Here is a 56,927-nt window from a genome sequence, read left to right as displayed (position 1 = left end):
GATGCCGACCCGCGTCTGGTGCTGCCGCTTCTGGTCTGGTTTGCGCTTTATGCGGCGCTGGTGCGCTGGACGCTGCGGCGCGCCGGGCCTGCCTCGAAGGCCAGTTCCGATGCGCGGTCGGCCATCACCGGGCGTGTGGTGGATGCATATACCAATATCCATTCGGTAAAGCTGTTCGCGCATCACGATCTGGAAATGCGGCATGCGACTGATGCCATCGAGCATGCACGATCCACATTCCAGAAGGAAATGCGGGTTATCACCAAGATGGACCTTGCGCTGACCGGCCTCAACGGCGGGCTGATCGTGGCTGTTACCGGCTGGGCGCTGGTCCTGTGGTATCAGGGGCAGGCGAGCGTTGGCACCGTGGCGGCGGCGACTGCGCTGGTGTTGCGGCTCAATAACATGACCTACTGGATCATGTGGGCGACCACCTCGCTGGTGCAGGCGCTGGGTGTGGTGCAGGAGGGGATGGAGACGATCACCCAGCCCATCGGTCTGGTCGATGCCCGCGAGGCAAGGCCCCTGTACCTGACCAGAGGCGAGATCCGGCTGGAAGGTGTGTCCCATCACTATGGGCGCGGTTCGGGCGGCCTGCGTGATGTTAACCTGACCCTGAGGCCGGGTGAGCGGATTGGCGTTGTCGGCAGGTCCGGCGCGGGCAAGTCCACACTGGTGAAGCTGATGCTGCGGTTCTACGATTGCGAGCAGGGGCGCATCCTGATCGACGGGCAGGATATCTCGCAGGTCACACAAGACAGCCTGCGCCGCGAGATCGGCATGGTTCAGCAGGATTCGAGCCTTTTGCACCGGAGTGTACGGGAAAATATCCTGTATGGCCGCCCCGAGGCGACCGAGGAGGATATGATTGCCGCCGCCCGCCGGGCCGAGGCGCATGAGTTCATCCTGACGCTGGAAGACCCCGAAGGCCGCAAGGGCTATGACGCGCATGTCGGCGAGCGGGGGGTGAAGCTTTCGGGCGGGCAGCGGCAGCGGATCGGGCTGGCGCGCGTCATCCTGAAAGACGCGCCGATCCTGATTCTGGACGAGGCGACATCGGCGCTGGACAGCGAGGTCGAGGCGGCGATTCAGGAAGCGCTCTATGGCGTGATGCAGGGCAAGACTGTCATCGCTATTGCGCACCGTCTGTCCACCATCGCGGCGATGGACCGTATCGTCGTGCTGGAGGATGGCGCAGTGGCCGAAGAGGGCAGCCATGCCGAGCTGCTGGAACAGGGCGGGCTTTACGCCCGCTTCTGGGCACGACAATCGGGCGGGTTCATCGGAACGGAGGACGAGGCATGAAGGCACTGCGCGGTCTTGCCGGTTTCATTGATGCCTTCCGTCCGGCGGAGGGTATGCCGCCGCAAGAGCTCGGTCCGTTCTTCCGCTGGTGCCTGAGCGGGGCTTGGGCGCCGCTGGCTGTGGCGGGGGCGATTTCGGCGCTTGCGGGCACGACCGAGGTGGTTTCGGCGCTGATCCTTGGCATGGTGGTCGATGCGGCGGTCGGGTCAGGCCCTACCGCGTTCTTTGCCGAACAGGCCTGGCTTTTGGTGCTGTTCATGGTGTTCTACCTTGTGCTGCGGCCACTGACCTTTGCCGCTTCCGCAGCCTCTAACTCCATCATCGTCGGGCCGAATGTGATGCCGCTGGTGCTCAGCCGGCTTCATCGCTGGACGCTGGGGCAAAGCGTCACCTTCTTCGACAATGATTTCGCGGGACGGATCGCGCAAAAGCAGATGCAGGCCGCGCGGGCTGTTACCGATACCGCGACCGAGGTCATCAATACTGTCTGTTTCGCGCTGGCCTCTGTCATCGGATCGGCGATCTTCCTGATCGCCATTGATGCCTGGATTGCCCTGGCGCTGCTGGTCTGGCTGGTGGCCTATCTTGCGCTGATCCGGTTCTTCATGCCGCGGGTAAAGGGCAATTCGGCGGCCCGGGCTGCGGCGCGGGCCATGGTTTCCGGACAGGTGGTGGATACGATCACCAATATCAAGACGGTCAAACTCTTTGCCCATGCCGCCTTCGAGGATCGCGTAGCCCTGCGCAGCATGGAGGTTTTCCGCGAGCGCAGTGTCGAATTTGGCGAGATTTCGACCTGGTTTCGCCTGTCGCTGATGACACTCGCCGGGGTTCTGCCGGTGCTGCTGATCGGTGGTACGGTGCTATTGTGGCAGCAGGGCGGGGCGACGGCTGGCGATATCGCGGCGTCGGGCGCGGTAGCGATGCGGATTGCGCAGATGACTGGCTGGGTCAGCTTCACGCTCATGTCGATCTATACCAGCATTGGCGAGGTCGAGGACGGCATGCGCACGCTGGCGCAGCCGCATCAGCTTGCCGATGCGCCGGGGGCAGTGGACCTGCCGCGCATCAGCGGCAAGGTTGATTACCTCGACGCCAGCTTCGCCTATGGCCGCAAGCGCGGCGGTATCGACAGGGTCACGCTGCATATCGCGGCTGGTGAGAAGATCGGAATTGTCGGGGCTTCAGGGGCGGGGAAGTCGACGCTGGTTGCCTTGCTTTTGCGGCTCTATGACTGCGAAAAAGGCAAGGTGACGCTGGACGGTCACGACCTGCGCCATGTCACGCAGGAAAGCCTGCGCCGCCAGATCGGCATGGTCACGCAGGAAACCGCGATGTTCAACCGATCCGCGCGGGACAATATCGCCTATGGCCGCCCGGATGCGTCGGAGGCCGAGATCATCGCCGCCGCCCGGCAAGCCGAGGCGCATGAGTTCATTCTGGCCATGGAAGATCATCAGGGCCGCAAGGGCTATGACGCCTATCTGGGCGAGCGGGGGGTGAAGCTTTCGGGTGGCCAGCGGCAGCGTATCGCGCTGGCGCGCGCCTTCCTGAAGGACGCCCCGATTCTCGTGCTGGATGAAGCGACAAGCGCGCTCGACAGTGAGGTCGAGGCCAGCATCCAGGAGGCGCTGGGCCGTGTCATGCAGGGTAAGACCGTGCTGGCCATTGCGCATCGCCTGTCGACCATCGCCGAAATGGACAGGATCATCGTGCTGGATCAGGGCCGGATCGTCGAAGAAGGCCGCCACGAGGCACTTCTGGCGAAAGGGGGGCTTTACGCGCGCTACTGGAACCGGCAATCGGGGGGCTTCATCGTCACCGAAGAGGCAGCGGAATGAAACTGACCATCGCGCGGCTTGGGCACCATGGCGACGGCATCGCCGAGGGGCCGGAAGGTCCGGTCTATGTGCCGGGCATGTTGCCGGGCGAGGAAGTGGAGGGGGAGCTTCAGGGCAGCCAGTTGACCGCGCCGAAGATCGTGACGCCCTCGGCGGACCGGGTGAAGCCGCCCTGCGCCCATGCAAAAAGCTGTGGCGGCTGTCTGATGCAGCATGCGCGTGACGGTTTCGTGGCTGACTGGAAGCTGGGCATCGTGCGCGGCGCGCTGGCGGGGCAGGGGTTGGAGGCACCGTTGCGGCCGATCCTGACCTCGCCACCACGCTCGCGCCGTCGAGCCACGCTGGCCGGGCGGCGCACCAAGGGCGGGGCGCTGATCGGCTTTCACGCGCGCGGGTCAGATACCATTATCCCCGTGCCGAACTGCCAGCTTCTGCACCCCGATCTGATGGGCGCGGTGCCCGCGCTGGAGGCGCTGGTGCGCACAGGCGGCTCCCGCACGGGCGAGCTTGCGCTGACGGTGACGCGCAGCCTTGCCGGGCCGGATGTGGCGGTACAGGGCGGCAAGCCTCTGGATGCGACGCTGCGGCTGGATCTGGCCCGCGTGGCCGAGGCGCATGGCCTGTCGCGGCTCAGCTGGGGCGATGAGGTGATCGCCCTGCGTGCTGCGCCGATGCAACGCATGGGCCGCGCGCTGGTCGCCCCGCCGCCCGGTGCCTTTCTGCAAGCGACCGAAGAAGGGGAGGCGGCGCTGCTGTCCGCAGTGACCGAAGCCGTGGGCGATGCGCCGCGCATCGTCGATCTGTTCGCGGGCTGCGGCACCTTCACCCTGCCGCTGGCCGAACGTGCCGATGTGCTGGCCGCTGAAGGCGACGCCGCGATGATGGCGGCGCTGGACAAGGGCTGGCGTCAGGCCGGGGGCCTGCACCGCGTCACCTGTGAAACGCGCGACCTGTTCCGGCGCCCGCTGGAGCCTGACGAGTTCAAGGGCGTGGGCGCCGTCGTCATCGACCCGCCGCGCGCCGGGGCCGAGGCGCAGGTGGCGACGCTTGCGCACAGCCGGGTGCCGGTCATCGCCATGGTCTCATGCAATCCGATCACCTTTGCCCGTGACGCAAAGGTGCTGATTGCGGCGGGGTGGCTGCTCGATTGGGTACAGGTGGTCGACCAGTTCCGCTGGTCGTCGCATGTGGAACTGGCTGCCCGCTTCAGCTTGTGAGTCCGCGCACGAAGGCGTGAAGCGACTGTGAACATCTGCACGCATATACAGGCTGTGCAGTTTCTGCCATTTTGGCTATGGGCAGAAAAAACAAAGCAGCAGGCACCCCATGACTTTCGCGCGCCTTTTATCGGCATTCCTTCTTGTGGCGTTGTTGGCCGCATGTGGCGGAGGCAACAGCAAGTTCCGCAGTTACAAGGGCCCGGCGGTCACCTCGATCCAGGTCCACAAGGGCGCGCGCAAGATGTATCTTCTGCACGACGCCAAGGTGCTGAAACAATACGATATCGGTCTTGGCTTTGCACCCGAAGGCCACAAGCAGTTCGAGGGCGACGGCAAGACCCCGGAAGGCACCTACTTCATCAGCTTCCACAATCCGAAAAGTCGCTATCACCTGTCGCTGGGCATTTCCTATCCCAACCTCGCTGACAGTGCCTTTGCCGCCTCTCAGGGCAAGCGGCCGGGAGGCGACATCATGATACATGGCCGTTCCAACTACAAAGGCACCAACAAGGGTGACTGGACCGCGGGCTGCATTGCCGTGCGCGACAAGGAGATGGAAGAGATCTATGCCATGGTCCGGCAATATACGCCGATCCATATTCTGCCCTGAGCGCAGCCGCGCAAAAGCAAAAAGCGCCGGTCGCGGGACCGGCGCTTTTTCATTCGGCAGGGCAGTTTACTGCGCCGGAGGCGCGCCGCCGACGTGATCCATCTCGGAGGTCACGGTGCGCCCAAGTGCCGTGGCCGAAACCCGGGCGACGGGCGCGCGTGTCGAATCCCCTGTCAGCAGGGTCCACCAGATCTTGCCGCTCGGCTCCTGATACCAGGAGAAGCCGATTTCGTTCGACTGCGGGTCCATCACGACCGCACGGGTGTCGGGCACGGCCGTCCAGGATGCCAGCGTATCCAGCTCGGTTTCATAGGTTTCCGAAATCAGCTCGCCCTGAAGATGTCCGGCATATCCGGCCCGTTGAACCCGGAGTAGCGGCGACGAGCCGTCCGAACCGAAGTGCCAGGGGCGGTTCTGTTCCGACATGTCGCGGGAATGTGCATTGGCGGCGGCGATCAGCGCCCCGTTATATTGCAGCGGCTGCACCCCCTTGGCCGAGCGCAGGGTATTCACTGCCTCCAGCAGACGGCCCGGAATCTCGGCCTCGGTCCGCTTGTCGATGTGATAAACGCGCGGAAGCGGCCGACCGTCCGCCCCGATCGTGGGCTGGGTATCGGGGGCCGCACAGGCCGCCAGCATAGACAGGGCACAGATCGACAGAACGGGAAAGCGCGTCATTGGGGGCACCAAGTGGGATTTCGACCGCCCGTCTTTATCCAATCGCGGCGGGGTTATCAAACGCAAGTCTGCGTGATTTCGCCAAGTGACATCTCTTTGATTTGCGAGTTTGCCGCACAGCGGCTAAAAACCGCCCAATCCAACCCTCAGGAGATCAGCGATGTCAGCTGAACATTCGCACGGGCCCAGCCGCAGGGCCGTTCTTGTTGGCGCTGCCACGGTGGCCGCCGCCGCAGCCATGCCCGCCTTCGCTCAAGTGGAAGGGTCGGTTCGCAACAATATCTCGAGCTTCCGCATGCTCGACTGGCAACCCTATTTCAGCAATCTCGCCAAGGGCGCGATTCTGGTGGATACGACCTCGCGGGCGCTGCACTTCTGGTCCGAGGACCAGTCGACCTACAAGCTGTATCCCACGTCGGTGCCGCTGTCGGACGAGCTGACCCGACGTGGCCGGACCGAAATCATCAAGAAGGTCGTCGGCCCGGAATGGCGCCCCACGCCTTCGATGAAAGAGCGTAATCCCGACTGGCCGGATTATATTGGCCCGGGCCCGGACAACCCGCTGGGGACGCGCGCGATGTGGCTGTCCTGGACCTATTACCGCATCCACGGCACGCATGACACGCGCAAGATCGGCCGCAAATCATCGAACGGTTGCATCGGCATGTACAACGAGCATGTCGAGGAACTTTTTGATCTCGCCCAAGTCGGCACACAAGTGTTGCTAATTTGACGACAGGCGCGGGTGCATTCGTGCACCGGGTGGGAGCCAATTGCGCCGGTTTGCGTTCAAGTCTAAACACGCCTTACGAGGTACAGTCTTGGGTGCGCGGTGTCGCCTCTGCAACATCCGATCCCGCGCGTTATCTGGAGAGATCGAAATGAAGAAACTCGCTCTTGCTGCCGCTCTGTCGGTTGCCGCCACCACCGCCTTCGCCGGCGGCATGGTCGAGCCGGTGATGGAGCCGGAAGTTGTGGAAGCTGCCACGTCGTCGTCGTCGGGCGCGCTGGTTCCGCTGCTGCTCCTGCTCGTCGTGGCCGCTGCGGTCGCTTCGAACTGATTTGACTTCACGTCATGGAAAGGGCGGCAGGGCGACCTGCCGCCTTTTTCATTTGGGCCGCGGGTAAAGCGGGCCGGTCAGACCCAGCCTGCCAGATTGTCGCGCACGACGCTCGCCAGTGCCTCGATATGGGCCGCATCGGCGTTCAGGCAGGGGATGTAGGTAAAGACCTCACCCCCGGCATGTTCAAAGCTTTCGCGGATCTCGCCGTTGATCTCTTCCAGCGTTTCGATGCAATCGGCGCTGAAGGCGGGCGCGATGACCGCGATCCGCTTCCTGCCCTGCCTCGCCAGCGCGGCGACATGCTCCACGGTATAGGGCCGCAGCCATTCCTCGGTGCCGAAGACCGACTGGAAGCTGGTGTCGATGCTGCTCTTTTCCCATCCCAGCCGCTCGCGCAGCAGGCGCGTCGTTTTCTGACACTGGCAGTGGTAGGGGTCGCCCTCCATCAGGTAGCGTTTCGGCATGCCGTGATAGCTGGCCACCAGCACATCGGGGCGATGATTCAGCGCGGCATAGGCGCGTTCCACCGATTGCGCCAAAGCCTCGATGTAAAGCGGATGGTCAAAATATTCGGGCACGGTGCGCACGGCGGGCTGGCGCTTTTCCTTCATCAGCGCGCGGAAGAACTGGTCATTCGCCGTGGCCGAGGTAGCGCCTGCGTAATGCGGGTAAAGGGGGAAGAACAGCACCTTTTCGCAGCCCGCCTCCACCATCGCGCGCAGGCGTGATTCGGTCGACGGGTTGCCGTAGCGCATGCAGAAATCCACCATGACCCGGTCGCCGAAATCGGCCCGCAATGCCTCGGCCAGCGCAGCGGTCTGATCCCTGGTGATGGTCATCAGCGGGCTTTCGCCCTTTTCCTCGTTCCAGATCAGCTTGTAATTCGCGCCGCTGGTGAAGGGCCGCTTGCTGAGGATGATCAGTTGCAAAAGCGGTTGCCATTTCCAGGCCGGGTAGTCGATGACCCGCCGGTCCGACAGGAATTCGTTCAGATAACGCCGCATCGACCAGTAGTCGTAGTTGTCCGGCGTCCCCAGATTGGCCAGCAGCACGCCGATCTTCGGGGCGCGCACCGGCGGGTGATCGGCAGGCGCATGGGCCAGACGGCCTTCGCCCGGCCGGATCAACCCGGCCACCGCATCGCGCAGCGCATCAAGCATCGTCTTCTCCTGCATTCGGTTTCGCGCCCCAGATAGTGCCATGGGGGCAGGGGTCAACTGTCGTTTTTCGTCGCACCTGTGCGGGCGGCGTTCAGTGCATCTTCCAGCCGCTGCACGGCCGAACCGGGGCGCAGCGGTTTTTGCTGGCTGTCATGCGGGCTCCAGCCAGTCAGGCAGATCACTTCGAACTGCGCCTCGATACGGCCATCGGCACCTGTTTCGTACCGCTGCGCGGCGTCCTGCAAAATCCTTCGCCGGGTAAACCGGCGTGACCTTTCGGTCATTGCATTGGCCTCGCCCATGGCGCGCAGGTCGGCCATCAGATGCAGCGCATCCCGATAGCTGACCCGGCGGGCAAAGCTGTCGGCGACCGGCAGGTTCAGCCCGGCGCGTTGCAGCAGCGCACCCAGATCGCGGATTTCGCCCATCGGCAACACGCGCGGTGACAGCCCGCCGGTTTGCGCCACCTCGGCTTCGGCCAGAGCGGCCCGCAAGGCCACCAGCGTCTGCCCGCCCAGAGTCAGGCCGATGAACAAACCGTCAGGGCTCAGGGCACGGCGGCACTGCACCAGTTGTCCGACCGGATCATTCGCCCAATGCAGTGCCATGGCGTGAATCACCAGATCGTGCGCACCGGGGACGAGGTTCAGCATCTCGTCATCGGGCACGATCTTCGCGTCCGGCAGGACGCCAGCCCAGATTTCCGCGAAAGGCGTCACAATGGCGGGTTTCGTAAACTGCCTGTTAACCGCAGCGAGTCTTTCCTGAACCTCGGTGACGGCTTCGTCATGCAGGAACAGCGCGTCGGGGCGGGCGCGGCGGCGGTTGCGGGCAAGGGCTGGGCGATCAACAAGCTGGGGCGGGGTCATGCGGGCTCCTTTCCGCGGACCATAGGAGGGTCGGATGGGAATGCAAGCGGCTGTGCAACTGGTTTACCCGCCACAGTGCCTCAGTTGCGATGCGCTGGTGACTACGGATTTTGGGCTTTGCGCACGTTGCTGGCGGGAAACGCCGTTCATCGCGGGGCTTGTCTGTGATTGCTGTGGCACCCCCTTGCCGGGCGAAGAGGGCGGCGCACCCGTGCAATGCGACGATTGCCTGACCATTGCCCGGCCCTGGGGGCGGGGGCGGGCGGTGATGCTGTACCGCGACAATGCGCGACGGCTGGTCATGGCCCTCAAGCATGGCGACCGGCTGGATTTGGCCCGGCCCGGCGCGCAATGGCTGCATCGCGCAGCGGCCCCGCTGTTGCAGCCCGATACATTGCTTGCGCCGGTACCGCTGCACTGGCTGCGTCTGTTCCGGCGGCGCTACAACCAGTCGGCGTTGCTGGCGGCGGGGCTGGCCCGGCTGGCCGATCTGCCGCATTGCCCGGACCTTCTGGTACGCCGCCGCAATACCCGCAGTCAGGAAGGGCGCGACCGGGAGGGGAGGTTCCGCAATTTGGAAGAGGCGATCCGGGTCAACGAGCGACGGCGCTGGCAGATGGAAGGGCGGCCGGTTCTGCTGGTGGATGATGTGATGACCTCCGGCGCCACGCTGGGGGCCTGTGCCGATGCCTGTCTTGCGGCGGGGGCCGCGCGCGTGGATGTGGTGGTGCTGGCACGCGTTGCGAAAGACGGATGAATCCCTATAGTCTTGCCGCAACTGCGAGACTGAGCGGACCTCATCATGAAAACTGTCGAAATCTACACCACCCCGACCTGCCCGTATTGCCTGGCGGCCAAGCGGCTGCTGACGCGCAAGGGCGCGGCTTTCACCGAAATCGACGTGAGCCGCGACCCTGATCTGCGGGCGGCAATGACTGACCGGGCGAACGGGCGCCGCACTGTGCCGCAGATTTTCATCGGCGGGCAGCATGTCGGTGGCAGCGATGACATCCACGCGCTTGACCATGACGGCAAGCTTGATGCCCTGCTGGCGGGTTAGGCGATGCGGGTTGCGCTTGTCCAGCTGACGGTGACCGATGATCCGGCTGAGAACCTGCCGGAAACGCTCGCCTTCCTGCGCATCGCGGCAGAGGGTGGCGCCGATCTGGTGCTGACGCCGGAATGCACCAACATGCTCAGTTCATCGCGCGAACATCAGCGCGCCACGCTGCGGCATGAAGACGATGATCCGACGCTGGCTGCTATTCGCGCCGAGGCGAAGGCGCTTGGCATCTGGGTGCTGATCGGGTCTCTGGGGCTGCTGACCCAGGATGCGGACGGGCGCTTTGCCAACCGCTCCTTCCTCATCGGGCCGGAGGGTGAGATCGCCGCGCGCTATGACAAGATCCACATGTTCGACGTGAACGTGACCGAGACCGAGGTTTACCGCGAAAGCGCGGCCTACCGGCCCGGCGCGCAGGCGGTCGTGGCGGACATCCCGCTGGCAAAGATCGGCATGACGGTCTGTTATGATCTGCGTTTCCCGCATCTGTTCCGCCGTCTGGCACAGGGCGGCGCGCAGATCCTGACCGTTCCGGCCGCCTTCAACCACCTGACCGGGGCCGCGCATTGGGAGGTGCTGCTGCGCGCCCGTGCGATCGAGACCGGCTGCTTCATACTGGCGCCCGCACAGACCGGCTTCCACCCCGAAAGCGCGGGCAAGGGACGCAACACTTATGGTCACAGTCTTGCGATTGCACCCTGGGGCGAGGTTCTGGTGGATGCGGGCACCGATCCGGGTGTCACTTTTGTCGATCTCGACCTGACCGAGGTTGAAAAGGCGCGGGGCCGCGTGCCTTCGTTGTCACACGACCGCAGCTTCGACGGCCCGTGATGGCAGAGAAGACCGAAGATCTGGCGATTGCCCTGTTTGGCGAGCTGTTCATGGCCGATCAGCTTGCCCGCAACCGTTTGACCAAAGCGCTGCCCAAAGGGATGGAGCTGTCGCATTTTGGTGTGCTGAACCATCTGGCGCGCATTCAGGAAGAACGCACCCCGGCCCAGCTTGCGCGCAGCTTTCATGTCACGCGCGGCGCCATGACCAACACGCTGGCAAAGCTGGAATGGGCAGGCCACATCCATATCCGGCCGGACTGGGACGATGCGCGACGCAAGTTCGTTGCAATCAGCCCGTCGGGCCGGGCGGCCCGCGATGCGGCGGTGCAGGCGATTGCACCTCTTATAGGCGAGGTGGTGCAAGCCCTCGGCGCTGATCGCGTTCGCGCGGTGTTGCCCGTGTTGCGGGAACTGCGGACCAAACTGGAAGGCGCGGAATAGCCGCCCCGGAAAGGGCGGCCCGCGCAGGCTGGCCGTCCCGGTTATCTGACCAGACGATCCAGACGCGTGCTGATGCCGACGGCATCATAGAACAGACCAATGATCGTCTTGGTATTGGCCAGCGAGGTCTGGGTGGCCAGAACGAGATCGCGGTCCTGCACGAGGAATTCCCCGGCACTGAACAGCCCGTCGGCGGTGGTCAGGTCCAGCGCAAAGATCACGCGTTCCTTGCCGGGGCCACTGCCATCGCTGCGCAGATCGCCGGGTTTGTAGTTCCGCAGGATCAGCACGCTTTTGGGGTTGGCGCGGGTATCATTCAGGCCGCCAGCCAGTGAGGCGGCATCCAGCGCGGTCACCTTGTCATGCGGGAATGGGATCTGCGCCTCGCGTCCGGTGGCGCCCAGCGACAGGAAGTAGCGCGAATCGTCCTCGACATAAACCTTGTCGCCCCCGCGCAGCGTCGTATCCTGCGAAGGGCTTTTCAGCAGGCTTTCCGCCGAGGTCGCATAAAGCTTGCCGCCCCGCATCAGGCGTACCTGCGGGTTTCGCAGGCTCTTGGTGATCCCCCCGCCCATAGCGAGCAGGCTCAGGACCGTGAAATCGCGATCCGGCATGACATAGTTGCCCGGAGAATTTACGCCGCTGACCAGATCGACCGAGCTTTCACGTCCTGCGTGATGGCTGAGTTGAACCTGGGCAGAGGGGATGATCTGCGAAAACTCGGCCTGTATCGTATTGCGCGCCCGGTCGGGGGACATCTTCGCGACATAGACCTGATCGACGTAGGGCAGGAACACCTCACCCGCAGGTGACACGCGGATGCCCTTCATCTCGACCACCTTCTGACCCGACTGGGTCAGAAGCGAGCTGTCGCCGTTGTCCCAGATGGCGAGGTCAAGCGTGTCGCCCGCCTCGATGATCTGCGAACTGGGGCCCTTGGTGCGTGCGATCCAGCCGCCCGCCGGGCTTGCGCCGCGCGTGGGCCAGGACGAAAGCTGCGGAAGCGTCGCGCGGGTCACGGGATAGACGGCGAAATCTGCGTCTTCCTTGTCGGCACCGGCAAGGATCTGACCGGCATTCGGACCGCCCGCCGGAAGGTCGCCACAGGAGGCGACCATCCCGAGGCTGGCTGTAGCCAGGCAAAGCCTAATCGCAAATTTCCGCATCAATATCTCCGATCGGGCCGCACCTGGCAGGGTGGACTTTGACAGCGGTTGCAAGATACTGGGGTGAGGCCGGGGGTTCAACAGCCTAGTTTGGTCCGGTGAATTTGACGGCAAGGCTGCGATGATCTGTGTCTCAGGGGCTTCAGGGCGACTCGGCTCCATTCTGCGGGCAACCTGGGCGCGCGCGGATGTGGTCTGGAGCCGCCGGCTCGCCGGGGAAGGCTGGCTCGCCTGGGACATGATGACAGAGCCATTCCCCGCATCCGGCACCGATCTGCGGGGGGGCGTGATGCTGTCTCTGGCCGGGGTGGTTCCGGCGCCGGGCGCTGTGCTGGCTTCGAACATCCAGATTGCGCTGGCGGCCTGCGAGGCGGCACAATCTGTTGGCGCGCGTCATGTTTTCCTGGCATCTTCCGGTGCGGTTTATGGCCCCGGGGGCCTCGAATCGGTGCCTTTTGCGGAAACCGCCTTGCCGCATCCGACGTCTGAATATGGCGCGGCGAAGCTCGCGGCAGAGCGGGAGGTGGCCCTTTGGCAGGCGTGCCATCCCGGGATCTGTGTCACCCATCTGCGGATCGGAAATGTCGCCGGGGCGGATGCGGTTCTGGGGCGTCCGCTGGATGTCCTGCGTCGGATCGACCCGGTTCCGGGGTCTGCCGGAGGGCCATTGCGGTCCTATATCGGGCCGCAGGGCTTTGCCCGCGTCCTGTCCGGGCTGTGCGATCTGGCGCTTTCCGGCGGCAATATTCCGCCGATCCTGAACATCGCCGCGCCGGGGGCTGTGGCCATGGGTGATCTTCTGACCGCCGCCGGGGCCGACTGGGAGACGGGTCCGGCCAATGCTGCGGTCATTCCGGCGGTGGTTCTTGCCACCGGGCAGCTGGAGCGTCTGTTGCCCGGGGCGGCGGGAAGCGGAAGCGTCGATGATCTGGTGGCGGACTGGCGGATCTGGAGGGAGCGGGCATGACCTGGGGCAAGAGGCTGTTCGATCTGGGGCTGGCGCTGCTGTTGTCGGCGGTTCTGGCCGTGCCTTTCACGCTGCTGCTTCTGGTGCTGTTGATCCGGGACGGTCGGCCGGTTTTCTACGTTGCCGAGCGGATGAAGGCGCCGGGGGTGCCGTTCCGGCTCTGGAAGCTGCGCACCATGACCGCCGCACGGCAGGACAGTGGCGTTTCCGGCGGTGACAAATCTGCCCGGATTACGCCGACCGGGCGGTTCCTGCGCGCCACGCGACTGGATGAAGTTCCACAATTGTGGAATGTGATCCGGGGCGACATGAGTTTTGTCGGGCCGCGCCCGCCGCTGCGCCTCTATGTCGAGCGCTTTCCCCGGCTCTATGCAGAGGTGCTGCAAAGCCGCCCCGGAATTACCGGCCTGGCCTCGTTGCATTTTCACCGGCACGAGGAGTACCTGCTGTCGCGCTGTGGCACTGCGGAGGAGACGGATGCGGTCTATGCGCGCCGATGTGTGCCCAGAAAGGCCGCGCTTGATCTCATTTATCAGCGAAATCAGAGCGTGTGTTTCGACCTTGTGTTGCTCTGGCGTACCGGCTCGGGCGTATTGTTACGCAAAATGCTGGGAAAATAGGCTGAATCGCGCGAAAACGGGGCAAAGCCGCCATGGCCCGGCTTGTTGGACGTGTCGGCTTCAGGTAGTTTTCCACCGACTATCCCGGTTGGCCTCCTGCGAGTTCGCCTGTCGCTGCGCCGAGCAAGAAGGTTGTTGAATGAACATTATCAGACGCGGCCTTTATGCCTTTCAGTCGGGGCTGAGCCGCAAGAACAAGCAATTTGTTTTGTTCATGATCGACGCCATTCTGCCGCCGGTCATTCTGGTATTGGCCATCGCGGTTACCTACAACGGCTTTTCCCTGTTCACGCGACTGCCGCAGGTGTTTTACCTGCTGCCCGCGCTTTCACTGACCGGCGGGGCGGTCTCGGCCTGGCTGGGTATTCCGCGCGTTCAGCTCAAGTCGTTCGAAACGACGGCAATGCTGCGGACGGCGCTTTACTCCGTGCTCGTGACGGCGGTTGCCGCCGTGATCTCGCGTTTTGTCATGCCCGGTTTCGGCGTGGCGGGCATCACGATCTACGGCTTGATGCTGTTTCTCGCCGCAGTCAGCGTCCGGCTTGGCATGCTGCATCTGCTGCTGTGGGTGCTGCGCAATGGCCAGCCCAAGCATCGCGTGCTCATCTATGGTGCGGGGACGACCGGGGTGCAGCTTGTCGCGGCGCTGCGCGCGCACGAGCGGATCGTGCCGGTGGCTTTCATCGACGACAACGAGGCGCTGCATTCGATGACGGTGGCGGGGCTGCGCGTGCTGCCGCCCTCTGATCTGAAGGAACTGGTGGAACAGCGCGACATTGACCGCATCATTCTGGCCATGCCGTCGGTCTCTGCGCCCAAGCTGGCACGACTGACACGGAATTTGCGGCAGATGGGCCTCAAGGTGCAGTCCTTGCCGTCCTTCGCCCAGCTTGTCGGCGAGGAAGAGCTGATTGACAACCTGTCGCCTGTTGCGCCGGGGCAGTTTCTTGGGCGCGATCAGGTGGGTGACATGCTGGCCGAGGGGGAGCAGGCCTATCGCGGCAAGGCCATCCTGGTTTCCGGCGCGGGCGGTTCCATCGGGTCTGAACTCTGCCGCCAGCTTATCCCTTGCGGACCGGCCTGTGTGGTGCTGTACGAAGTCAGCGAGGTCGCACTTTATACGATCGAGCGCGAGTTGCAGGAACTTGCCGCCGGCACCGGGGTGGAGATCGTGCCGGTCCTGGGTTCTGTCACCGATTCGCGGCTGACCCGTATGGTGATCAACGATCACAGGATCGAGGTCGTGTTCCACGCCGCAGCCTACAAGCATGTGCCGTTGGTCGAGATCAATCCGCTGGCCGGGCTTGCCAACAACGTTCTGGGCACCCGCACGCTGGCGGAAGCGGCCAATGATGCCGGGGTGGGGCGGTTCATCCTGATTTCCTCTGACAAGGCGGTGCGCCCCACCAATGTGATGGGAGCCTCCAAGCGCCTGGCCGAGCTGGTCGTGCAGGATATGGCCAAACGCTCGCGCGGGACGCTGTTCTCGATGGTGCGCTTTGGCAATGTTCTGGGGTCGTCCGGTTCCGTCATTCCGCTGTTTAAGGAACAGATCGCCAAGGGCGGCCCGGTCACGCTGACACATGAGGATGTGACCCGTTATTTCATGACGATTTCCGAAGCCTCGCGTCTGGTGCTGCTGGCAGGCTCTTTCTCGGATGCCGAAACCTCGCGGGGCGGGGATGTCTTTGTGCTGGATATGGGCAAACCCGTGCGTATCCGCGATGTTGCGGTGCAGCTGATCAACGCCGCGGGCTATTCCGTGCGCGATGACGCACACCCCGAGGGTGATATCGAGATCGTCGTGACCGGCCTGCGTCCGGGCGAAAAGCTGCATGAGGAACTGCTGATCGGTGCGGGCCTGCTGACTACGCCGCATTCCAAGATCCTGCGCGCCCGCGAAGACAGCCTGTCCGAACTTGAGATGGCCAAGGCCCTGCGCGCCCTGCGGTCGGCGATTGCCGTCGGCGACCATGACGGCGCGCGCCGGGTCATCAAGACCTGGGTGCATGGCTACAGGGCACCTGTTCAGGAAACGATCCGCGCAATACGTCGGTGACAGATTGTTGAGCGCGAACGATTGCCTTAAACTGCCGCGGATAGCATAGGCGGAGCGACGATGAGTGCATTCAAGACCCCGGCGGGAAGGTTCCTGCTTGCGACCTCGGTGGTTGCCCTTTGCGCCTCGGGATTTGCGGTTGCGGAAACCGCGCCTTCGCTGAACTTCTACGGCGCGACCGGCCTGATCGACATGCCCTCGGGCGAGGCGCAGCCGGATGGCAACCTCACCGTTTCGAGCGGCCATTTCGGCCCGATCAGCCGCACGACGCTCAGCTTTCAGGTGACGCCGCGCATCTCTGCCAGCTTCCGGTTCCTCGGTATCCGTGACTGGAACAAGAACAGCGCCTGCCAGCCGAATTGCAATTCAGGCATTGATCAGTTCGACATCTACTATGACCGTTCGTTCGACCTGCGCTACAAAGTGCTGGATGAAAGCCGGTATCTGCCTTCGGTTACCGTCGGCTTGCAGGATTTCGCGGGGACGGGGATCTTGTCCGGCGAATATATCGCAGCCACCAAACATATCACCCCGAGCCTGAAGGCTACGGTTGGCGTCGGCTGGGGACGGCTGGGCAGCTATGGGTCGATGGGGTCGCCTTTCGGCCCGCGTGACCCGATTGACGTTGGTGAAGGCGGTAAGGTGAACTTCGGCCAGTGGTTCCGTGGCCCCGCCGCGCCTTTCGCGGGCGTGGAATGGCAGGCGACCGACCGGCTGTCGCTGAAGGCCGAATATTCGTCTGACGATTACGGGCTGGAGGCTGACAAGCGCGGTACCTTTGACCGCAAGAGCCCGCTGAACTTCGGCGCGGAATACAAGCTGAGCCCCTGGATCACCCTTGGCGGCTATTACATGTACGGCAGCGAACTGGGCTTTGCGGCGCATTTCCTGATGACACCGGGCCAGCGTCCGCTGGGCGGTGTGAAGGATGGCGCGCCCGATCCGGTGAAGCTGCGGCCGTCGCGGTCGGTCGATGCCGATGCCTGGTCGCCGGAATGGGTGACGCAGGAAGGCGCTGCACCCATCTTCATCACCAATCTGAACAAGCGGCTGAAGCAGGACGGCATCGTGGTCGAGGCCATCGGTTACAGCGCCAACACCGCCGAAGTGCGCATCCGCAACAGCCGCTACGACGCCGAGGCGCAGGCGATTGGCCGGGTGGCGCGGGCGATGTCGCATGTGATGCCGGCCTCGGTCGAAGTCTTCGAGATCGTGCCGCTGGCGAATGGCATGCCTGCCTCGCGTGTGAAGGTGCGCCGTTCCGATCTGGAGCGTCTGGAATACGATCCGAACGCCAGTGCGGCCATGCAGAATGCAGTCACCGTGTCGAACCCCGGTCAACGGGCACCGAACCTGACCTACGACCCTGATCTGTACCCGAACCTGTCGTGGTCCATCGCGCCCTATAACCGGGTACGGCTGTTTGACCAGCGCTCGCCGTTCAAGATGGACGTGGGGCTGCGGTTCGCAGGCCGGTATGAATTCGGGCCGGGCTGGGTGTTGCAGGGGTCTGCCACCAAGAAGATCGCGGGTAACCTGGACGAGCCGCCGCCTGACATCACGACGGGCCTGCAGCCCGTGCGTTCCGACGTCGACCTGTATGACGCCAACGCCGACCCGGCGCTGGAAAGCCTGTCGGTATCGAAATACGCCTATCTTGGCGGTGATGTGTATGGCCGCGTCTCCATCGGTTATCTGGAGCGGATGTTCGGTGGTATCTCGGGCGAGGTGCTTTACAAGCCGGTCAACAGCCGCTGGGCCGTCGGGGCAGAGCTGAACTATGTTGCGCAGCGCGATACGGACGGGCTGTTCGGGTTCAGCGAGTATGATTACCGCGTGGCGACCGGCCATATCTCGGCCTATTACACCTTTGCGCCGGGCTTCCATGCGCAGCTGGATGTGGGTCGCTACCTGGCGGGCGACGTCGGGGCTACGCTGGCAGTGGACCGCGAATTCTCGAACGGCTGGCGTGTGGGGGCATTCGCCACCAAGACCAACGTCTCGTCTGAAGATTTCGGCTCCGGCTCTTTCGACAAGGGGATTCGCCTGGAGGTTCCGCTGACCTGGGGCACCGGCAGCCCGTCGCGGCGGAAGTATGAAACGGTCATCCGTCCCTTCGGCCGCGATGGCGGCGCGAAGCTTGATATCGACGGGCGCCTGTACGAGACGATTCGCGATTATCAGGACGCAGGCATTCAAGAGCAGTGGGGACGATTCTGGAAATGAAGCTGCTGAAATCTGCCCTTGCCCTGCTGACCGCCTGTGCCGTTCTTGCCGGTTGCAGCAGCGACAGCGAATCCGGTTCGCCGCTGGTCTCTACGGCGAAGAACCTGTCCTCCGCGATGCTGAAAAAGCGTTCGGCGGGTGCCGCCGCGCCAGTCACCCGTGCGGATTTGGCCAAGCTGAATGTCCCGGTCATCAAGGGAGAGTTGAAGAGCGGCAATTCGACCATCTATCTTGTGCCGATCGCGCGGAATGGTGCCGTCGACACCTGGTCGACCTCGGATGACCTGACCATTTCGTTTCGGGATGGCGTGATGCTGACGACGCGGGGATTCGGTCCCGACATCATGCAGGCGGTCGTTCCGAGCCGCGCTCAGCTGGCTTCTGGTGGCGGTTCACACCGCCGGAGTTATTTCTACCTGGACGGTGCCGATAAAATGCACCGCTTCGATTATGATTGCAGCGTTTCGGTGATTGGGGGGGAAACAATCACTGTGGTAGGACGGCAACATTCGACCCGTCATGTGGCAGAAACCTGCCGGGGCGGGGGGCGTGAATTCACCAACGAATACTGGTTCGAAGGGGGTAATTTTATTAGGAAATCCAAAGAGTTGCTGGTCCCGGAATGGGGCTATCTTGAACTGGCCCGGGTCATTGACAACGGCTAGAGAATACTACTTACTTTGAGTGTCGCGTTGTGGTATCCGAATGCCCAATCGCCAAACAAAATGTCATGGAGAGACAGATGAAAAAGTTCGCTTTCGCCGCTCTGGCAACCGCTCTGACCGCTTCGACCGCTTTCGCCGGCGGCCCGGTCATCGTTGAAGAAGAGCCCGCCCCGGCTGTGGTCGTGGCTCCGGCTTCGTCGGGTTCGCTGGGTGGCGGCGCTGCTCTGGCCGCTCTGGCCGGCATCGTTGTCGTCGCCGCTCTGGCGTCGAACGACTCGGGCAGCCACTAATCCACGCCTCTCGGCGCGGACGAAAATCGTTCCACGGAAGGGCCCGGAAACGGGCCCTTTCCATTTTGTGCCCCTGATTACGGATGAAGATGCTCAAGCGACTGAAACGCAGACTGTTGCGCATCATGACGCGGGCATCACAGGCCAATCTGGGCATGGTGGCCGCCGGTGTGGCCTTCTTTGGCTTCCTGTCCCTGTTCCCGGCCATCGCATTTGTCATGGCGCTCTGGAGCTTTGCAGCCGATCCGACAGTGATCCGTGACGAGATGGCGCTGCTGGCCGATTTCCTGCCACAGGATGCCTTTTCCGTTCTGAACACCCAGGTCGAGGCGCTGCTGTCCGCAAGCAGTTCCAGCGAGCTGGGCTGGACCTCGATCCTGTCGCTGCTGGTGGCCTTCTGGTCGGCCCGCTCTGGCGTCGCAGGCATGATTTCCGGCCTGAATGCCGTGCACCATCACCCGGAGCGGTCAGGGCTTTACGCCATCCTTCTGTCGATGGGCCTGACCCTTCTGCTGGTGGTGATCGCGCTGGCGGCGTTGCTGGCGTCGATTGTCGTGCCCGTCCTGCTGCGGTTTCTGCCGCTGGGGCCTTTTGCGGCGCTGGTGCTGGATCTGGGCAATATGGCGCTTGCGCTGGGCCTTCTGGTGCTGGGGCTGGCGCTGACCTATCGCTTTGGCCCCAATCGCCCCGATCATATCGAGGTGCGCCTGTTCACCCGCGGCTTGCTGGTGGCCATGGTGCTGTGGTTCGCGGTATCACGCGGCTTTGTGCTCTATCTGGCGAATTTCAACAGCTACAACCAGGTTTACGGCTCCATCGGGGCCGTGGTGATCCTGATGATGTGGCTGTATTTCAGCGCTTATGCGGTGCTGCTGGGCTCGGCGGTCGATGCCGAAGCGGCGAATGTGCCAGAGCCGGGGTTGCCCCCGGCGCCGGATCAGTAATCTTTTTCCTTGAAGATCCCGATGCTGGTCTCGCCCTCACCACCGACGGAGCCGCGCAGCGTGACCGTCTTGCTGAGGTCGAGGTTCAGGTTGATCTTGGCCTGACCGTTCTGGTCCACCTCGATCTCGGTATAGGCCTTGGACGAGATGTATTTGCCCGCCTTCAGCGTGGTATCTCCCTGCGCATCGGTGCTGACATCCAGATCGTCGAGGCCAAAGCCCTTCCGCAGCTTGCCGATGATGCCATCGCCGCCCTTACCCGCAAGCGTTGCCACCGCGCTGGCCAGTTGCGCGGCCTGGAAGGCCGACAGCGAGGTCAGGTCGCGCCCGAACAGCAGATGAGACAGCACCTCTTCCTGCGGCAGTTCAGGCTGCGAAATGAAGGTGATCTTCGGGTCGGTTGCCTGCCCCTCGATCTTCACCGAACTCACGATCTCGCCATCGTCGTTGGAGGCGAGAATGCTGATGAACGGGTCGAAATCGCCCTGAAGCTGCAACAGCGCCTCGGACAGTGTCAATCGCTTGCCAAGGATGTCCAACCGCCCGCGTACCAGGTTGAAGCTGCCGGAGGGCACGACGTTGGCTGTGGTGCCTTGCAGGCGCAGTTCACCGCCCAGTTCGGCATCCAGCCCCCGGCCCCGGATGAACAGCCGCTGCGGCGCTGAAATGCGAAGATCGAGCGGATAGGGCCGCCCGCTGCCCGCCCCATCGCCCGCAGCCGTGTCCAGCAGCCCGGCGCGCGCGCGCGTGGCATGAACATCCGCAGGCTCCGACACATGGCGCAGCCCCTCCAGCCCGCCCGCAGCGCCGAGCCCGGTGGAGGGCACGACAAGCTCGGTCTCGCTGAGGTCGATATTGCCTGCGATCTGTGCCCCGCCGGTCAGCGGGCCCTGCATCGTGACCCTGCCGTTGATCCGCGTGGTGAAGAGTTGCGGGTCCTTCACGATCAGCTGCTGAAGCTGCACCACAAGATCGGCCACATAGGGCGCGGCGAGGCCGATGGCGCCGCCAATCAGGATATTGCCGCCCGAGGTCGAACTGCCGGACAGATCCAGCGCCGCGCGGCCGCCTGACAGGTTGATCGTGCCGTTGAAGCCGGTCAGGGCGGTCGGCAGTGACGGATCGCTGACACGGATGTCTGACAGGCTGATGCGACCGCTGAGTGAAGCGGGTTGCAGCGGGCCGCGCAGCGCCAGGTCATACCGGATGCCACCCGAAACTGTGCGCGGGTCGATGAAGGCATTGCCCAGCGCGGCCTGTGCCGCGCCAACAGCTGTCAGATTGGCGGTGCGGAAATCGGGGCTCATGGTGCCCTGCACCTTGGCGTCGATCCCGCCCGGCCCCTGGCCGGTCAGATCCAGCCGATAGCTGTTGCCGTCGTCCACGATCTGACCGCGAACTGACAGGCGGCCCGGAAACTCCGGCAAGAGTGTCGCAAGGTTCACCAGATCGGCGGTCAGGTTCACCTGCCGCGTGGCATCAGTGATATTGCCGTCTGCGGCGACACGCAGTTGCGGATTGTCCAGCGTGGCGGTGTTGACCTTGATCCGCCCGCCATCCAGCATCAGATCGGCGGCCAGTCGGGTTTCCCCCGCCAGAAGCCGGTCGGCCTCGGCCTGCCCTATGGCGAGGTTGCGGCCCGTCGCCTTCGCGGTCAGCTTGCCTGCTTCCGGTGTGCCGCTGAAGCTTGCCGTCGCGCTCAACGCGCCGCGATAGGCGCCGCCGAGGGCACGCAGGTCGCTGAAATCCAGTTCCGCGCTGACATCGCTGCCGGTCTTTGCCAGTGTGCCACGCGCCGAAGCCGCAAGACTGGCGGCCTTGATATCCAGCTTGCGCAGATCAACAGTCTCTCCGGCGATGCCCGCTTCTGCGGAGATGGCTGAGTCGCCTTTCAGCAGCGAGTCGGCCTCGGGAACGCCGATCTTCAGCGCGTTGCCCGTGCCATCGAAGGTCACGGTGCCCGCTTCTGGTGTGCCGGTGAAGCGCGCGCGCCCGGTCAGCCCGCCTCCATAGGGCCCGCCCAGCGCGGACAGATCGGTGAAATCCAGATCGGCAGACAGGTCACTGCCGCTGGTGGCCAGTTGGCCGCTGATCTTTGCGCGCAGGCTTGCCGCTGCAAGGTCAAGCTGCCGCACCCGCAGCCCGGTTTCGTCGCGGATTACCGAAAGGTCTATGGTGCTGGACCCGGCCAGCAGGTTGTCGGCCTCGGTGATGCCCGTGCGCAGCGCAGTACCGTTGATCTGGCCGGTCACGTCAAACTTGCCGCCCAGCAGGGCATAAGACCCGCCCAGGGTCATCTCTGCCCGGCCACCAACAGGCTGCCCGGCCAGCGCGGCAAAGCGGCTCAGATCATCGGCGCGCAGGTTGCCCTGCCCGGTGAGTGACAGCGCCTCCTCCAGCCCCGCAATGTTGACGGTGCCATCAAAGCTGTAGTCGGCCCCATTGAGCGCCAGTTTCGTCAGTTGCAGCGCGTCATAACCTTCGCGCCAGCGAAACCCGACGCTGCCCTTCACGCCTGCGCCCAGCGCCTGCGCCAGTGCAGGGTCCGTCGGTTCAATCCCGTCGGCGGTGATGTCGAAATCGCCCGAGACGGCGGGCTTGCCCTCTTCGCGGGTGATCAGGCCCTTGCCCGCGATTTTCGCCTCGCGCAGCTTCAGGTCGGCCCGGTCGAAGCCTGTCATCGCGATATCGGCAGTCCATGCCTCCGCCTCGGACGCATCGAAGCCGAGCGCGATATCGGCATGGGTGATCGAGGTCGGAATATCGGTGCTGAGCGGCAGCAGGACCGGCGCGCCATCCTGCCCCAGCGACCCGCGCAGGGCAAAGCGTTCGGGCAGCCCGTCCGCCGCCAGCGCCAGATTGCCCCGCAATTCGAGCGCCTGGGTGCGCAGCGTCAGATCATCGACCGTCAGCCGGCCATCCGCGGCCTTCGTGCCCTGGGCGGCCAGTTTCACATCATCGCCGAAGAATTCGGCGTATTCCGGCAGAAACATCGGGGCCGGATCGCCGCCCAGATCGGCCGTGAAGCGCATCCCGCCATCTGCGGCTTCAGCAAGCGTTACCTTGCCGGCAAGTCGTTCCGACCCGCCCGAGGCCAGCCGGATATCAGCCGCGTAGTCGGAAAGTGGGCCTTCACCTTTCACGGTGAGCTCGATTGCCGGATTGCCGGGCAGACCGATCAGCGAGGAAGAAATGCCGCCTGCGGCCTCTTCCACGGCCAGATCCAGCGCCAGAACATTTGTTTCATTGGCATAGCTGGCAGTCAGGGAGACATCGCCCGCAGGCGCGTCATCCGTCCGCCTGAGGGTCAGCGTGGCCTTGCCCTCGCCTCCGGCGAGGCTGGCTGAGGCATTCAGCGTCGCCTCGACCGGCTGGCCCAGCACGGTTGGCCCCAGGACGATATGGTCGGCGCCCAGGGTGCCGATCTCGACTGAAACGGGCAGATCGGGCAGGGCAAAGGCCGTGGCCTCGGGCGCGGGCAGGCTGGTATCGGCACTGGTCGCGGGCAGGCGGTCAAGCACGATCTCCGCTGCCGTCAGCCGGTCGACGGACAGGCGTCCGGTCAGCAAGGCCGACCGGCTCCAGTCCAGCACCACCTTATCCAGCGTCAGCCAGATGCCGGTATCATCGGCGATGGTCAGCTTTTCGATAGTGGCCTGTGACGACAGCGCCCCGGCAAAACCGGTGATCGTCACCTTGCGCCCGGCGTCGGAAAGGTTGTCCTCCAGCAGAGCGGTCAGCCAGTCGCGGTCATCCTGCTGTGCATGCGCCGCGAAGGGCAGGGTGCAGAGGGCGAGAACAAGGATGCGTTTCATCAGAAGGACTGCCCGATACCAACATAAATCTGAACGCCGTCGCCGGTGCTGCCCGCGACCGGGGCCGCGACATCCAGTCGGATCGGCCCGAAGCCCGTGTTGTAGCGCAGGCCGAGGCCGGCGCCTGCATGCCAGTCGCCGTAGGAATCGCCGAAATCGGTGGCGCCGATATAGCCCGCATCAGCGAAGCCAACGATCCCGATGGTGTCGGTGACGCGGGCGCGCACCTCTGCCGAAAGCGCCGCGAAGGCCATGCCGCCGATCTTTTCGCCGTAAAGCGCCTTCGAATCGATGCCAAGGGATTGATAAGGCTGACCCCGCACTGTGCCGCCGCCGCCCGAATAGAACAGATAGTCGCGCGGCGTGCCCAGAAGATCGCCGCCGAAGATCGCACCGACCTGCGCCCGAGCGGCAAGGGTGACGGGGCGCTTGTCGCCAAATGTCAGATAGGCCCTGCCGTCTGCCTTGAGCCGCGCGCCGCTGTCCGTGATGCCGAAACCCAGATAGGGACGCAGCTCGGTATCCAGGTAATAGCCTTCCCGCGCATCCATCTTGTTGTCGCGGCTGTCCCAGGTGGCGCCGATCGGCAGGGCGAGATGTTCGTAGGTATAAGAGGCGATGATGTCATCGACCTTGGCATAGGTGAATTCCAGTCCGACGCGCCCGGTCAGTTTTTCCGAGAAGTACTGGCTGAAGCCGATGCCAAGCGTGCCAATGTCGGCGGTGTAATCCTCTTCGTCCAGATGGGCCACCTTGGTTGAAAAGCTCAGGGTGGTATCCGGTGTCAGGGTTGCGGGACGATCAATCGTGACGCCCAGACCGTAGTCCACGCCACTGTTCTGCGCGCCGATATTGTCGATCTCGCCCTCGACCTTCAGCCGCTCGCCGCCGCCCATCAGGTTGCGGTGCAGCCAGTAGCCGGTCAGGCTCATCCCGTCGAGGCTCGCGATTTCGGCGCCGATGGAATAGCGGCGGCGCTTTTCCTCGACCACGGTGGCGGTGATACCGATAAAATCGGGCGAGGTGATGGTTTCATCCTCGGTCAGCGTGACCGAGCGGAACACCCCGGTACGGCGCAGCCGTTCCGCGCTGCGTTTCAGGGCGTCGGGGTCAAAGACCTCACCCTCCGGCAGGCCCGCGATCTTGTGGATGCGGCGCTCGCGCATCCTCTCTTCTCCCTCGATCTTCAGCTTGCCGAAGCGCAGTCTGGGGCCGGGTTGAAGGCCGACCCGTGCGGCAAGCGTGTTGCTGCGGTGATCGGCCACAATGTCCTGGCTTGCAACCTCGGCCTTGGCGTGGCCGTCGTCGCGCCATGCGTCAACGCCGGTCTGCACTGCCTCCTGCACCAGCCCGCTTTCGGCGGGTTTGCCGGGGGCGAATCCCTCGGGCATTTCGGTTCCGGCGGGAACCGGCGCGACGCGGGTTTCCGAGAATTTGAACGCCGGGCCGGGGTCGATGGTCACCCGGACCGATCCGATGGCCTTCGGCGCATCCAGCGGGGCGATGCCGGCGGCTTCCCGCCCGTCGATCAGGACGTGGACGACAGGCGAGTAATAGCCGGCCGCATAGGCGGCGCTGACCAGTCGGCCATATTCAGCGCGGGCTGCCGAAAACACATCTTCCGCGGCGGTCTTGCCTTCGGATTGCAGGCCCAGCAGGGCGGAGGCATTGCGCAGGTCTTTCTTCAGCCCGTCGGGGCCGGAAGTCACTGTAAATTCTACAGGTTCAAGCGCACCGGCCGGGGTGGCAAGGGCTGCAAGGGCGGTCATTCCGCCGATCAGGCCAACTACTGGAAACGAACGAAACCGGGCCACGCGCCTCTCCCCTGACAAGAGTTGCGAAAACTATCGCATCTTGTGGGGTGAACCACAATCGCCGCTATCCATGGGGCGGCGCAGGTTCCGGGGGGCGGGCGTTGATTCGCCGGTGCGTGCGGGTAAAACAGAAGGGCGGAGATCTTGCGATCTCCGCCCAGTTGGTCACCGCACCGTAAAGTCGTGCCGTCGCGTCGCCGTCACCAGTTATCCGGCCCCTTCTCGATGAAGCGGCGGGCGAGGAAGTCAATGAAGGCCCGGACCTTGGGCTGAGTGAAGCGTCCGGGCGGATAGACCGCATAAATGCCCAGCATTTCCACCGGCAGACCGGGAATCGCCTCTTCCACCTGACCCTTGCGCATTGCTTCGGCGCAGAGGAACGAAGGCAGGAAGGCAATGCCAAGCCCGGCAATCGCGGCATTCAGCAGCGACTGGCCATCGTTCACCGTCAGCCAGCCGTTCGAGCGCACCTGCCGCTTTTCGCCCGAAGGCGCCGTCACCTTCCAGACGTTGCCATTGGCCTGGTTGGAATAGTGCAACAGCTTGTGTTCGTTCAGGTCGTCGATCTTCAGCGGGCGGCCATATTTCTGGAAATAGCCGGGTGCCGCGATCATCCGCTTGGAGGTTTCGGTCAGCTTGCGGGCGCGGAGGCTCGAATCCTCCAACTCGCCCACGCGGATCGCCATATCGAAGCCTTCGGAGATCAGTTCCACATAGCGGTTGTTCAGCACCATGTTCACGGTGATTTCCGGGTATTCGGCCAGAAACTCGCCGAGAATCGGCGACAGGAGGTTCACGCCGAAGTCTGTTGCCACCGAAATCCGCAAGAGGCCCGAAGGCGCGCTTTGCATCGAGGTGACCAGCGCATCGGCCTCTCCCGCATCGTTCAGGACGCGGCGGGCGCGGTCATAATAGGCAAGCCCGATTTCGGTCGGGCTGACGCGGCGCGTGGTTCGGTTCAGCAGACGCGCGCCAAGCCGCGCCTCCAGCGCCGAAACGTGCTTGGACACGGCGGATTTCGAGATGCCCATCTTCTTGGCTGCATCCGTAAAACCACCCTGATCCACCACGGTGGCGAATGCTTCCATCTCGGTCAGTCTGTCCATTGTCGTCCCCATGCGTCTTATGCAGGTCCATGAGGGACTATTGGTTTCGAATTGGGGCGAGACAGGGGCAAGGACGCGACGAACCGGCGGTATATTGGCGGATCGTTCATGGCATGGCACCAATCCTGAGCCGGATTATTGTGCCGCCACCTCTCGCGACGGGGCCAGGAGGCGTTCGCTGACCTCATGCAGGGCCAGCGCCGCCGCGCCATGCGCCCAGAGCAGATCGCCCCAGGCGTGGATCTTGACCGGCGGTTTCGGGCGTCCGGTCGAGATGGCAAGCTGCTCCATCTCGGCCAGAGTTTCGGCGGCATACAGATAGTCGTAGCGCATCCGTTCCCCCGACAGGATGATCAGCGAGGGGTCGAACAGGTTCACCACATTTGACAGCCCGACCGCGAGATAGCGCCCGGCGCGGCGAAAGATCGACCGCGCGGCGGTATTGCCTGCCTTCGCATGGTCATACAGGCTTTCCAGAAGGACATTCATCGACTGCCCTTCCTTGTGCGCCCAGTTCAGCGCGGTGGTCGCCTCGCGTGCAAGCGCATAGTCGGCGACATAGGCTTCAAGGCAGCCGCGTTGCCCACAGCGGCACAGCGCGCCATCCAGTTGCACCTTGGTATGGCCAAGCTCCATCCCGAGTCCGCGTGCCCCGCGATAGATCCGGTGATTGATGACGCAACCCATACCGACGCCGTGTTCAATGGTGACCACGGCGAAATCGGCAAGGCTGCGGCCCGCGCCGAACCACAGCTCGGCCAGCGTCACCAGATTTGCGTCATTGTCGATATGCACCGGCAGGCCGATGCGCGCGGTGGCGGCCTGGGCCAGCGCCACACCCCGGTCCGCCAGAACCGAGGACCACATCACCATTCCCTGTTCGCAGTCCACAAAACCCGGTACGCCGAGGCCCATGGCCGAAAGATCGCGCGGGGTGATGCCCGCCTTGGTGCAGACGCGGTGCAGCAGGGTATCCATCGCGTCTAGCAGTTCGGGCAGGTTCATGGCGCCCGGTCGGCGCGGGATCACGTCGCCTGCGATCAGCTTGCCCGCGAAATCGACGACAACGGCAGTATGTTCGCGGTCCGAGAGTTTCATGCCGGCGACAAGATGTGCCCCGGCGCGCACGCCCAGCGCTACCGCAGGGCGACCACGACCGGGCTGGTCGCCGTCACGCGGGGCCGCGACCTCCTCAATCAGACCGCTTTCGATGAGTTCCTGCGTGATCGTCGTGACAGAAGCAGGCGAGACGGCCAGTTCCTTGGCGACCTGAACGCGCGGGATCAGCCCGGCGGCGCGTACCCGTTCGAAAACCTGCTGCCGCAGGGGGCGCGTCTGTTCGGAAAGCGGGGCAATCAGCGGGCCGCATCCAACCCGGTCCGGGGTCCGACGCTCGGGTTCATGCGGTTTCATTTATTTGACCTCCAAATAAAAACGCTGCATTGCGGCGCGTATGTGGCGGAATTTCTGCGCTGCGGCGTCATGTTTCGGTCTTGTTTTCAGCGTATCCAGTGTTTGACGATTATTTTTATTTTGACAACTGAAATTATTATGGGCAGTTTCAGGGCGTGCCGACGAATCCGTCGGACCGGCCATTCGCTGGCCGCATCCATAGGGAGGAGAAACATGCGTAATGCGCTGATCGCCGCGGTCGTGGCGGCTGCCGGGTTCAATTCGGCCGCGCTGGCCGAGGGGCTGACCATCGGTGTGAGCTGGTCGAACTTTCAGGAAGAACGCTGGAAAACCGATGAGGCCGCGATCAAGGGTGCGCTGGAAGCAGCGGGCAACAGCTATATCTCGGCCGATGCCCAGGCATCTGAGGCCAAGCAGCTGACGGATATCGAGGCGCTGATCACCCAGGGCGCCGATGCGCTCATCGTGCTGGCCTACAACAAGGACGCCATCGGCCCGGCCATTGAGAAAGCCGCAGCCGAGGGGATTCCCGTTGTGGCCTATGACCGGCTGATCGAAGACCCGCGCACCTTCTATCTGACCTTCGACAACAAAGGCGTTGGCAAAATCATCGCCGAGAAGGTCGTCGAGGCGGCGCCGAAGGGCAATTATGCCATCATCAAGGGCGATCCGGGCGACGCCAATGCGGGCTTCCTGCGCGAAGGCATGGAAGAGGTTCTGGCGCCGAAAGTGGCCGCGGGCGATATCACCATCGTGGGCGAGCAGTTCACCCAAGGGTGGAAACCCGAAGGTGCGCAAGAGAACATGGAGCAGATCCTGACCGCCAACGACAACAAGGTCGATGCGGTTCTGGCGCAGAATGACGGCATGGCCGGCGGCGCCATCGCTGCACTTCAGGCGCAGGGTCTGAATATTCCGATCGGCGGGCAGGATGGCGACCTCGCCGCGCTGAACCGCGTGGCGCGGGGCACCCAGACTGTTTCGGTCTGGAAAGACTCGCGTCAGCTTGGCGCCAAGGCGGCCGAGATCGCTTCGGCACTGGCCGGTGGCACCGCGCTGGATGCCGTTGACGGTGCGTCCAAGTTCTCGGGCGGGGAAAAAGGCGTTGAAATGAACGCCATCTTCCTCGCGCCGACCCCGATCACAAAGGAAAACCTGAATGTTGTGATCGACGCTGGCCATATCTCGAAAGAGCAGGCCTGCGAGGGGGCTGCCGACGACGTGGCGGCCTGCAAGTAAGACCTGCGTCGGCGGGGGTCTTTGACCCTCGCCGACTTTCATGGGCGGCGAGGCTGCCCGAGCTGCGACAACGGCCCGGCGGATATGGCCCTTCGCCTCGCCCGTCTGCACCCTTTTCACCGTAGTGCCGGACGATCCCATGTCATCATCCTCGAATACCCGCGCCGGAGCGACCTCCGGCCCCGTGTCCCGTTTCCTGAAAGCAACCGAAATCGACACCCGCCTGTTGGGCATGATCGGCGCGCTGTTGCTGATCTGGGTCGGCTTCCACCTTTTCGGTGTTTTCTTCAAGGGTTCGGGTTCGTTTCTGACCCCCCGCAACCTGTGGAACCTGTCGGTCCAGACCGCCTCTATCGGCATCATGGCCTGTGGCATGGTGCTGGTCATCGTCACGCGCCATATCGACCTGTCAGTCGGTTCGGTTCTGGGCTTCTGCGCCATGGTCATGGGCATCGTGCAGGCTCGCATCCTGCCCGAGTTTCTGGGGCTGGGTCACCCGCTGATCTGGGTGATTACGGCGCTGGTCGGCATGGCGCTGGGCGCGGCCATCGGGGCCTTCCACGGCTGGCTGGTGGCCTATCGGGGTATCCCGGCCTTCATCGTGACGCTGGGCGGCCTGCTGGTCTGGCGTGGCTTTGCCTTCCTTCTGGCGCGCGGTGAGACGATCTCGCCGCTGGACAGCACGTTCTCGCTGCTGGGCGGCGGGCCCTACGGGGCGATTGGCGCCATGGGAAGCTGGATCGTTGCCCTGATCGCCTGTGCCGCAATCCTGTGGATGTTGTGGAATGGCCGCCGCACCCGTGCGCTGCATGATTTCCCGCAACGCCCGGTCTGGGCTGAGGGCGTGCTGGCTGCGCTGGGCTGCGGTCTGGTGATCGGCGCGACGCTGCTGGTCAACGCCTATCCATGGCCCAAGGGAATCGTGCGCCAGTATGCAGCTGCAAATAATCTTGAAGTGCCCGAGGCGGGACTGTTCATCAGCCATGGCTGGGCCATCCCGGTGCTCATCATGCTGGGGGTTGGTGTGGTGATGACAGTCGTTTCCACCCGCACCCGCTTTGGCCGCTATGTCTTTGCCATGGGCGGCAACCCCGACGCGGCCGAGCTTTCTGGCATCAACACCAAATGGATGACGGTCAAGATATTCGCCGTCATGGGCTTCCTGACCGGCCTGTCCTCGGTCGTGGCCTCGGCCCGCCTGAACTCGGCCACCAATGCACTGGGCACGCTGGACGAGCTTTATGTCATCGCGGCGGCGGTCATCGGCGGCACCTCGCTGGCGGGCGGCGTCGGCACTATCTACGGCGCGATCATCGGCGCGCTGGTGATGCAGAGCCTGCAAACCGGCATGGTGCTGATCGGCTTTGACGCGGCGCTTCAGAACATCGTCGTCGGCTCGGTTCTGGTGCTCGCCGTGTGGCTGGACATCGTTTACCGCAAGCGCGCCAAGTAAGGGGGACGGAACATGACGAACAAGGGAACCCCGCTGGTGGAGATGCGCGACATCTCCATCTCCTTCGGCGGCATCAAGGCGGTCGATCATGTGACGATCGACCTGTATCCGGGCGAGGTTGTGGGTCTGCTGGGCCATAACGGCGCCGGGAAATCGACGCTGATCAAGTGCCTGTCAGGCGCCTACCAGATGGACAGCGGCGAGATTTTCATCAACGGCAACAAGGCCGAAATCCGCAGCCCCCGCGATGCGCGCGGTTATAATATCGAGACGATCTACCAGACGCTCGCGCTGGCCGACAACCTCGATGCCGCCTCGAACCTGTTTCTGGGGCGGGAACTGATCGGGCCGGGCGGCTTTCTGAACGACATCGCGATGGAGGCCGAGACCCGCAAGATCATGGGACGGCTGAACCCGAACTTCCGCAAGTTCAACGTGCCGGTTTCGGCACTGTCGGGCGGACAGCGGCAGTCGGTCGCCATCGCGCGCGCGGTCTATTTCAACGCCAGAATCCTGATCATGGACGAGCCGACCGCCGCGCTTGGCCCCCACGAGACGCAGATGGTGGCGGAACTCATTGCCGAACTGAAAAAGCAGGGTCTGGGCATCTTCCTGATCGAGCATGACATCCATGCGGTGATGGAACTGTGCGACCGTGCCGTGGTGATGAAAAACGGCCAGCGTGTCGGCACGGTGAACGTGAGTGATGTGACGGATGATGACATTCTGGGAATGATCATCCTGGGCAAGAACCCCCCACAGGCCTATTGATATGTATATCGGGCTTGATCTTGGCACCTCCGGCCTCAAGGGCGTGGTGATCGACGAAAACCAGGGGGTCGTGGCGGAAGCCACCGCCTCTCTGGCGGTTTCGCGCCCGGCAGAAGGACAGAGCGAACAATCCCCGGCCGACTGGATCGCGGCGGCGGAAACGGTGATGGACGGTCTGGCGCGCCGGACCAGCCTTGCGGCCGTCAAGGGGCTCGGCCTGTCGGGTCAGATGCATGGGGCGACGCTGCTGGATGCGGCGGACGAGGTTCTGCGCCCCTGCATCCTGTGGAATGACACGCGCGCCCATGCCGAGGCGGCAGTGCTGGACGGCGACCCGATGTTTCGCCGCATCACCGGCAATATCGTCTTTCCCGGCTTCACGGCCCCCAAACTCGACTGGCTGCGCCTGCACGAACCGCAACTCTGGCAGCGCGTTGCCAGGGTGCTGTTGCCGAAGGATTATCTGCGGCTCTGGCTGACCGGGGAGCATGTGGCCGAGATGTCGGATGCCGCCGGCACAAGCTGGTTCGATACCGGCGCGCGCGACTGGTCTGATGACCTTCTGGCAGCTACCGGCCTTTCTCGGGCGCAGATGCCCCGGCTGGTCGAGGGGGCCGAGGTTTCGGGCGTGCTGCGGGCGGAACTCGCGCGGCGCTGGGGCCTGCCCGAGGGTGTGGTCGTCGCGGGCGGCGGGGGCGACAACGCGGCCTCCGGGGTTGGCGTCGGCGTGGTGCGGGCGGGCGATGCCTTTGTCAGCCTGGGCACCTCGGGCGTGCTGTTTGCCGCGAATGACGGCTATCAGCCCGCGCCGGAAACCGCCGTGCATACCTTTTGCCACGCCCTGCCGCAGACCTGGCACCAGATGGGGGTGATCCTGGCCGCGACCGATGCGCTGAACTGGTATGGCCGGTTCGTGGATCGTGATGCGGCGGCGCTGACCTCTGAACTGGGCGCGGTGCAGGCGCCGGGCAAAACGCTGTTCCTGCCCTATCTGGGAGGCGAGCGCACGCCGCTGAACGATGCTGCCGTGCGGGGGGCATTCATCGGACTGGAACATGCAACCGACCGCACGGCGGGAACGCGCGCGGTGCTGGAAGGCGTGACTTTCGCTTTCCGCGATTGCCGGGATGCGCTGGCCGCCACCGGCACGCGGCTGGAGCGGTTGATCGCGGTCGGGGGCGGCTCCCGCTCCGCCTACTGGCTGCAAGCCATTGCCACCGCGCTGGGCGTGCCTGTGCTGCTGCCCGAGGCGGGCGATTTCGGCGGGGCCTTTGGTGCCGCCCGTCTGGCCCTGATGGCCGCCACCGGGGCGGGGGCGGAAATTGCCACCCTTCCCCCCATCGCGCATGTGATCGAGCCGGTCGCCGCGCTTTCCGATGCTTTCGACGCGGGCCATGCCCGGTTCCGCGCCGCACAATCCGCAATCCGAGGACTGACATGACCGACTTCTTCAAGGGTATTCCTGCCATCCGCTTCGAAGGCCCTGACAGCACGAATGAATTTGCCTTCCGGCACTACAATCCTGACGAGGTGATCCTCGGAAAGCGGATGGAAGAGCATCTGCGCTTTGCTGTCGCCTATTGGCACAGCTTCGCCTGGCCGGGTGGCGATCCGTTCGGAGGTCAGACGCTTGATCGCCCCTGGTTCGGGGACACCATGGCGCTGGCGAAACTCAAGGCCGATGTGGCTTTTGAGATGTTCGATATCCTGGGCGCGCCCTTCTACTGCTTCCACGATGCCGATGCGCGCCCCGAAGGCGCCACCTTCGCCGAAAGCCTGCGCAATCTTGAGGAAATCGTGGATTACCTCGGTGAAAAGCAGGCCGGCCACAAGGCGCGGCTGCTGTGGGGCACCGCCAACATGTTCAGCCACAAGCGCTGGATGTCAGGCGCGGCCACCAACCCCGATCCGGACGTCTATGCCTATGCCGCCGCCAATGTGAAGGCGAACATGGATGCCACGCATCGGCTGGGCGGGCAGAACTATGTGCTCTGGGGCGGGCGCGAGGGCTATGAGACGCTCTTGAACACCGATCTGAAGGCCGAACGGGAACATGCCGGGCGCTTCCTGCAACAGGTGGTCGACTACAAGCACAAGATCGGCTTCAAGGGCGCCATCCTGATCGAACCAAAACCGCAGGAGCCGTCGAAGCACCAGTATGATTACGATGTGGCTACGGTTTACGGCTTCCTTGTCCAGTTCGGTCTGGAAAAGGAAGTTCAGGTGAACATCGAACAGGGCCACGCCATTCTCGCCGGGCATTCCTTTGAGCATGAGATCGCGCTGGCCGCCTCGCTGGGCATCTTCGGGTCCATCGACATGAACCGGAACGATTACCAGTCCGGCTGGGATACCGACCAGTTCCCGAACAATCATGCGGAAAAGGCGCTGGCCTTCTACGAAATTCTGCGCGCGGGCGGCTATACCACCGGCGGCACCAATTTCGATGCCAAGATCCGGCGCCAGAGTCTCGACCCCGAGGATCTGATCCTTGCCCATGTCGGCGGTATGGATACCTGTGCGCGGGCGTTGAAGGCGGCGGCAGCCTGTCTGGAAGATGGCGGGCTGGAGACCGCGCGCGCCGCGCGCTACGCGGGCTGGCAGACGCCTGCTGCCAAAGCGATGCTGGAAGGCTCGCTGGAGCAGGCGGCAGCGCGGGTGACGGCGGAAGGGATTGAGCCGCAGCCGAAATCCGGGCGGCAGGAGCGGCTTGAAAACCTGTGGAACCGCTTCATCTGAGACTGTGCGGCCGGGCATAGCCATATGTCCGGCCATACATATTGTTTGCAATATCAAAATATAGAATAAATCCGTCTTTTTGAATGTGCACGAACATGGTCTGCTGCCGGTATCGGAGGATCGGATGCAGCAGACAGTCTCATGGATCGGCAAGGCGATGGCGCGGCGCGAAGATGCGCGGCTGCTCAAAGGCGCGGGCCGTTTCGTTGACGACCATCAGCCCGAGGGCTGCCTTTTCCTGGAATTTCTCCGCAGCCCCTATGCAGCGGGGCGGATCACCGATCTGGATGTCTCGGAGGCGGCTGTGGCAGAAGGCGTGATCGCCGTGCTGACCGCCGCAGATTTTGCCGGGCTGGGGCAGGCGGCCGTGAATGCGCTGCTGCCCGGCGCCGAGGTGCATCCGCTGGAGCCGCTGGCCTCGGGCCGGGTGAAGGCGGTCGGTCAGGCCATTGCCGCCGTGATCGCTGAAACCCGCGAGGCCGCGCGCGATGCGGTGGAACTGATTGCCTTTGACATCGCAGAAGAGCCGCTGGCCGCCCGCCGGGTGCTGCGCCACCGCTGGCAATCCGGCGTGCCGCAGACCGGGCGCGAGATTTCGGTGCAGCTTGACCATGCGCTTGTCGCCCCTATGGCGCTGGAGCCGCGCGCGACGGTGGCGCTGCCCGAGGGCGCGGGGCTGAGGGTGCATCTGTCCACCCAGACGCCGCAGCGCTGCCGCACCGATCTGGCGGCGATCCTTGGCCTTGCGCCCAGCGCGATCCGGGTGCTGACGCAGGATGTGGGCGGTGCGTTTGGCGGCAAGGCGTCCCTGATGCCCGAGGATGCGGTGGTGGCGCTGGCGGCGTTGCGGCTCGGCCGTCCGGTGAAATGGACCGCCGCCCGGTCCGAGGAGTTTCAGGCGGCGACGCAAGGACGTGGCGGTGAAACCCGCGCCGTGCTGACGCTGGATCATCAGGGCCTGCCTGTTGCGCTGTCGGCGGAGCTGCGCTTTCCGCTGGGTCACTGGATGCCCTATTCGGCGCTGGCGCCGATCCGCAATGCGGGGCGCATCCTGCCCGGTCCCTATGCGATCGAGGCGGTGGATATCGAAGCGCAGGCGCATCTGACGCCGGGCGCTGCCGTCAACATCTATCGCGGGGCCGGGCGGCCCGAAGCGGCGATGTTGATGGAGCGGCTGATCGACAAGGCGGCGCAGGCGCAGGGCCTTGATCCGCTGGAGATGCGGCGCCGTGCGCTTTATCGCGGTGCCTTTCCGCGCGCGACGCCGACGGGTGAGGCGATCTGTTCCGGTGATTTCGTGGCGCTGCTGGGCCGCCTGGAACGCGAAGCCGATTACGCGGGCCTGCGGTCGCGGCAGGCCGAGAGACGCGCGGCGGGCGCGGTCTGCGGCCTTGGCCTCGCGCTCTATATCGAGCCCTGCGGGCAGGGTTGGGAAAGTGCCGAATTACGGCTGGAGGCTGACGGTACCTTCACCGCGCTGACCGGATCGTCGGCACAAGGGCAGGGGCGTGAAACCGCCTTCGCGCAGATCGTGGCAGAGATCATGGGCGTGACCCCCGACTGCGTGCGCGTGGTGCAGGGCGATACCGAGGCGGTGCCCGAAGGCATCGGTGCGCTGGCGTCGCGTTCGACCGCCATCGGCGGCACAGCCATGGCACGCGCCGCCCGGCGGATGCTCGACCAGCTTGGCCCGCGGAATGACTGGTCGGGTATCGGCCCGGTTTCGGTCAGGGAACGCTATGAGGCGCCGGGCGAGGCCTGGGCCTCGGGTGCGGTTCTGGCCGAAGTGGCAGTTTGTCCCGATACCGGCCATCTGACGGTCGAGGGGATCACCTGGGTCGATGATGCGGGGCGTGTGCTGAACCCGATGCTGGTGCAGGGCCAGCTGATCGGTGGTCTGGCCCAGGGCCTTGGCGCCGCTACTATGGAACGTATGGCTTATGCCGACGGCCAGTTACTGACCGGCAGCCTGATGGATTACGCGGTGCCCCGCGCCAGCGACATGCCGCCCGTGCGGCTGATCAGCCAACCCCTGCCCAGCACCGCCAACGAGATGGGCTTCAAGGGCGTGGGTGAGGCCGGTTGCATCGGCGTGCCCGCCGCGCTGCTGAATGCGGTGCAGGATGCGCTGTTGCCCTTCGATGCCCCTGATCTTTCACTTCCGCTGACGCCGGAAAAACTCTGGCGCGCCATGACAGGACTTGAACCATGAAATATACCCGTGAAACCGCCAAATCCCACGCTTTCGCCCATATGCGCGGCATCTGGGCAGCGGCGCTGATGCCGTTCCGCGAGGATCTGTCGATCGACGAGGAAGGCTTCCGCCGCAACATGGATCACTGGATCGAGGATCTGGGAATCGACGGATTCTTCATCGCTGGCAAGCAGGGCGAGTTCTTCTCGATGTCGCTGGAAGAGCGCAAGCGAAGCTTCGACCTTGCGGTGGAGGCAGCAGGCGGCCGCGCGCAGACGATCATGTCCTGTTCCGATCAGAACATGGATGTGGTGATTGATCTGGCGAAACACGCGCAGGCCTGCGGTGCCGATTACATCGTCGTCCACGCGCCGATCCTGCATTTCTTCAAGGAGCAGGATGAAACCCTGCTGCGCTACTACGAAACCATCGCCAGCAAGGTGGACATCGGTATCGCGCTGTGGAGCCACCCGGACAGCGGCTATCTGATGAGTCCGCAGCTTTGCAACCGGCTGGCCGACATCGAAACTGTGGTGGCGATCAAATATTCCGTCCCGCGCGAGATGTATGCCGAACTCACCCGGCTGGCAGGCGACCGGATCATCGTCTCTACCGCCTCGGAAGAGGAATGGCTGGACAATATCCTTGAACTGGACTGGCGGCTCTACCTGTGTTCCTCGCCGCCCTATCTGATCCAGACGAAGAACGACCGGCGGATGCGGCAGTATACAGACCTCGCTTTTGCCGGAAAGGCAGGGGAGGCGCGGGCGATCCGTGACAGCCTTGACCCCGTGCGCCATGCGCTGAAATCCACCCGTCCGGCGGAAAAGCCGCACAGCCACCAGAAATACTGGCAGGATCTGCTGGGCCAGACCGGCGGCCGCGTGCGCCCGCCCTGCCTTGAACTGACCGAAGATGAGAAACGCGCGACCCGTGCGGCCTTTGAAGCCTGCGGCCTGAAACTCTGATCACAGGGAGATCACGATGACCCGCCTCGCTGCCTTCAATTTCCAGAAATGGATCGACGAACACAAACACCTGCTGAAACCGCCGGTCGGCAACCAGATGGTGTTCAGGGATTCGGACCTGATGGTCACCGTGGTCGGTGGTCCGAACAAGCGTACCGATTACCACGATGACCCGGTGGAGGAGTTTTTCTATCAGCTCAAGGGCGACATGCTGCTGAAGCTGCATGATACCAAAACCGGCGATTTCTACGATGTGCCGATCCGCGAGGGTGATATCTTCCTGCTGCCTGCGCATGTGCGCCACTCGCCGCAGCGCCCGCAGGAAGGCAGCATCGGCCTCGTGATCGAACCGGCCCGCCCGGAAGGCGCGCTTGACGCGGTGGAGTGGTATTGCTTTGAATGTCAAAGCCTTGTGCATCGGGCCGAGGTTGATCTGGAAAGCATCGTCGATGACCTGCCGCCGATCTACAAAGCCTTCTACGCCGATGAGGCCGCGCGCACTTGCCCGAATTGCGGCACGATCCATCCGGGCAAGGAACCGCCGGAGGGTTGGGTGAAGCTCTAGATATTTTATGCTTGAAATATTTGCCCGCTGTGGCATGCTACCTTCAACAACAAGGCCAAAACGGCCCCAACATGGGAGATATCAATGAAGAAACTGCTGACGGCAGCGAGCCTTCTCGCGCTGACTACTCTTCCGTCGCTTGCCGAGCCGCTGAAGATTGGCGTCATCACCACGCTGTCCGGCCCGGCCGGATATCTGGGCGAACAGGTGCGGGACGGCCTGCAACTGGCCATCGATCAGGAAGGCGGCAAGCTGGGTGGCGTTGATGTGGAACTGGTGGTCGAGGATGATGGCCTGAAGCCCGGCAATGGCCTTCAGATCGCTGACAAGTTCATGAACGAGGAAGGCATCAAGCTGATTACCGGCATCATCTTCTCGAACGTCGCGGGTGCGACGGTGCCGGAAGTCGTGGAAAACGACGCCATCTACATCAGCCCGAACGCCGGTCCCTCGAACCTCGCAGGTGCGGGCTGCAACAAGAATTACTTCGTGGTCAGCTGGCAGAACGACTCGCTGCACGAGGCGACGGGGGCTGCAGCCAAGGCGCTGGGCTACAAGAAGGTCGTGGCGCTGGCCCCCAACTATCAAGCGGGCAAGGATGCCATCGCCGGCTTCAAGCGGGAATTCGGTGGCGATGTGACCGAGATCTACACCCAGCTTGAACAGACCGATTTCGCGCCGGAAATGGCCCAGATCCGCGCCGCCGCGCCGGATGCGGTGTTCCAGTTCCATCCCGGCGGCATGGGCATCGCCTTCCTCAAGCAATATGTGCAGGCTGGCCTGTCGAAAGACATCCCTATGATCGTGTCCGAGCCTTCGGCTGATGGCGTGATCCTGAATGCCGTGGGCGAGGCGGCGGTGGGTCTGAAGGCCACGACGCACTGGAATGCCGACTTCGACAACGAGGCCAACAAGGCCATGGTCGCCGCCTGGGCCGCCAAGCACCCCGACAAGCCGCTGACCACCTATGGTCAGCAAGCTTATGACGTGGGTCTGCTGATCGCTTCGGCGCTGAAGAAGACCGGCGGCATCGACGATCTGGATGCCTTCCGTGCCGCGCTGAAAGAGGCCGATTTCACCTCGACCCGCGGCGATTTCAAGTTCGGACCGAACCAGCATCCGGTGCAGGACTGGTTCATGGTCGACATCGTGGCCGGGCCGGATGGCAAGCCCATGTGGGTGACCAAGGAAAAACTGCGTGACGATGTGGGTGACGTCTACGCTGCCGAGTGCAAGATGTGACGATGCCGGGCCGGGGTTTTCCCCGGCCTGTTTCCTGACAATCCAGACCTCTGATCGGGCGGGCGTATGATCCTGTTTCTCGAACAATTGCTCAATGGCTTGCAGTATGGCGTGATGCTGTTCCTGCTGGCCGCGGGGCTGACACTGATTTTCGGCATCATGGGTGTGATCAACCTCGCCCATGGCTCGCTTTACATGATCGGCGCCTATGCGGGCACGCTGGCCGCCATGCAGACCGGCAGCTTCTGGCTGGGGGTTCCGGTGGCGCTGATTGCTGCCGCTCTGACAGGGCTCGTGATGGAGGCGGTGGTGATCCGGCGCCTTTACGCCCGCGACCATCTGGATCAGGTTCTGGCGACCTTTGGTCTGATCCTGTTCTTCAACCAGTCGATCATCCTGTTGTTTGGTCGTCAGCCGATGTTTACCCAACTGCCTGATCTGTTTTCCGGCGCGGTCGAGGTCATTCCCGGCCTGCCTTACCCGAGCTACCGTCTGTTCATCATCGCGGTCGGCCTTCTGGTGGCGCTGGGGCTTTACCTGATCATCAACCGCACGCGGATAGGCATGCTGGTGCGCGCAGGATCGACCAACCGCGAGATGGTGCGGGCGCTCGGTGTCGACATCCGGCTGCTGTACACGCTGGTTTTCGGCCTTGGCGCGCTGCTGGCGGGGCTGGCGGGCTTTCTGGCCGGGCCGGTGCTGGCGGTGCAGGTGGGGATGGGCGAGCAGATCCTGCTGTCGACCTTCGTTGTCGTGGTGATCGGCGGTGTCGGTTCTATCAAGGGCGCCTTCGTCGCCGGTATCTCGCTGGGCGTTATCGACACGATGCTGCGTGCCTTCCTGCCCGGTATGCTGCGGCAGGTGATGGCCGGCCCCGAGGCTGATGCGCTGGGCGTCGGGATCTCGTCCATGGGGATTTATCTTCTGATGGCACTTGTGCTTCTTGTCCGGCCCAAGGGCCTGTTCATGGCGGGGAGCTGAGCGATGAACAGCCGTATTCTTGCCGCCGTCCTGCTGATCCTTCTGGCCGCGCTGCCGTTCATCGCGCAGGCAACCGGGCAATCCGCGCTTCTGTCGCTGGCCTCGCGAATCCTGATCTATGGCATGGCCGCTGCCAGCCTGAACTTCGTTCTGGGCTATGGCGGGATGGTCAGCTTTGGTCACGCCGCCTTCTTCGGGATCGGGGGGTATGTGGTGGGCATCCTGTATCACCACGCCGATACCGAAACGCTGTTCTGGGGTTTCATCCCCGGTACGACACAAATGCTGATCACGCTGCCTGCCGCCATTCTGGTCAGCGGTGCCTTCGCCGCCGCCATCGGCGCGCTAAGCCTGCGGACGGGCGGTGTGCAGTTCATCATGATCACGCTGGCCTTCGCGCAGATGCTGTTCTTCCTTTTCGTCTCGCTGAAAACCTATGGCGGCGAGGACGGGATCATCGTGCGCCGCACCAATGAGCTGCCCTTCCTCAACACCCGTGACCGGGCGGTGATGTATTGGGTGGTGCTGGCGATCACCGTCGCCTTCGCGCTGGGCCTGCGGCGTCTGACGAAATCCAGCTTCGGCACGGTGATCTCGGGCATCCGCCAGAACGAGCGTCGAATGGCCGCGCTTGGCATTCCGGCCTACCGCTACAAGCTGTTCGCCTTCATCCTGTCAGGCATGGGCGCCGGACTGGCCGGGGCGTTGATGGTCAATGTGTTGCGCTTTGCCAGCCCTGACATGATGCACTGGACCAAATCGGGCGAGCTGATGATCATGGTCATTCTTGGCGGGGTGGGCACGCTGGTCGGGCCGTTCCTTGGCGCTGCCGCGCTGCTGTCACTGGAAAGTGTGCTGGCCTCGTGGTCGGAACACTGGCCGCTGGCCATGGGCCTGATCCTGCTGGTGGTCGTTCTGGGCACCAGGGGCGGGCTGATGGCGCTTGTCACGCGTCTCACGGGGGGCCGCAAATGACCGCGATCCTGAAGATCGAAAATCTGGTGAAGCGGTTCGGCGGGCTGGTGGCGACCGACAATGTCAGCCTTGAGGTCATGCCGGGTGAAATTCACGCCCTGATCGGGCCGAATGGCGCGGGCAAGTCGACGCTGATCAACCAGCTTTGCGGCGAGTTGCAACCGAACGAAGGCGCCATCCATCTGGCCGGGAGGGATATCACCCATCTGCCGGTGCCTGCGCGGGTAGACCTCGGGTTGGGGCGGACCTTCCAGATCACCTCGCTGCTGGACGAGATGACGGTGCGCGAGAATATCGGCATGGCTGTTCAGGTACGCGAAGGTGGCAACTTTCGCATCTGGGATGCGCTGCGCAAGCGCCGTGCGATCTGGGACGAAACCGACCGCCTGCTGGCGGGGGGCCAACTGGCCGACCGCGCCGATGTGGCGGTGGCAGATCTGAGCCATGGCGAAAAGAAACAGCTTGAGCTTCTGGTCGCGATGGCGATGCAGCCGCGCCTGCTTTTGCTGGACGAGCCGATGGCCGGTCTGGGCCATCTGGAAAGCCAGCAGATGATCGGCATGTTGCGCGACATCAGCAAGGAAGCGGCCATCCTGCTGGTCGAACATGACATGGAGGCCGTCTTCGCGCTGGCCGACCGGATTTCGGTGCTGGTCTATGGCCGGATCATCGCCCAGGGCTCGGTCGAGGAAATCCGCAACGATCCGGCAGTGCGCGAGGCCTATCTGGGTGCGGAGGACGAACTGTGCTGAGCGTTTCCGAACTGAAAGCCGCCTATGGGGCCAGCCAGGTGCTGTTCGACATTCATCTGGACATTCGCGACGGCGAGGTGGTCACGCTGATGGGCCGCAACGGAATGGGCAAAACCACGACGGTCCGCTGTATCATGGGCCTTCTGGGTGCGCGGGGCGGAAAGATCGAGTTCGAAGGCGTGAAAACGCTGGGCCTTACGCCGGAACGCATTGCCCGGCTCGGTGCCGGTCTGGTGCCCGAGGGGCGGCAGATCTTCCGCACCCTGACCGTGCGCGAAAACCTTGTGGCGACGGCGGCGAACCGTTTGAAGCGCAATAATCCCTGGACGCTGGAGCGGGTCTATGACCTGTTCCCCCGTCTGCGCGAAAGGGCAGGCCAGGTGTCGGGCACGCTGTCGGGGGGAGAGCAGCAGATGCTTGCCGTCGGGCGGGCGCTGATGACCAATCCTCGCCTTCTGATCCTTGACGAGGCGACCGAGGGGCTCGCCCCGGTGATCCGCACCGAGATCTGGCATTGCGTGGAGCGGCTGAAGGCCGAGGGGCAGTCGATCCTGCTGATCGACAAGAATCTTGGCGTGCTGAAGCGGCTCGCCGACCGGCATTACATCGTGGAAAAGGGGCGCACCGTCTGGGTTGGCACCGGCGCCGACATGGACCGCGACAGCGAAAAGGTGCGGGGCTATGTCGGGCTTTGATCTGCCCATCGCGCTGATCGGCTGGGGGGCCATCGGATCGCGCGTCGCTGATCTTCTGGCGGAGCGTCGCGCGCCGGTGAAGTTGCTGGCAGTGGGGTTGCGGCAGGGCAGCAGCCTGCGCAGCCCGTTGCCGCGGGGCGTAGAACAGGTTTCCGATCCCGCCAGCCTGATCGCCCTGCGCCCCGCGCTGGTGATCGAGGTTGCGGGGCGTGCTGCCGTTGACCCCTGGGCCCTGCCGCTTCTGGAAGCGGGGATTGATGTGGCCGTCTCCTCGACCTCGGCGCTGGTCGATCCGGCCTTGCTGGATCGGCTGACCGGGGCCGCGCGCATGTCCCGCGCGCAATTGATCGTGCCGCCCGGTGCACTGGGCGGTATTGATGCGCTGGCCGCTGCCGCGCGCCTGCCGCTGGACCGCGTGCGGCACGAGGTGGTGAAGCCGCCCCGCGCCTGGAAAGGCACCCCGGCCGAAACGCTGCTGAACCTCGACGCGCTGACTGAGGCGACCACTTTCTTCGAAGGCCCCGCCGGGCAGGCTGCCACCGATTTTCCGCAAAACGCCAATGTGGCGGCGATTTCGGCGCTGGCCGGCATCGGGCTCGACCGCACCACGGTTGCCCTGATCGCCGACCCGGAGGCGGCGGTGAACCGCCACCGCATCACCGCAGAGGGGGCTTTTGGCCGCATGGAGGCGGTCTTTGACAACCGGCCTCTTGCAACAAACCCCAAATCCTCCGAAATGACGGCACTTTCATTGGTGCGCCTGATCGAAAACCGCGCCAGCCCGCTCGTCATCTGAAGGAACCGGCCCATGAATGAACAAACCGTCTTTATCGCCGCGGCACCCGATGCCGTGTGGAGCGCCCTGCACGATCCCCAAGTGCTGAAAAAGGCGATCCCGGGCTGTGAAGAGGTTAGCCGCAAGGGGCCGACTTTGTTTCAGGTGAAGGCCGCGGTCGAGATCGCCTTTTTCCGGCGGGTGGTGAACGGCACGCTGCGTCTCGATGACGAGGTGCCGGGGCAGAAAATGCGCATGGAGGCAAACCTGCGCGAGCGTGCCAAGGGTCTGGTGAATGTGACGCTGCTGCCGGAAAACGGCGGAACGCGCGTCCGCTACACGATCACCGCCGATGTGCGGATCAATATTGCCGGGCTTGGTGATTTTGTCATCAACCGCGCGGCGCAGAAGCTCGGCGGACAGTTTTTTGAAACGATAGGCAGTGAGGTCACAAAGGTCGCATGATCCATCAGGAAGCAGAGTGGGCGCGGGACAGGCTGGAGGCTGATTACACCGCGCGGGACTGTTGCACGACCGAAGCCTTCGAGGCGACGATCCGGGCCTATGCCGATTCAAGTGCGGCGGCGCGTGCCACGCTCCCCTGTCAGTCCGATCTGCTTTTTGATGAAACGACCGGGCAGCGGCTGGATCTGCTGGGCGCGGACCCGGCCTCGCCACGACCGCTGATGGTTTTTGTACATGGCGGCTACTGGCGGGCGTTGTCGAAGGGGCATTCGACCTTCGCGGCACCTATGCTGGCGGCGCAGGGCATCGCAACTGCCGCACCGGATTACCGGCTGGCACCTGATGCCAGCATTGTCGAGATCGTGCATGACGTGCGTCAGTCCATCGCCTGGCTCTGGCACAATGCGGCGGATCTCGGGATCGACCGGCGCCGGATCGTCGTTGCGGGCAGTTCCGCAGGCGGGCACCTGGCCGGGGCGCTGGCTGCACCGGACTGGCCGGCACGCTACGGGATGCCCACCCATCCGCTGCACGGGGCGTTGCCAATCAGCGGGTTGTTCGAACTCGCCCCGCTGGCGGCCATGCATGTGCAGGACTGGATGAACTTCACCCCCGATCAGATCGCCGGTTGCAGCCCGATGCGGCATTTGCCGCCCGCTGGCTTGAAGCTGGGTGTCGCTGTCGCCGAGCAGGAGACGGCGGGGTTCCATCGCCAAAGTGCGGCTTATGCCGAGGCGACCGGCGCACCGCTGTTGCAGGTGACGGGACGGCATCATTTCGATGTGATCCTTGATCTCTGCGCGCCGCAGACCCCGTTGTCGCGGATGCTTTTGTCCCTGTTCTGAGGGCGGCGCTTACCTGTTGGAAAGATTCGGATTCTAGGCTGGTGCAGAATGGTGCCATCGGAGAATCCGGTTCATGCCCTACGCGCTTGCGCTGCTCTGCCTCTGTTTTCTTGCCATGCCTGTGCTGGCGCTGGCGCGGGCCGCTGATTTGTGTGACCGCGCGGCGGAAAGGGCGGCGCGTGAAACGGGCGTTCCGCTGGACGTGTTGCTGGCCCTGACGCGGGCCGAAACGGGCAGGGCCAGCGGTGGCAGGCTCGATCCTTGGCCTTGGGCTGTCAATCAGGGCGGGCAGGGACACTGGTTTGACAGTGCCGCAGCGGCTCGCGACTGGGTGGAAAGCCAGTTTCAGGTGGGGGTCAGCAATATCGACATCGGGTGTTTCCAGCTCAATCACCGCTGGCATTCCGGTGCATTTCCATCGCTTGATGCCATGTTCGACCCGGAGGAGAACGCGCTTTATGCGGCGCATTATCTGGCGGCAAAATACGACGAAACCGGCGATTGGGAGACGGCGGCAGGCGCTTATCACTCCGCAACGGAAGTTTATGCCCGTCGCTACACCGAGCGGTTTCGCGAAATCCGCGCCGGATTGGCCGCTTCACCGCGAGCCGAACTGACGCTTGCCTCTGCCGACGCTGGGCCGCGTGTGAACCGATACCCGCTGTTGCAGGCAGGCGGAGGCGGCGGGCATGGCTCGCTGGTGCCACGCAGCGCGGGCGGCATCTCGCTCTTTGCGCGCCTGCCCTGAGGTGTCTGGGATGACCGCCCTGTTGCCCCGGCCCACCGTGCTGCTGGCCCTCGCCCTGATGGCGGTAATCGGCATGATGATCCTGCCGGTGCCGACCTGGTTGCTGGATCTCGGGCTGGCCGTCTCCTTTGCCCTGGCGATCCTGATGTTCACCGTGACACTGTTCGTTGAGCGTCCGCTGGATTTCTCGGCCTTCCCGACGATCCTTCTGTCTTCACTGATGTTGCGGCTGGCGCTCAACGTCTCATCCACCAAACTGATCATCGGGCAAGGTCATACCGGCACGGCCGCCGCCGGCCATGTGATTGAAGGATTTGCAAATTTCATCATGGGCGGCAATCTGTTGCTGGGTGTCGTCGTGTTCTGCGTGCTGATGATCGTGAACTTCACCGTCATCACCAAGGGAGCGGGCCGCATGGCCGAGGTGGGTGCGCGCTTTGCCCTGGACGGTATGCCGGGCAAGCAGCTGGCCATCGACGCTGACATGGCCGCCGGGGCGATCACCCATGAAGAGGCCAAGGCGAGGCGCGAGCGTGAACTGGCCGAGACGAACTTTTTCGGATCGCTGGATGGTGCCTCGAAATTCGTCAAGGGCGACGCCGTGGCGGGGCTTCTGATCACCGGGCTGAATATCGTGATGGGTCTTGTCATGGGCATCGTCATCCATGGCATGCCTGCGGGCCGCGCCTTTGAAACCTATGCCATCCTGACGGTCGGCGACGGGCTGGTGAGCCAGATTCCCGCCGTGGTGATCTCGGTCGCGGCTGCAATCCTGCTTGCGCGCGGCGGGGCGACAGGCGCTGTGGATGTGTCCTTTTTCCGCCAGCTGGGGCAATACCCGGCCGCGATGGGTACGGTGGCCTTGCTGCTGGCGCTGTTTGCGCTGGTGCCCGGCCTGCCCTTCCTGCCCTTCATGCTGGGCGCCGCGTCCCTGGGTGGGCTGGCATGGCAGGGCCTGCGCCGCCCGCCAAAGACCCTGGCCGCCAGGGCGGAGCCGCCCGCCGAACCCGTGAGGAAATCCATGGGCGACCTTTTGGATTTTGATGATATCCACATCGAATTTGCCCCCAACCTCATCCCGATGGTGCTGGACCCCGCAACGGGTCTGGATGCCCGCATCCAGAACATGCGCAACCATATCGCCACGGGCTTCGGCCTGATCCTGCCGGAAATCCGGCTGACCGATGACGCGCTGCTCCCGCCCGGTAGCTACCGTATCCGCCTTCAGGGGGTGGAGCGGGTGCGTGACCAGCTTGTGCCGGACCGGGTTCTGGCGCTGCTGGTTGAAGGTATTCCGCCGCCTGACGGGCTGGAGGTGCGTGAGCCGGTCTATGGCGCACCGGCCCGCTGGATTGCCGCCGATGGGCAGGAGGATGCGGCCATCGCGGGGCTGACGGTCGTCACCCCGGCAGAGGTGCTGGCGACGCATCTGCTGGAAGTTCTGAAATCAAATCTGGCGCGGCTGCTGACGCTGAAGGGGTTGCGGCGCCTGTTGGACGAATTCGTCAAGGTCAGTGACCCGGCCCGTGCCGAAGCGAACCGGCGGTTACTGGACGAACTGGTCCCCGACAAGGTGCCGATCGACCTGCTGTTGGGGGTTCTGCGTCTCTTGCTGGAAGAGCGTGTCTCGATCCGCAATCTGCCGCTTATTCTAGAGGCGATTGCCGAAGCGCGTGGCCTCGGTAATCCGGAGGCAATCTGTGAGCATGTACGCCAGCGGCTTGGCTTTCAGCTGGTGGCCGAGCTGAAGCGGGAGGATGGCACAATCCCGCTGCTGCAACTTGCCCCCGAATGGGAGAAGACTTTTTCCACTTACCAGATCGAAGGAGAGCGTGGTCTGCGCGATATCGCCCTGCCGCCCGAGCAGTTTGGCCGGCTCGCGAATGCGCTGGCTGAACGCCTGTCGCGCGCGGCCGAGGGCGGCACCTTTCCGGCGATCGTCACATCGACCCTGCGGCGCAGGTTCCTGCGCACGGTTCTTGCGGCGCGTGGTCTCACCACCCCGGTGCTGTCCTACGAGGAAATCGGGCTGGAGGCCCGCCCCGCCATGGTCGGCACGGTGCCGGTATGACGGATTTGTTCGCCCTCCTGTCACAACTGGGTGCTTTTACCGCACCGCTGTTCGCGGCGGCCTTCGTGGTGCTGCTGCGCGTCGGCGGCACGGTCGCACTGATGCCGGGTTTCGGGGAAACCCTGCTGCCAGCTCGTATCAAGCTTGTGGCGGCACTGGCTTTCACGCTGGTCGTCGCGCCGGTCGTGATGCCGCAGGGTATGCCGCCCGACACAATCGGCTTCTCCCTGTTCCTGTCGGAACCGGCCATTGGCCTGATGTTCGGGATCGGCCTGCGTCTCTTCATTTTCGCCTTGCAAACCGCAGGAGCGATTATCGCGCAGGCGACATCCTTGTCGCAATTCTTTGGCGGGATGGGGGAATCGCAACCTGCGATGGGCCATGCGCTAAGCCTCTCTGGGATCACGCTTTTCATGGTGATGGATTTGCATATGCGCGCAGCACAATATCTTGTCGAAAGTTACGCTACTTTCCCGTTGGGGACGATCCTGCCGTCGGGCGATCTGCTGGAATGGGGGCTATGGCAGGTCGGCCGATCATTCCGCCTCGGCCTTGGTTTTGCGGCGCCCTTCGTCATCGGATCGCTGATCTACAACATCGCCATAGGGGTGGTGAACAAGGCGATGCCGCAACTGATGGTAGCTTTCATCGGCGCACCGGCCCTGACCCTGGGGGGGCTGGCGCTGTTCGCGCTGACTGCGCCTCTTATCCTGCCCGTCTGGGGCGCGGCCATAGAGGCCTATTTTCTTGATCCTCTGGCCGCGCCATGAGTGGCGAAGACAGTGACGACAAGACGTTCGAGGCCTCGCAAAAGCGGCTGGACGATCAGCGCAGCGAAGGCAGGATTGCCAGATCCCAGGATCTTCTGTCCGCCGCGGCCTATGCGGGCTTCCTGCTGGCCCTTGTACTGACGGGGGGGTGGGCGGTCGCCGGGCTCGCGGCCCGGCTGGCGGGTTTTCTGGGAAATGCCGATCTTCTGGGGCAGCAGATGGCGGCAGGGGCGCAGGCGGTAATCGCGAACGGGATGCCCGGGCTGGCGCTGCCGCTTCTGCCCGTGTTCGGTCTGCCTGCCGTGCTGGTCTTGCTGATGCTGATGGTGCAGCGTGCCTTTCTTTTCACACCGGCCAACCTGCTGCCGAAACTGTCGCGCATCTCGCCCGTGGCGACGGCGGCGCAAAAGTTCGGGCGAAAGGGGCTGTTCGACTTTGGCAAGAACCTGATCAAGCTGGCGCTCGTTGGTGGTCTTCTGGCTGTCTTTCTGGCTGGCCGGCTGGACGAGATCGTAGCGACCCTGCACCTGTCGCCTGAACAGGGGGTTCTGGTGCTGGATGATCTGTTGACCGGAGTTCTGCTTCTGGTGGTGCTGACAGCCATCGTGATCGGTGCGCTGGATTACATGTGGCAGCACTATGAACATCGCCGCCAGAACCGCATGTCCCGACAGGAGATGAAGGAAGAGCATAAGGATACGGAGGGCGATCCGCAGGCCAGGGCGCAACGGCGGCAGCGTGGGCAGGAGATTGCGACCAACCGGATGCTGCGGGATGTGGGCGAGGCCAGCGTGGTGATCGTGAACCCCACGCATTATGCGGTTGCGTTGAAGTGGAGCCGAGCCTCCGGGCGGGCGCCGGTCTGTGTTGCCAAGGGCACGGATGAGATTGCGGCGCGGATTCGGGAACGCGCGGCAGCGGCAGGTGTACCGTTGCACAGCGATCCGCCCACAGCGCGTGCGCTGCATGCCACGATGCGGATCGGCGATGAAATCCCGCAGGATCACTTTCGGGCGGTGGCAGCCGCGATCCGATTTGCCGAGGCGATGCGGAAACGTGCAAAACGGAGGATGGAATGAAGGAGCGGCGGGTCAGGCAGCTTCTGGTGCTGACCGATCTGATCCGTGACCGTTCGTTGGAAAATCTGCGCCGCGCTGCGGCAGAGCGGGATCTGACGCGCGCGCTTATCGCCGGGCTGGAGGCCCCGCCGGCATCCGATCTGCCCGCACTGGCAGCGGCACAGGTTGCCCTGTCCTATCAGCGCTGGGCCGATGAGCGACGACGCGAGCTCAACATGCAGTTGGCCCGGCAGATGGTGAGTGTCGCGCAGCGGCAGGCAGAGGCGAGGCTGGCCTTCGGGCGGGCCGAGGTGTTGCACCGTCTGGCCACGCCCGGTCGTCGCTAGCTTCAGAAGTCGAGGTTCTCGACGTTCAGCGCGTTCTGCTGGATGAACTCGCGACGCGGTTCTACCACGTCGCCCATCAGCTTGGTGAACAGGTCATCCGCCTCGGCCACATCGTCGACGCGCACCTGCAACAGGGTGCGGGCATCAGGGTCCAGCGTGGTTTCCCAAAGCTGTTCGGGGTTCATTTCGCCCAGACCCTTGTAGCGTTGCAGGGTCAGGCCCTTCTCACCCTCTGCCAGCACGGCGCGCAGCAGATCGCCGGGCCCATAGATCGGCAGTTCGCGGTCCTTGCGGGCCAGACGGGATTCGGTGGCGAAATATTCCTTCACTCCGCCCGCGACCTGCGACAGCTTGCGCGCCTCGCCAGACCGCAGGACGGCACCGTCCAGCGTGCGCAGCTCCTCGACCCCGCGCAGCACGCGGCTGAGGCGGATACCGTGGTCCTGGGTGATGCGGCCCTGCCAGCCACGCTCATACTCCACTGCCACCGCATCCAGCCGCCGCGCGACGGATTCGGCCACGGCCTGAAGATCGGCATCGGCGCGGCCCGCATCGAAAGCCCCCGCGAGTGCAGCCTGTTCCAGGATGTTGCGCGGGTAATGCGTCGGGAAAGCCTCCAGCACGCGACGGAAGGCGCGGGCGCCATCGACCACACGGCCCAGATCGGCCCCGGCAATCTCGGTTCCGTCGCCCAGCCGCAGCACAGCGCCATCGGTGCCCTGTTCGATCAGGTAATCCTCGAAGGCGGCCTGATCCTTCAGATAAACCTCTGATTTACCACGAGAAACCTTGTAGAGTGGCGGCTGCGCGATATACAGGAACCCGCCCTCGATGATCGCGGGCATCTGCCGGTAGAAGAAGGTCAGCAAGAGGGTGCGGATATGGGCGCCGTCAACGTCGGCGTCGGTCATGATGATGATCTTGTGGTAACGCAGCTTACCGATGTCGAACTCGTCGCGGCCGATTCCGGTGCCCAAGGCTGTGATCAGCGTGCCCACGGTTTCGGACGACAGCATCCGGTCAAACCGCGCGCGTTCGACGTTGAGGATCTTGCCGCGCAGGGGCAGCACCGCCTGTTGCTTCCGCGAGCGACCCTGCTTGGCGGAACCACCGGCCGAGTCGCCCTCGACGATGAACAGTTCTGACAGCGCCGGATCTTTTTCCTGACAATCGGCCAGCTTGCCGGGCAGCGAGGCGACATCCATCGCCGTCTTGCGCCGCGTCAGTTCGCGCGCTTTGCGCGCGGCTTCACGGGCCAGCGCGGCCTCGATGATCTTGCCGACGATTATCTTGGCCTGTGCCGGATTTTCCTCGAACCACTCGGCCAGCTTTTCGTTCACGAGGTTCTCGACGGCGGGTCGCACCTCCGACGAAACCAGCTTGTCCTTGGTCTGGCTGGAGAATTTGGGGTCCGGCACCTTCACGCTCAGCACGCAGGTCAATCCCTCGCGCGCGTCGTCGCCGGTGAAATCGACCTTCTCGCGTTTGGCGATGCCGCTGTCCTGCGCATATTTGGTGATAGTCCGCGTCAGCGCGCCGCGCAGACCCGCAAGGTGGGTGCCGCCGTCGCGCTGCGGGATGTTGTTTGTGAACGGCAATACGGTTTCATGGTAGCTGTCATTCCACCACATTGCCACCTCGACGCCGATTCCGCTGCGTTCGCCCACCATATAGATGGGCTCCTGCATGACCGAAGTCTTTGAGCGGTCGAGATATTTCACGAATTCCCGAACGCCGCCGTCATAATAAAGCTCGGTCCTGACCGGCTCGGCATGGCGATCATCCTCAAGGATGATCCGTACTCCCGAGTTCAGGAAGGCCAGTTCGCGCAGCCGGGTTTCCAGCGTCTTGAAGCTGTAGTCGAGATTGGAAAAGGTGCCATCGGGGCGGTTGGTCTTGGCCGAAGCGAGAAACCGCACCTCGGTGCCGCGTTGCCCCGGTGCAGGGCCAACCTCATGCACATGCACCACGCATTCGCCGTGTTCAAACCGCGCGCGATATTCAGTGTCATTGCGCCATACCGTCAGCTCCAGCCATTCCGACAGCGCGTTCACCACCGAAACGCCGACCCCGTGCAGACCGCCCGAGACCTTGTAGGCATTGCCGCCATCATCGGTGTTGTTGAATTTTCCGCCCGCGTGCAGTTGCGTCATGATGACTTCGGCCGCCGAAACGCCCTCTTCCGCGTGCATGTCGACCGGAATGCCACGCCCGTTGTCGCGCACCGAAACACTGTCATCGGCGTGGATTTTCACATGCACATAATCGGCGTGGCCCGCCAGCGCCTCGTCGATGCCGTTATCCACGACCTCGTAGACCATGTGATGCAGGCCGCTGCCATCGTCGGTGTCGCCGATATACATGCCGGGGCGCTTGCGAACGGCCTCCAACCCCTTGAGAACCTTGATGGAATCGGCGCCGTATTCACTCGGCTTCTTCGCGGCTTCGGCCATGTATCGAACATCCCTCGAATTGTCCGCGACTTATAGCGGCTGGGGTCGGGAATGTCACCCCTAGGGGGCGGAATTGGCCATCAAAGGAAGGGGATCAGCAGCGCCACCGCAATCAGCATCACGCCCGACCCGACGTTCAGCCGGTGCAGGTTCTTCGGGCTGGACAAAAGCGCGCGCGCGCGGTCCAGAAAGAGGGCGAGGCCAAGGTTGCCCAGCATCGGCACAAGGGCGGAAATCGTGATGATAGCGATGATATCCGCCACCGTCAGCCGCCCCAGATCGAAGAAGCCGGGCAGCGCGCCCATGTAGAACAGGATCGCCTTGGGATTGCCGATCACCGCTGCCAGCCCGACGGAGAACCCGGCCCAGAGGCCCGGCCGCGTCAGCCGGCTGTCACTGCCCGGCGCCTGCGGTTTCTTGCGCAGCAGCAGCACGCCCATGACCAGAAAGATTGCCGCTGCGACCCAGCGCAGGAGGCCCAGAAGGTCGCCGTAAAGCGTGGTGATCCAGCTCAGACCCAGGATGGCACTCAGCGGCCAGAACAGATCGCCCAGTGCCACGCCCACCGCTAGCGGCCATGCGGCGGCGAACCCGCCGGACAAAGCGCGTGCCGTCAGGGCAACCCAGACCGGGCCGGGAATGGCCCACAGCGCCGCCATGCCGCCTGCATAGACGAACAATTGCCAGAAGCTGATGCTCAAGATCGGTTTACTCCGGCAGGTGAAGCGAGCCGTCGGCCTCCAGCGGCCAGAACGGGTTCATGGCCACTTCCCAGACATGTCCATCCGGGTCGGCCCAATAGCCGGAATAGCCGCCCCAGAACACCTTCTCTGGCGCCTTCAGCGCGGTGGCCCCGGCGGCCAGCGCTGCGGCAAAGGCCGCGTCCACCTCTGCCTCGGTGGCAAAGTTCTGCGCCAAGGTGATCGCCCCGGTCCCGAGCGTGGCACCCTTACGGCCCTGATCCTCTGCCAGATCTTCGCCTCCGAACAGTGCGAGCGCCATGCCGTTGATCTGGAAGAAGGCCACACCCGGTTGGCTTTGCGCATGCTCCTGCCAGCCGAGGCGGGCATAAAACGCCCGCGCGGCGGCCAGATCGGTCACACCAAGGGTAATCAGCGTCACGCGCTGCGGGGTCATGGCACCTCCCGGATGCTCGACTGGCCGATGTCATCGGCGATGGCGAAGCTTTGCCCGCGCGCACCCAGACTGTCAAACAGTCCCGGCTCCGTCCCGGTCATGATCGCCTGCGCACCCAGGGCGCAGATCTCGTCATAAAGTGCGGCACGACGCCCTGCGTCCAGATGCGCGGCCACTTCATCCAGCAAAAGGATCGGCGGGCGGCCCAGATCGGTGGCCAGCGCCCGCGCATTCGCCAGCATCAGGCTGATCAGCAGTGCCTTCTGCTCGCCTGTTGAACATTGATCGGCGGGCACGCCCTTGGCGCTGAACACAGCTTGCAGATCAACACGATGTGGCCCCAGCAGTGTGCGCCCCGCCGCCAAGTCACGGCGCCGGTTTTCCGCCAGCGCGGTGGCAAGGTCATCCACCTCGCCTTCGGGGTGAGCCAGCGTCAGTGATGCACGGGGAAAAGCCGTCTCCGCTCCCTCCTGCGCTGCCATCAGACGTGCCAGCGCATCGGCGCGGTTTGCCGCAATCACCGCAGCTGAGGCAGCCATCTGCGCCTCCAGTGCGCCATACCAATGCGGGTCGCGCACCTCGTCCTTCAACAGCCGGTTGCGGTCGCGCATGGCCTTTTCGTAAGCCAGCACGGCTTCGGCATGATCCGGCGCAAAGCTCAGCACCGTGCGATCCAGAAACCGCCGCCGCCCCTCTGCCGCCTCGATCCACAGCCGGTCCATCGCAGGTACCAGCCAGACCATGCGCAGAATGCGCGCGAGTGCCAGTTGCGGCGCGGCCTTGCCATCCACGCGGACCTGTCGCGGCCCACCTTCGGCCCAGGTTTCCAGCTCATGCGCCGCGCTCAAGCCCGCCACGGTGGCGGCAACTTTCCAGCCGATCGCCTCGGGCCGCCGTGCCAGATCCTCGACCGCCGCGCGCCGCAATCCGCGACCGGGCGACAGCAGCGATACCGCTTCAAGGATATTGGTCTTGCCCGCGCCATTGGCTCCGACCAGCGCCACCGGCCGCCCGTCGAACTCCAGCCGCGCAGCGCGATGGCTGCGGAAATGCGAAAGCTGAAGCGTCAGGATCGCCAGACCGCTCACCCGAACCCCTTTTGCTTCTTGCCCAAATACTCAAAAAACGGCGGCCACAGGTGCCGCCGTTGCCCGGTCTGCCCTGACGGTGTCAGACGCGCATCGGCATCACAACATAGACTGCCGAAGTATCATTTCCTTCGCGCATCAGCGTCGGATCGCCCGAAGAATTGAACAGGAACACCGCATTTTCACGGTCCACCTGGCTCGCAATTTCCAGCAGGTACTTGGCGTTGAAGCCGATCTCCAGCCGCTCATCCCCGTAGGCCACCGCCAGTTCTTCCTCGGCGGCGCCGCTGTCAGGCGCGTTGACTGACAGGATCAGCCGGTCTTCATCGAGGCTCAGCTTCACGGCGCGCGAGCGTTCCGACGACACGGTTGCCACCCGGTCAACCGCCTTGGCGAAATCGGTGGCATCCACCTCCAGCCGGCGTGAGTTGTTCATCGGGATGACGCGGGTGTAATCGGGGAAGGTGCCGTCGATGACTTTCGAGGTCATGGTGATGGCTGGCGTCGCAAAGCGCACCTTGGTCTCGGAGACCGAAACCGCGATCTGTGCTTCGTCATCGTCCAGCAGCTTGCGCAACTCGTTCACCGTCTTGCGCGGCACGATCACACCGGGCATGCCCTCGGCCCCGGGGGGAAGAGCGGCGTCGATCCGGGCAAGGCGGTGTCCGTCGGTTGCCACGCACCGGAGCACCGGGCCATCCTCGCCGGTCGAGACATGCATGTAGACGCCGTTCAGATAATAACGGGTTTCCTCGGTCGAGATGGCGAATTTCGCCTTGTCGAACAGACGGCGCAGCACCGGGGCCGGGGCTGCGAAATTCGTCGCATATTCCGACGAGGCCATGACCGGAAAATCTTCTTTCGGCAGCGTCGCCAGATTGAAGGTCGATTTACCCGCCGTCACCGTCAGTCGGCCAGCCGCCGGATCGTCGGCCAGCGTGACCAGCGCGCCATCAGGCAGCTTGCGCACGATTTCATGCAGCATCACGGCCGAGACGGTGGTGGCACCGGGGCGTTCCACCATGGCGGGGGCGCGGTCCACCACCTCGATGTCAAGGTCGGTGGCGCGGAAGCTGACCTGATCGCCCTCGGCCTCCATCAGCACATTGGCGAGGATCGGGATGGTATTGCGCCGTTCCACCACCGACTGCGCCTGAGCCACGGCCTTGAGCAGCGTGCCGCGTTCAATGCTGATCTTCATCCCTGTCATCCTTCGCTTGCGGGATACCAAAATTAGCCGGTTCCCGCCGGTTCTCAAGCAATTTCGGCGACATTCGGCCGGAACGGCGGGGCCGTCAAGTCACGGCGGCCCTGCATTGTCCGGCGTTGCATTCCTGCCCCGCCTTTTGAAGGGCCTTCAGCCCTGCAAAAGGCGCCGCAACAGTTGCAGATCATCTGCCAGCTGGCTGTCGGTGGCCATAAGCTCCTCGATCTTGCGGACCCCATGCATAATGGTGGTGTGATCGCGCCCGCCGAAGCGGCGACCGATTTCCGGCAGGCTGCGCGGGGTCAGCTGCTTCGCCAGATACATAGCCACCTGACGCGGGCGGGCGATGTTGCGCAGGCGTTTCGGCCCGATCATGTCGCTGAGGCGGATGTTGTAGTGTTCGGCCACCTTCCGCTGGATTTCCTCGATGGTTACCTTGCGGTCCGAGGCGCGCAGGATATCGGCAAGACAATCCTGCGTCAGATCCAGCGTGATCTCGCGGCCGACAAGGCTTGCGAAAGCGAACAGGCGGGTCAGCGCACCTTCCAGCACACGGACGTTGGTGCTGATGCGATGAGCCAGAAACTCCAGCACGCCCGGCGCGATTACCAGACCCTTGTACTGGTCGCGGTAGAATTCGGCCTTCTGTTGCAGGATGCCAAGACGCAGTTCGTAATCCGTCGGGTGCAGGTCCACCACGAGGCCGCATTGCAGGCGGCTCTTGATCCGTTCCTCCAGATCCTTGATCTCGCCCGGCGCGCGGTCGGCGGAAATCACGATCTGCTTGTTCTGGTCGACCAGCGCGTTGAACGTGTGGAAGAACTCTTCCTGTGTCGAATCCTTGCCGGCGATGAACTGCACGTCATCAACCATCAGAACGTCGACCGAGCGGAACATCTCCTTGAAATCCATGACAGAACGGTCGCGCAGCGATTGCACGAAGCGGTACATGAACTGTTCTGCGGACAGATAGAGCACGCGGAGTTCCGGTTTGCGCTGCTGAAGTTCATGCGCGATGGCATGCATCAGGTGCGTCTTGCCGAGGCCGACGCCGCCATACAGGAACAGCGGGTTGAAGGTCACCGGCCCGCCTTCGGCCACGCGGCGCGCGGCGGCATGGGCGAGCTCATTGGGTTTGCCGACCACGAAACTGTCGAAGGTGAAACGGGCATCCAGCGGCGCGCCCGGCAGATCCTCGTCGCGCGCGCGGGAGCGGGCGG

General features: G+C 63.9%; 52 protein-coding genes (1 of these 52 running past the window's edge). 38 read left to right on the top strand and 14 right to left on the bottom strand.

Going from position 1 to position 56,927, the window contains the following annotated elements:
• From AO684_RS18200 to AO684_RS18185, 4 genes are all read left to right on the top strand, one after another.
• On the top strand, window positions 1–1,305 hold the 3' portion of the coding sequence (locus AO684_RS18200; protein WP_054304155.1) for an ABC transporter ATP-binding protein. It extends 537 nt beyond the left edge of the window; the window shows 1,305 of its 1,842 coding nt (coding positions 538–1,842); the start codon falls outside the window, past its left edge; its stop codon occupies window positions 1,303–1,305.
• Window positions 1,302–3,146, top strand: a complete 1,845-nt coding sequence (locus tag AO684_RS18195) for an ABC transporter ATP-binding protein (protein WP_054304154.1) — start codon at window positions 1,302–1,304, stop codon at window positions 3,144–3,146. Before AO684_RS18200 ends, AO684_RS18195 begins: the two co-directional genes overlap by 4 nt.
• Window positions 3,143–4,363, top strand: a complete 1,221-nt coding sequence (locus AO684_RS18190; RefSeq protein WP_054304153.1) for a class I SAM-dependent RNA methyltransferase — start codon at window positions 3,143–3,145, stop codon at window positions 4,361–4,363. Before AO684_RS18195 ends, AO684_RS18190 begins: the two co-directional genes overlap by 4 nt.
• 109 nt (window positions 4,364–4,472) lie before the next feature.
• Window positions 4,473–4,976 (top strand): murein L,D-transpeptidase family protein, encoded by a 504-nt coding sequence (locus AO684_RS18185; protein WP_054304152.1) that lies wholly within the window; start codon window positions 4,473–4,475, stop codon window positions 4,974–4,976.
• A 66-nt stretch (window positions 4,977–5,042) separates the two neighbouring features.
• Here the strand turns inward: AO684_RS18185 and AO684_RS18180 are convergent, their stop codons facing one another.
• Entirely contained in the window at window positions 5,043–5,654 is a 612-nt protein-coding gene (locus AO684_RS18180) for a CAP domain-containing protein (RefSeq protein ID WP_082401105.1), read from the bottom strand.
• A 160-nt stretch (window positions 5,655–5,814) separates the two neighbouring features.
• Between AO684_RS18180 and AO684_RS18175 the strand changes: the two genes are divergently transcribed.
• Together AO684_RS18175 and AO684_RS18170 are read left to right on the top strand one after the other, a co-directional pair.
• Window positions 5,815–6,387, top strand: coding sequence for a L,D-transpeptidase (locus AO684_RS18175; RefSeq protein ID WP_054304151.1), 573 nt, complete (start codon window positions 5,815–5,817; stop codon window positions 6,385–6,387).
• A 148-nt stretch (window positions 6,388–6,535) separates the two neighbouring features.
• A complete protein-coding gene (locus AO684_RS18170) occupies window positions 6,536–6,715 on the top strand; it encodes a hypothetical protein (RefSeq protein WP_054304150.1) in 180 nt (59 codons plus the stop codon).
• Between the two features lie 77 nt (window positions 6,716–6,792).
• On the opposite strand, the gene hemH is transcribed toward AO684_RS18170, so the two are convergent.
• Together hemH and AO684_RS18160 are read right to left on the bottom strand one after the other, a co-directional pair.
• A complete protein-coding gene (gene hemH, locus AO684_RS18165) occupies window positions 6,793–7,878 on the bottom strand; it encodes a ferrochelatase (protein WP_054304149.1) in 1,086 nt (361 codons plus the stop codon).
• Between the two features lie 53 nt (window positions 7,879–7,931).
• Window positions 7,932–8,747, bottom strand: coding sequence for a methyltransferase domain-containing protein (locus AO684_RS18160; RefSeq protein ID WP_054304148.1), 816 nt, complete (start codon window positions 8,745–8,747; stop codon window positions 7,932–7,934).
• 34 nt (window positions 8,748–8,781) lie between these two features.
• On the opposite strand from AO684_RS18160, the gene AO684_RS18155 reads away from it, so the two are divergent.
• From AO684_RS18155 to AO684_RS18140, 4 genes are read left to right on the top strand one after another with little or no spacing between them, the layout of a single operon-like run.
• Window positions 8,782–9,504: a double zinc ribbon domain-containing protein gene (locus AO684_RS18155; RefSeq protein ID WP_054304147.1), complete on the top strand. Its 723-nt coding sequence runs from the start codon at window positions 8,782–8,784 to the stop codon at window positions 9,502–9,504.
• A 45-nt stretch (window positions 9,505–9,549) separates the two neighbouring features.
• Window positions 9,550–9,807, top strand: coding sequence for a glutaredoxin 3 (gene grxC, locus AO684_RS18150; RefSeq protein ID WP_054304146.1), 258 nt, complete (start codon window positions 9,550–9,552; stop codon window positions 9,805–9,807).
• 3 nt (window positions 9,808–9,810) lie between these two features.
• Entirely contained in the window at window positions 9,811–10,641 is an 831-nt protein-coding gene (locus AO684_RS18145; RefSeq protein WP_054304145.1) for a carbon-nitrogen hydrolase family protein, read from the top strand.
• Window positions 10,641–11,084, top strand: coding sequence for a MarR family winged helix-turn-helix transcriptional regulator (locus AO684_RS18140; RefSeq protein ID WP_054304144.1), 444 nt, complete (start codon window positions 10,641–10,643; stop codon window positions 11,082–11,084). The genes AO684_RS18145 and AO684_RS18140 overlap by 1 nt, the downstream gene beginning before the upstream one ends.
• Before the next feature lie 41 nt (window positions 11,085–11,125).
• Here AO684_RS18140 and AO684_RS18135 read toward each other — a convergent pair whose 3' ends face one another.
• Window positions 11,126–12,250, bottom strand: coding sequence for a polysaccharide biosynthesis/export family protein (locus AO684_RS18135; protein ID WP_108130383.1), 1,125 nt, complete (start codon window positions 12,248–12,250; stop codon window positions 11,126–11,128).
• A gap of 121 nt (window positions 12,251–12,371) precedes the next feature.
• On the opposite strand from AO684_RS18135, the gene AO684_RS18130 reads away from it, so the two are divergent.
• The 7 genes from AO684_RS18130 (at window position 12,372) to AO684_RS18100 (ending at window position 20,021) form a co-directional block, all read left to right on the top strand.
• Entirely contained in the window at window positions 12,372–13,217 is an 846-nt protein-coding gene (locus tag AO684_RS18130; protein WP_054304142.1) for an NAD(P)-dependent oxidoreductase, read from the top strand.
• Window positions 13,214–13,837, top strand: coding sequence for a sugar transferase (locus tag AO684_RS18125; RefSeq protein WP_054304141.1), 624 nt, complete (start codon window positions 13,214–13,216; stop codon window positions 13,835–13,837). The genes AO684_RS18130 and AO684_RS18125 overlap by 4 nt, the downstream gene beginning before the upstream one ends.
• 139 nt (window positions 13,838–13,976) lie before the next feature.
• Window positions 13,977–15,896 carry a nucleoside-diphosphate sugar epimerase/dehydratase gene (locus AO684_RS18120; RefSeq protein WP_108130591.1) on the top strand — a complete coding sequence of 640 codons (1,920 nt, stop codon included), beginning with the start codon at window positions 13,977–13,979 and terminating at the stop codon, window positions 15,894–15,896.
• Window positions 15,897–15,956: 60 nt separating this feature from the next.
• Window positions 15,957–18,122 (top strand): YjbH domain-containing protein, encoded by a 2,166-nt coding sequence (locus AO684_RS18115; protein ID WP_054304140.1) that lies wholly within the window; start codon window positions 15,957–15,959, stop codon window positions 18,120–18,122.
• Window positions 18,119–18,787 carry a YjbF family lipoprotein gene (locus tag AO684_RS18110; RefSeq protein ID WP_054304139.1) on the top strand — a complete coding sequence of 223 codons (669 nt, stop codon included), beginning with the start codon at window positions 18,119–18,121 and terminating at the stop codon, window positions 18,785–18,787. The genes AO684_RS18115 and AO684_RS18110 overlap by 4 nt, the downstream gene beginning before the upstream one ends.
• Window positions 18,788–18,864: 77 nt before the next feature.
• Entirely contained in the window at window positions 18,865–19,077 is a 213-nt protein-coding gene (locus AO684_RS18105; RefSeq protein WP_054304138.1) for a hypothetical protein, read from the top strand.
• Window positions 19,078–19,160: 83 nt separating this feature from the next.
• A complete protein-coding gene (locus AO684_RS18100; protein WP_054304137.1) occupies window positions 19,161–20,021 on the top strand; it encodes a YihY/virulence factor BrkB family protein in 861 nt (286 codons plus the stop codon).
• On the opposite strand, the gene AO684_RS18095 is transcribed toward AO684_RS18100, so the two are convergent.
• The 4 genes from AO684_RS18095 to AO684_RS18080 all read right to left on the bottom strand — a co-directional run bounded on the left by AO684_RS18095 (window position 20,015) and on the right by AO684_RS18080 (window position 28,169).
• Window positions 20,015–23,836, bottom strand: a complete 3,822-nt coding sequence (locus tag AO684_RS18095; protein ID WP_054304136.1) for a translocation/assembly module TamB domain-containing protein — start codon at window positions 23,834–23,836, stop codon at window positions 20,015–20,017. The genes AO684_RS18100 and AO684_RS18095 overlap by 7 nt on opposite strands.
• Window positions 23,836–25,605 carry an autotransporter assembly complex family protein gene (locus tag AO684_RS18090; RefSeq protein WP_054304135.1) on the bottom strand — a complete coding sequence of 590 codons (1,770 nt, stop codon included), beginning with the start codon at window positions 25,603–25,605 and terminating at the stop codon, window positions 23,836–23,838. Before AO684_RS18090 ends, AO684_RS18095 begins: the two co-directional genes overlap by 1 nt.
• Before the next feature lie 245 nt (window positions 25,606–25,850).
• On the bottom strand, window positions 25,851–26,756 hold the full coding sequence (locus tag AO684_RS18085; protein WP_054304134.1) for a LysR family transcriptional regulator: 906 nt from the start codon (window positions 26,754–26,756) through the stop codon (window positions 25,851–25,853).
• Between the two features lie 135 nt (window positions 26,757–26,891).
• Entirely contained in the window at window positions 26,892–28,169 is a 1,278-nt protein-coding gene (locus tag AO684_RS18080) for an ROK family transcriptional regulator (RefSeq protein ID WP_054304133.1), read from the bottom strand.
• A gap of 213 nt (window positions 28,170–28,382) precedes the next feature.
• Between AO684_RS18080 and xylF the strand changes: the two genes are divergently transcribed.
• From xylF to AO684_RS17975, 21 genes are all read left to right on the top strand, one after another.
• Entirely contained in the window at window positions 28,383–29,408 is a 1,026-nt protein-coding gene (gene xylF / locus AO684_RS18075) for a D-xylose ABC transporter substrate-binding protein (protein ID WP_054304132.1), read from the top strand.
• Between the two features lie 139 nt (window positions 29,409–29,547).
• Window positions 29,548–30,861: a sugar ABC transporter permease gene (locus AO684_RS18070; protein WP_054304131.1), complete on the top strand. Its 1,314-nt coding sequence runs from the start codon at window positions 29,548–29,550 to the stop codon at window positions 30,859–30,861.
• A gap of 12 nt (window positions 30,862–30,873) precedes the next feature.
• On the top strand, window positions 30,874–31,632 hold the full coding sequence (locus AO684_RS18065; protein WP_054304130.1) for an ATP-binding cassette domain-containing protein: 759 nt from the start codon (window positions 30,874–30,876) through the stop codon (window positions 31,630–31,632).
• Window position 31,633: 1 nt separating this feature from the next.
• Complete coding sequence (gene xylB, locus AO684_RS18060) at window positions 31,634–33,073, top strand: xylulokinase (protein ID WP_054304129.1); 1,440 nt, start codon at window positions 31,634–31,636, stop codon at window positions 33,071–33,073.
• Window positions 33,070–34,371, top strand: coding sequence for a xylose isomerase (gene xylA, locus AO684_RS18055; protein WP_054304128.1), 1,302 nt, complete (start codon window positions 33,070–33,072; stop codon window positions 34,369–34,371). The genes xylB and xylA overlap by 4 nt, the downstream gene beginning before the upstream one ends.
• 124 nt (window positions 34,372–34,495) lie before the next feature.
• Window positions 34,496–36,583, top strand: coding sequence for a xanthine dehydrogenase family protein molybdopterin-binding subunit (locus AO684_RS18050; protein ID WP_054304127.1), 2,088 nt, complete (start codon window positions 34,496–34,498; stop codon window positions 36,581–36,583).
• On the top strand, window positions 36,580–37,533 hold the full coding sequence (locus AO684_RS18045; RefSeq protein ID WP_054304126.1) for a dihydrodipicolinate synthase family protein: 954 nt from the start codon (window positions 36,580–36,582) through the stop codon (window positions 37,531–37,533). Before AO684_RS18050 ends, AO684_RS18045 begins: the two co-directional genes overlap by 4 nt.
• Window positions 37,534–37,549: 16 nt before the next feature.
• On the top strand, window positions 37,550–38,098 hold the full coding sequence (locus AO684_RS18040; RefSeq protein WP_054304125.1) for a 3-hydroxyanthranilate 3,4-dioxygenase: 549 nt from the start codon (window positions 37,550–37,552) through the stop codon (window positions 38,096–38,098).
• An 84-nt stretch (window positions 38,099–38,182) separates the two neighbouring features.
• Window positions 38,183–39,340, top strand: a complete 1,158-nt coding sequence (locus AO684_RS18035; RefSeq protein ID WP_054304124.1) for an ABC transporter substrate-binding protein — start codon at window positions 38,183–38,185, stop codon at window positions 39,338–39,340.
• A gap of 66 nt (window positions 39,341–39,406) precedes the next feature.
• Window positions 39,407–40,321, top strand: a complete 915-nt coding sequence (locus AO684_RS18030) for a branched-chain amino acid ABC transporter permease (RefSeq protein WP_054304123.1) — start codon at window positions 39,407–39,409, stop codon at window positions 40,319–40,321.
• Window positions 40,322–40,324: 3 nt separating this feature from the next.
• On the top strand, window positions 40,325–41,296 hold the full coding sequence (locus AO684_RS18025; RefSeq protein ID WP_054304122.1) for a branched-chain amino acid ABC transporter permease: 972 nt from the start codon (window positions 40,325–40,327) through the stop codon (window positions 41,294–41,296).
• The gene (locus AO684_RS18020; RefSeq protein ID WP_054304121.1) at window positions 41,293–42,048 is read left to right on the top strand and encodes an ABC transporter ATP-binding protein; all 756 of its coding nucleotides are present in this window, start codon (window positions 41,293–41,295) and stop codon (window positions 42,046–42,048) included. Before AO684_RS18025 ends, AO684_RS18020 begins: the two co-directional genes overlap by 4 nt.
• The gene (locus AO684_RS18015; RefSeq protein ID WP_054304120.1) at window positions 42,042–42,743 is read left to right on the top strand and encodes an ABC transporter ATP-binding protein; all 702 of its coding nucleotides are present in this window, start codon (window positions 42,042–42,044) and stop codon (window positions 42,741–42,743) included. The genes AO684_RS18020 and AO684_RS18015 overlap by 7 nt, the downstream gene beginning before the upstream one ends.
• Complete coding sequence (locus tag AO684_RS18010) at window positions 42,730–43,539, top strand: aspartate dehydrogenase (RefSeq protein WP_054304119.1); 810 nt, start codon at window positions 42,730–42,732, stop codon at window positions 43,537–43,539. Before AO684_RS18015 ends, AO684_RS18010 begins: the two co-directional genes overlap by 14 nt.
• Before the next feature lie 12 nt (window positions 43,540–43,551).
• A complete protein-coding gene (locus AO684_RS18005; protein WP_054304118.1) occupies window positions 43,552–43,983 on the top strand; it encodes a CoxG family protein in 432 nt (143 codons plus the stop codon).
• Complete coding sequence (locus tag AO684_RS18000) at window positions 43,980–44,828, top strand: alpha/beta hydrolase (protein WP_054304117.1); 849 nt, start codon at window positions 43,980–43,982, stop codon at window positions 44,826–44,828. Before AO684_RS18005 ends, AO684_RS18000 begins: the two co-directional genes overlap by 4 nt.
• A gap of 73 nt (window positions 44,829–44,901) precedes the next feature.
• Complete coding sequence (locus AO684_RS17995; protein ID WP_054304116.1) at window positions 44,902–45,576, top strand: transglycosylase SLT domain-containing protein; 675 nt, start codon at window positions 44,902–44,904, stop codon at window positions 45,574–45,576.
• Window positions 45,577–45,586: 10 nt separating this feature from the next.
• Window positions 45,587–47,647 carry a flagellar biosynthesis protein FlhA gene (gene flhA, locus AO684_RS17990; RefSeq protein ID WP_054304115.1) on the top strand — a complete coding sequence of 687 codons (2,061 nt, stop codon included), beginning with the start codon at window positions 45,587–45,589 and terminating at the stop codon, window positions 47,645–47,647.
• A complete protein-coding gene (locus AO684_RS17985) occupies window positions 47,644–48,417 on the top strand; it encodes a flagellar biosynthetic protein FliR (protein WP_054304114.1) in 774 nt (257 codons plus the stop codon). Before flhA ends, AO684_RS17985 begins: the two co-directional genes overlap by 4 nt.
• Window positions 48,414–49,496, top strand: coding sequence for a flagellar biosynthesis protein FlhB (locus AO684_RS17980; protein ID WP_054304113.1), 1,083 nt, complete (start codon window positions 48,414–48,416; stop codon window positions 49,494–49,496). The genes AO684_RS17985 and AO684_RS17980 overlap by 4 nt, the downstream gene beginning before the upstream one ends.
• Entirely contained in the window at window positions 49,493–49,822 is a 330-nt protein-coding gene (locus tag AO684_RS17975) for a hypothetical protein (RefSeq protein WP_054304112.1), read from the top strand. The genes AO684_RS17980 and AO684_RS17975 overlap by 4 nt, the downstream gene beginning before the upstream one ends.
• A gap of 2 nt (window positions 49,823–49,824) precedes the next feature.
• Here the strand turns inward: AO684_RS17975 and gyrB are convergent, their stop codons facing one another.
• From gyrB to dnaA, 6 genes are all read right to left on the bottom strand, one after another.
• Complete coding sequence (gene gyrB / locus AO684_RS17970; protein ID WP_054304111.1) at window positions 49,825–52,275, bottom strand: DNA topoisomerase (ATP-hydrolyzing) subunit B; 2,451 nt, start codon at window positions 52,273–52,275, stop codon at window positions 49,825–49,827.
• An 80-nt stretch (window positions 52,276–52,355) separates the two neighbouring features.
• Window positions 52,356–52,976 (bottom strand): LysE family translocator, encoded by a 621-nt coding sequence (locus AO684_RS17965; protein WP_054304110.1) that lies wholly within the window; start codon window positions 52,974–52,976, stop codon window positions 52,356–52,358.
• Window positions 52,977–52,983: 7 nt separating this feature from the next.
• Window positions 52,984–53,412, bottom strand: a complete 429-nt coding sequence (locus AO684_RS17960; RefSeq protein WP_054304109.1) for a VOC family protein — start codon at window positions 53,410–53,412, stop codon at window positions 52,984–52,986.
• Window positions 53,409–54,500, bottom strand: coding sequence for a DNA replication/repair protein RecF (gene recF / locus AO684_RS17955; RefSeq protein ID WP_054304108.1), 1,092 nt, complete (start codon window positions 54,498–54,500; stop codon window positions 53,409–53,411). The genes AO684_RS17960 and recF overlap by 4 nt, the downstream gene beginning before the upstream one ends.
• An 82-nt stretch (window positions 54,501–54,582) precedes the next feature.
• Entirely contained in the window at window positions 54,583–55,701 is a 1,119-nt protein-coding gene (gene dnaN / locus AO684_RS17950; protein WP_054304107.1) for a DNA polymerase III subunit beta, read from the bottom strand.
• Window positions 55,702–55,857: 156 nt separating this feature from the next.
• On the bottom strand, window positions 55,858–56,927 hold a 1,070-nt coding region (gene dnaA / locus AO684_RS17945), incomplete at its 5' end, for a chromosomal replication initiator protein DnaA (RefSeq protein ID WP_054304106.1).

It is taken from the genome of Gemmobacter sp. LW-1 (assembly GCF_001303875.1).
GTDB classification, from domain to species: Bacteria; Pseudomonadota; Alphaproteobacteria; order Rhodobacterales; family Rhodobacteraceae; genus Gemmobacter; species Gemmobacter caeni.
Note: the sequence above shows the minus strand (reverse complement) of the source record. Positions and strands in the feature narration are given on the sequence as shown.

Excerpts from the sequence above, each read along its gene's own strand:
- AO684_RS18195 (WP_054304154.1), top strand. The coding sequence starts at position 1,302 with ATGAAGGCACTGCGCGGTCTTGCCGGTTTCATTGATGCCTTCCGTCCG.
- AO684_RS18190 (WP_054304153.1), top strand. The coding sequence starts at position 3,143 with ATGAAACTGACCATCGCGCGGCTTGGGCACCATGGCGACGGCATCGCC.
- AO684_RS18185 (WP_054304152.1), top strand. The coding sequence starts at position 4,473 with ATGACTTTCGCGCGCCTTTTATCGGCATTCCTTCTTGTGGCGTTGTTG.
- AO684_RS18180 (WP_082401105.1), bottom strand. The coding sequence starts at position 5,654 with ATGACGCGCTTTCCCGTTCTGTCGATCTGTGCCCTGTCTATGCTGGCG.
- AO684_RS18175 (WP_054304151.1), top strand. The coding sequence starts at position 5,815 with ATGTCAGCTGAACATTCGCACGGGCCCAGCCGCAGGGCCGTTCTTGTT.
- AO684_RS18170 (WP_054304150.1), top strand. The coding sequence starts at position 6,536 with ATGAAGAAACTCGCTCTTGCTGCCGCTCTGTCGGTTGCCGCCACCACC.
- hemH (WP_054304149.1), bottom strand. The coding sequence starts at position 7,878 with ATGCTTGATGCGCTGCGCGATGCGGTGGCCGGGTTGATCCGGCCGGGC.
- AO684_RS18160 (WP_054304148.1), bottom strand. The coding sequence starts at position 8,747 with ATGACCCCGCCCCAGCTTGTTGATCGCCCAGCCCTTGCCCGCAACCGC.
- AO684_RS18155 (WP_054304147.1), top strand. The coding sequence starts at position 8,782 with ATGGGAATGCAAGCGGCTGTGCAACTGGTTTACCCGCCACAGTGCCTC.
- grxC (WP_054304146.1), top strand. The coding sequence starts at position 9,550 with ATGAAAACTGTCGAAATCTACACCACCCCGACCTGCCCGTATTGCCTG.
- AO684_RS18145 (WP_054304145.1), top strand. The coding sequence starts at position 9,811 with ATGCGGGTTGCGCTTGTCCAGCTGACGGTGACCGATGATCCGGCTGAG.
- AO684_RS18140 (WP_054304144.1), top strand. The coding sequence starts at position 10,641 with ATGGCAGAGAAGACCGAAGATCTGGCGATTGCCCTGTTTGGCGAGCTG.
- AO684_RS18135 (WP_108130383.1), bottom strand. The coding sequence starts at position 12,250 with ATGCGGAAATTTGCGATTAGGCTTTGCCTGGCTACAGCCAGCCTCGGG.
- AO684_RS18130 (WP_054304142.1), top strand. The coding sequence starts at position 12,372 with ATGATCTGTGTCTCAGGGGCTTCAGGGCGACTCGGCTCCATTCTGCGG.
- AO684_RS18125 (WP_054304141.1), top strand. The coding sequence starts at position 13,214 with ATGACCTGGGGCAAGAGGCTGTTCGATCTGGGGCTGGCGCTGCTGTTG.
- AO684_RS18120 (WP_108130591.1), top strand. The coding sequence starts at position 13,977 with ATGAACATTATCAGACGCGGCCTTTATGCCTTTCAGTCGGGGCTGAGC.
- AO684_RS18115 (WP_054304140.1), top strand. The coding sequence starts at position 15,957 with ATGAGTGCATTCAAGACCCCGGCGGGAAGGTTCCTGCTTGCGACCTCG.
- AO684_RS18110 (WP_054304139.1), top strand. The coding sequence starts at position 18,119 with ATGAAGCTGCTGAAATCTGCCCTTGCCCTGCTGACCGCCTGTGCCGTT.
- AO684_RS18105 (WP_054304138.1), top strand. The coding sequence starts at position 18,865 with ATGAAAAAGTTCGCTTTCGCCGCTCTGGCAACCGCTCTGACCGCTTCG.
- AO684_RS18100 (WP_054304137.1), top strand. The coding sequence starts at position 19,161 with ATGAAGATGCTCAAGCGACTGAAACGCAGACTGTTGCGCATCATGACG.
- AO684_RS18095 (WP_054304136.1), bottom strand. The coding sequence starts at position 23,836 with ATGAAACGCATCCTTGTTCTCGCCCTCTGCACCCTGCCCTTCGCGGCG.
- AO684_RS18090 (WP_054304135.1), bottom strand. The coding sequence starts at position 25,605 with ATGACCGCCCTTGCAGCCCTTGCCACCCCGGCCGGTGCGCTTGAACCT.
- AO684_RS18085 (WP_054304134.1), bottom strand. The coding sequence starts at position 26,756 with ATGGACAGACTGACCGAGATGGAAGCATTCGCCACCGTGGTGGATCAG.
- AO684_RS18080 (WP_054304133.1), bottom strand. The coding sequence starts at position 28,169 with ATGAAACCGCATGAACCCGAGCGTCGGACCCCGGACCGGGTTGGATGC.
- xylF (WP_054304132.1), top strand. The coding sequence starts at position 28,383 with ATGCGTAATGCGCTGATCGCCGCGGTCGTGGCGGCTGCCGGGTTCAAT.
- AO684_RS18070 (WP_054304131.1), top strand. The coding sequence starts at position 29,548 with ATGTCATCATCCTCGAATACCCGCGCCGGAGCGACCTCCGGCCCCGTG.
- AO684_RS18065 (WP_054304130.1), top strand. The coding sequence starts at position 30,874 with ATGACGAACAAGGGAACCCCGCTGGTGGAGATGCGCGACATCTCCATC.
- xylB (WP_054304129.1), top strand. The coding sequence starts at position 31,634 with ATGTATATCGGGCTTGATCTTGGCACCTCCGGCCTCAAGGGCGTGGTG.
- xylA (WP_054304128.1), top strand. The coding sequence starts at position 33,070 with ATGACCGACTTCTTCAAGGGTATTCCTGCCATCCGCTTCGAAGGCCCT.
- AO684_RS18050 (WP_054304127.1), top strand. The coding sequence starts at position 34,496 with ATGCAGCAGACAGTCTCATGGATCGGCAAGGCGATGGCGCGGCGCGAA.
- AO684_RS18045 (WP_054304126.1), top strand. The coding sequence starts at position 36,580 with ATGAAATATACCCGTGAAACCGCCAAATCCCACGCTTTCGCCCATATG.
- AO684_RS18040 (WP_054304125.1), top strand. The coding sequence starts at position 37,550 with ATGACCCGCCTCGCTGCCTTCAATTTCCAGAAATGGATCGACGAACAC.
- AO684_RS18035 (WP_054304124.1), top strand. The coding sequence starts at position 38,183 with ATGAAGAAACTGCTGACGGCAGCGAGCCTTCTCGCGCTGACTACTCTT.
- AO684_RS18030 (WP_054304123.1), top strand. The coding sequence starts at position 39,407 with ATGATCCTGTTTCTCGAACAATTGCTCAATGGCTTGCAGTATGGCGTG.
- AO684_RS18025 (WP_054304122.1), top strand. The coding sequence starts at position 40,325 with ATGAACAGCCGTATTCTTGCCGCCGTCCTGCTGATCCTTCTGGCCGCG.
- AO684_RS18020 (WP_054304121.1), top strand. The coding sequence starts at position 41,293 with ATGACCGCGATCCTGAAGATCGAAAATCTGGTGAAGCGGTTCGGCGGG.
- AO684_RS18010 (WP_054304119.1), top strand. The coding sequence starts at position 42,730 with ATGTCGGGCTTTGATCTGCCCATCGCGCTGATCGGCTGGGGGGCCATC.
- AO684_RS18005 (WP_054304118.1), top strand. The coding sequence starts at position 43,552 with ATGAATGAACAAACCGTCTTTATCGCCGCGGCACCCGATGCCGTGTGG.
- AO684_RS18000 (WP_054304117.1), top strand. The coding sequence starts at position 43,980 with ATGATCCATCAGGAAGCAGAGTGGGCGCGGGACAGGCTGGAGGCTGAT.
- AO684_RS17995 (WP_054304116.1), top strand. The coding sequence starts at position 44,902 with ATGCCCTACGCGCTTGCGCTGCTCTGCCTCTGTTTTCTTGCCATGCCT.
- flhA (WP_054304115.1), top strand. The coding sequence starts at position 45,587 with ATGACCGCCCTGTTGCCCCGGCCCACCGTGCTGCTGGCCCTCGCCCTG.
- AO684_RS17985 (WP_054304114.1), top strand. The coding sequence starts at position 47,644 with ATGACGGATTTGTTCGCCCTCCTGTCACAACTGGGTGCTTTTACCGCA.
- AO684_RS17980 (WP_054304113.1), top strand. The coding sequence starts at position 48,414 with ATGAGTGGCGAAGACAGTGACGACAAGACGTTCGAGGCCTCGCAAAAG.
- AO684_RS17975 (WP_054304112.1), top strand. The coding sequence starts at position 49,493 with ATGAAGGAGCGGCGGGTCAGGCAGCTTCTGGTGCTGACCGATCTGATC.
- gyrB (WP_054304111.1), bottom strand. The coding sequence starts at position 52,275 with ATGGCCGAAGCCGCGAAGAAGCCGAGTGAATACGGCGCCGATTCCATC.
- AO684_RS17960 (WP_054304109.1), bottom strand. The coding sequence starts at position 53,412 with ATGACCCCGCAGCGCGTGACGCTGATTACCCTTGGTGTGACCGATCTG.
- dnaN (WP_054304107.1), bottom strand. The coding sequence starts at position 55,701 with ATGAAGATCAGCATTGAACGCGGCACGCTGCTCAAGGCCGTGGCTCAG.